At 56.2% G+C, this 57010-nt stretch carries 54 protein-coding genes, 1 tRNA gene and 1 riboswitch (2 of these 56 only partly in view); of the genes, 30 read left to right on the top strand and 25 right to left on the bottom strand.

Annotated features, from left to right (window positions below; translation table 11 throughout):
• The 6 genes from N1689_RS14890 to N1689_RS14865 all read left to right on the top strand — a co-directional run.
• A protein-coding gene (locus N1689_RS14890) for a tail fiber assembly protein (protein ID WP_260059301.1) crosses the window boundary here: on the top strand, window positions 1–129 show its final stretch. The gene continues 402 nt to the left of window position 1, outside the view; 129 of the gene's 531 nt are visible here — the last part of the coding sequence; its start codon lies beyond the left edge, outside the window; it ends in the stop codon at window positions 127–129.
• The gene (locus N1689_RS14885; RefSeq protein ID WP_260059383.1) at window positions 119–844 is read left to right on the top strand and encodes a hypothetical protein; all 726 of its coding nucleotides are present in this window, start codon (window positions 119–121) and stop codon (window positions 842–844) included. Before N1689_RS14890 ends, N1689_RS14885 begins: the two co-directional genes overlap by 11 nt.
• Window positions 816–1355 carry a hypothetical protein gene (locus N1689_RS14880; protein ID WP_187494307.1) on the top strand — a complete coding sequence of 180 codons (540 nt, stop codon included), beginning with the start codon at window positions 816–818 and terminating at the stop codon, window positions 1353–1355. Before N1689_RS14885 ends, N1689_RS14880 begins: the two co-directional genes overlap by 29 nt.
• A 2-nt stretch (window positions 1356–1357) precedes the next feature.
• A complete protein-coding gene (locus N1689_RS14875; RefSeq protein ID WP_260059300.1) occupies window positions 1358–3034 on the top strand; it encodes a phage baseplate assembly protein V in 1677 nt (558 codons plus the stop codon).
• Window positions 3035–3644: 610 nt separating this feature from the next.
• Window positions 3645–4226 carry a hypothetical protein gene (locus N1689_RS14870; protein ID WP_260059299.1) on the top strand — a complete coding sequence of 194 codons (582 nt, stop codon included), beginning with the start codon at window positions 3645–3647 and terminating at the stop codon, window positions 4224–4226.
• A 29-nt stretch (window positions 4227–4255) separates the two neighbouring features.
• Entirely contained in the window at window positions 4256–4567 is a 312-nt protein-coding gene (locus N1689_RS14865; RefSeq protein WP_260059298.1) for a hypothetical protein, read from the top strand.
• A 151-nt stretch (window positions 4568–4718) separates the two neighbouring features.
• Here the strand turns inward: N1689_RS14865 and N1689_RS14860 are convergent.
• Window positions 4719–4794: transfer RNA gene (locus tag N1689_RS14860), tRNA-Ile, on the bottom strand.
• 202 nt (window positions 4795–4996) lie between these two features.
• Window positions 4997–5788, bottom strand: a complete 792-nt coding sequence (locus N1689_RS14855) for an SDR family oxidoreductase (protein WP_260059297.1) — start codon at window positions 5786–5788, stop codon at window positions 4997–4999.
• A gap of 137 nt (window positions 5789–5925) precedes the next feature.
• On the opposite strand from N1689_RS14855, the gene N1689_RS14850 reads away from it, so the two are divergent.
• Window positions 5926–6510, top strand: a complete 585-nt coding sequence (locus N1689_RS14850; RefSeq protein WP_260059295.1) for a TetR/AcrR family transcriptional regulator — start codon at window positions 5926–5928, stop codon at window positions 6508–6510.
• Complete coding sequence (gene mug, locus N1689_RS14845) at window positions 6507–7025, top strand: G/U mismatch-specific DNA glycosylase (protein WP_161734955.1); 519 nt, start codon at window positions 6507–6509, stop codon at window positions 7023–7025. The genes N1689_RS14850 and mug overlap by 4 nt, the downstream gene beginning before the upstream one ends.
• Window positions 7026–7100: 75 nt before the next feature.
• Here the strand turns inward: mug and rpoD are convergent, their stop codons facing one another.
• The 3 genes from rpoD to rpsU all read right to left on the bottom strand — a co-directional run bounded on the left by rpoD (window position 7101) and on the right by rpsU (window position 11253).
• Window positions 7101–8942 (bottom strand): RNA polymerase sigma factor RpoD, encoded by a 1842-nt coding sequence (gene rpoD, locus N1689_RS14840; protein ID WP_013359071.1) that lies wholly within the window; start codon window positions 8940–8942, stop codon window positions 7101–7103.
• A 231-nt stretch (window positions 8943–9173) separates the two neighbouring features.
• Entirely contained in the window at window positions 9174–10919 is a 1746-nt protein-coding gene (gene dnaG, locus N1689_RS14835; protein ID WP_161734958.1) for a DNA primase, read from the bottom strand.
• 118 nt (window positions 10920–11037) lie between these two features.
• The gene (gene rpsU / locus N1689_RS14830) at window positions 11038–11253 is read right to left on the bottom strand and encodes a 30S ribosomal protein S21 (RefSeq protein ID WP_001144069.1); all 216 of its coding nucleotides are present in this window, start codon (window positions 11251–11253) and stop codon (window positions 11038–11040) included.
• Between the two features lie 277 nt (window positions 11254–11530).
• Here rpsU and tsaD point away from each other — a divergent pair, with 277 nt between their 5' ends.
• Window positions 11531–12544, top strand: a complete 1014-nt coding sequence (gene tsaD, locus N1689_RS14825; protein WP_150014796.1) for a tRNA (adenosine(37)-N6)-threonylcarbamoyltransferase complex transferase subunit TsaD — start codon at window positions 11531–11533, stop codon at window positions 12542–12544.
• A 29-nt stretch (window positions 12545–12573) separates the two neighbouring features.
• On the opposite strand, the gene plsY is transcribed toward tsaD, so the two are convergent.
• Window positions 12574–13179: a glycerol-3-phosphate 1-O-acyltransferase PlsY gene (plsY, locus tag N1689_RS14820; protein ID WP_098052336.1), complete on the bottom strand. Its 606-nt coding sequence runs from the start codon at window positions 13177–13179 to the stop codon at window positions 12574–12576.
• Window positions 13180–13287: 108 nt separating this feature from the next.
• Between plsY and folB the strand changes: the two genes are divergently transcribed.
• Both folB and bacA read left to right on the top strand, forming a co-directional pair.
• A complete protein-coding gene (gene folB, locus N1689_RS14815; RefSeq protein ID WP_013359068.1) occupies window positions 13288–13647 on the top strand; it encodes a bifunctional dihydroneopterin aldolase/7,8-dihydroneopterin epimerase in 360 nt (119 codons plus the stop codon).
• Window positions 13648–13838: 191 nt separating this feature from the next.
• A complete protein-coding gene (bacA, locus tag N1689_RS14810) occupies window positions 13839–14657 on the top strand; it encodes an undecaprenyl-diphosphate phosphatase (RefSeq protein ID WP_003848438.1) in 819 nt (272 codons plus the stop codon).
• 15 nt (window positions 14658–14672) lie between these two features.
• Here bacA and N1689_RS14805 read toward each other — a convergent pair whose 3' ends face one another.
• Both N1689_RS14805 and N1689_RS14800 read right to left on the bottom strand, forming a co-directional pair.
• Entirely contained in the window at window positions 14673–15905 is a 1233-nt protein-coding gene (locus N1689_RS14805; protein ID WP_260059279.1) for a multifunctional CCA addition/repair protein, read from the bottom strand.
• A gap of 157 nt (window positions 15906–16062) precedes the next feature.
• A complete protein-coding gene (locus tag N1689_RS14800) occupies window positions 16063–16683 on the bottom strand; it encodes a TIGR04211 family SH3 domain-containing protein (RefSeq protein ID WP_008925741.1) in 621 nt (206 codons plus the stop codon).
• 271 nt (window positions 16684–16954) lie between these two features.
• On the opposite strand from N1689_RS14800, the gene N1689_RS14795 reads away from it, so the two are divergent.
• The 3 genes from N1689_RS14795 (at window position 16955) to hldE (ending at window position 22646) form a co-directional block, all read left to right on the top strand.
• A complete protein-coding gene (locus tag N1689_RS14795) occupies window positions 16955–18265 on the top strand; it encodes an inorganic triphosphatase (protein ID WP_260059277.1) in 1311 nt (436 codons plus the stop codon).
• Window positions 18266–18298: 33 nt separating this feature from the next.
• Complete coding sequence (gene glnE, locus N1689_RS14790; protein ID WP_260059275.1) at window positions 18299–21151, top strand: bifunctional [glutamate--ammonia ligase]-adenylyl-L-tyrosine phosphorylase/[glutamate--ammonia-ligase] adenylyltransferase; 2853 nt, start codon at window positions 18299–18301, stop codon at window positions 21149–21151.
• A gap of 70 nt (window positions 21152–21221) precedes the next feature.
• Window positions 21222–22646, top strand: coding sequence for a bifunctional D-glycero-beta-D-manno-heptose-7-phosphate kinase/D-glycero-beta-D-manno-heptose 1-phosphate adenylyltransferase HldE (hldE, locus tag N1689_RS14785; RefSeq protein ID WP_260059273.1), 1425 nt, complete (start codon window positions 21222–21224; stop codon window positions 22644–22646).
• A gap of 38 nt (window positions 22647–22684) precedes the next feature.
• On the opposite strand, the gene N1689_RS14780 is transcribed toward hldE, so the two are convergent.
• A complete protein-coding gene (locus N1689_RS14780; protein WP_161734973.1) occupies window positions 22685–23080 on the bottom strand; it encodes a ubiquinone biosynthesis accessory factor UbiK in 396 nt (131 codons plus the stop codon).
• Window positions 23081–23251: 171 nt separating this feature from the next.
• Window positions 23252–23409, top strand: a riboswitch (FMN riboswitch).
• Between the two features lie 110 nt (window positions 23410–23519).
• On the opposite strand from N1689_RS14780, the gene ribB reads away from it, so the two are divergent.
• A complete protein-coding gene (gene ribB, locus N1689_RS14775; RefSeq protein WP_161734976.1) occupies window positions 23520–24176 on the top strand; it encodes a 3,4-dihydroxy-2-butanone-4-phosphate synthase in 657 nt (218 codons plus the stop codon).
• A 235-nt stretch (window positions 24177–24411) separates the two neighbouring features.
• Window positions 24412–25197, top strand: a complete 786-nt coding sequence (ygiD, locus tag N1689_RS14770) for a 4,5-DOPA dioxygenase extradiol (RefSeq protein WP_260059271.1) — start codon at window positions 24412–24414, stop codon at window positions 25195–25197.
• A 53-nt stretch (window positions 25198–25250) separates the two neighbouring features.
• Here ygiD and N1689_RS14765 read toward each other — a convergent pair whose 3' ends face one another.
• From N1689_RS14765 to tolC, 3 genes are all read right to left on the bottom strand, one after another.
• Window positions 25251–26411 (bottom strand): glutathionylspermidine synthase family protein, encoded by a 1161-nt coding sequence (locus N1689_RS14765; RefSeq protein ID WP_161734981.1) that lies wholly within the window; start codon window positions 26409–26411, stop codon window positions 25251–25253.
• A 7-nt stretch (window positions 26412–26418) separates the two neighbouring features.
• Window positions 26419–27090 (bottom strand): DUF1190 family protein, encoded by a 672-nt coding sequence (locus N1689_RS14760; protein ID WP_033733914.1) that lies wholly within the window; start codon window positions 27088–27090, stop codon window positions 26419–26421.
• A gap of 142 nt (window positions 27091–27232) precedes the next feature.
• A complete protein-coding gene (tolC, locus tag N1689_RS14755; protein ID WP_222924976.1) occupies window positions 27233–28699 on the bottom strand; it encodes an outer membrane channel protein TolC in 1467 nt (488 codons plus the stop codon).
• 212 nt (window positions 28700–28911) lie between these two features.
• Between tolC and nudF the strand changes: the two genes are divergently transcribed.
• From nudF to N1689_RS14725, 6 genes are all read left to right on the top strand, one after another.
• Window positions 28912–29547, top strand: coding sequence for an ADP-ribose diphosphatase (gene nudF, locus N1689_RS14750; protein WP_161735044.1), 636 nt, complete (start codon window positions 28912–28914; stop codon window positions 29545–29547).
• The gene (locus N1689_RS14745) at window positions 29544–29969 is read left to right on the top strand and encodes a DUF1249 family protein (RefSeq protein WP_061063379.1); all 426 of its coding nucleotides are present in this window, start codon (window positions 29544–29546) and stop codon (window positions 29967–29969) included. Before nudF ends, N1689_RS14745 begins: the two co-directional genes overlap by 4 nt.
• A gap of 42 nt (window positions 29970–30011) precedes the next feature.
• Window positions 30012–30839, top strand: a complete 828-nt coding sequence (gene cpdA, locus N1689_RS14740; protein WP_013359054.1) for a 3',5'-cyclic-AMP phosphodiesterase — start codon at window positions 30012–30014, stop codon at window positions 30837–30839.
• A gap of 3 nt (window positions 30840–30842) precedes the next feature.
• The gene (yqiA, locus tag N1689_RS14735) at window positions 30843–31424 is read left to right on the top strand and encodes an esterase YqiA (protein ID WP_033733910.1); all 582 of its coding nucleotides are present in this window, start codon (window positions 30843–30845) and stop codon (window positions 31422–31424) included.
• A gap of 49 nt (window positions 31425–31473) precedes the next feature.
• Complete coding sequence (parE, locus tag N1689_RS14730; RefSeq protein ID WP_033733909.1) at window positions 31474–33369, top strand: DNA topoisomerase IV subunit B; 1896 nt, start codon at window positions 31474–31476, stop codon at window positions 33367–33369.
• 93 nt (window positions 33370–33462) lie between these two features.
• Window positions 33463–34362 carry a LysR substrate-binding domain-containing protein gene (locus N1689_RS14725; protein WP_161734990.1) on the top strand — a complete coding sequence of 300 codons (900 nt, stop codon included), beginning with the start codon at window positions 33463–33465 and terminating at the stop codon, window positions 34360–34362.
• Between the two features lie 378 nt (window positions 34363–34740).
• Here N1689_RS14725 and N1689_RS14720 read toward each other — a convergent pair whose 3' ends face one another.
• Window positions 34741–35049, bottom strand: a complete 309-nt coding sequence (locus N1689_RS14720; protein ID WP_013359050.1) for a putative quinol monooxygenase — start codon at window positions 35047–35049, stop codon at window positions 34741–34743.
• A gap of 48 nt (window positions 35050–35097) precedes the next feature.
• A complete protein-coding gene (locus N1689_RS14715; protein ID WP_150014764.1) occupies window positions 35098–35679 on the bottom strand; it encodes an NAD(P)H-dependent oxidoreductase in 582 nt (193 codons plus the stop codon).
• Window positions 35680–35793: 114 nt separating this feature from the next.
• Here N1689_RS14715 and N1689_RS14710 point away from each other — a divergent pair, with 114 nt between their 5' ends.
• The 4 genes from N1689_RS14710 to ftsP all read left to right on the top strand — a co-directional run bounded on the left by N1689_RS14710 (window position 35794) and on the right by ftsP (window position 41431).
• A complete protein-coding gene (locus N1689_RS14710) occupies window positions 35794–36609 on the top strand; it encodes a transporter substrate-binding domain-containing protein (RefSeq protein ID WP_260059382.1) in 816 nt (271 codons plus the stop codon).
• Between the two features lie 192 nt (window positions 36610–36801).
• Window positions 36802–39075, top strand: a complete 2274-nt coding sequence (parC, locus tag N1689_RS14705; protein WP_161734993.1) for a DNA topoisomerase IV subunit A — start codon at window positions 36802–36804, stop codon at window positions 39073–39075.
• Between the two features lie 45 nt (window positions 39076–39120).
• Complete coding sequence (locus N1689_RS14700) at window positions 39121–39858, top strand: 1-acylglycerol-3-phosphate O-acyltransferase (RefSeq protein WP_161734996.1); 738 nt, start codon at window positions 39121–39123, stop codon at window positions 39856–39858.
• Between the two features lie 142 nt (window positions 39859–40000).
• Complete coding sequence (gene ftsP, locus N1689_RS14695; RefSeq protein ID WP_161734999.1) at window positions 40001–41431, top strand: cell division protein FtsP; 1431 nt, start codon at window positions 40001–40003, stop codon at window positions 41429–41431.
• A gap of 91 nt (window positions 41432–41522) precedes the next feature.
• Here the strand turns inward: ftsP and dkgA are convergent, their stop codons facing one another.
• Window positions 41523–42347: a 2,5-didehydrogluconate reductase DkgA gene (gene dkgA, locus N1689_RS14690; RefSeq protein WP_161735003.1), complete on the bottom strand. Its 825-nt coding sequence runs from the start codon at window positions 42345–42347 to the stop codon at window positions 41523–41525.
• A 203-nt stretch (window positions 42348–42550) separates the two neighbouring features.
• Between dkgA and N1689_RS14685 the strand changes: the two genes are divergently transcribed.
• Complete coding sequence (locus N1689_RS14685) at window positions 42551–43459, top strand: AraC family transcriptional regulator (RefSeq protein ID WP_013359043.1); 909 nt, start codon at window positions 42551–42553, stop codon at window positions 43457–43459.
• Between the two features lie 30 nt (window positions 43460–43489).
• Here the strand turns inward: N1689_RS14685 and N1689_RS14680 are convergent, their stop codons facing one another.
• The 5 genes from N1689_RS14680 to N1689_RS14660 all read right to left on the bottom strand — a co-directional run bounded on the left by N1689_RS14680 (window position 43490) and on the right by N1689_RS14660 (window position 48755).
• Window positions 43490–44152, bottom strand: coding sequence for a DedA family protein (locus N1689_RS14680; protein WP_033733897.1), 663 nt, complete (start codon window positions 44150–44152; stop codon window positions 43490–43492).
• 175 nt (window positions 44153–44327) lie between these two features.
• Window positions 44328–45518, bottom strand: coding sequence for a cystathionine beta-lyase (metC, locus tag N1689_RS14675; RefSeq protein WP_161735006.1), 1191 nt, complete (start codon window positions 45516–45518; stop codon window positions 44328–44330).
• 408 nt (window positions 45519–45926) lie between these two features.
• On the bottom strand, window positions 45927–47213 hold the full coding sequence (locus tag N1689_RS14670) for a TRAP transporter large permease (protein ID WP_260059270.1): 1287 nt from the start codon (window positions 47211–47213) through the stop codon (window positions 45927–45929).
• A gap of 14 nt (window positions 47214–47227) precedes the next feature.
• Entirely contained in the window at window positions 47228–47734 is a 507-nt protein-coding gene (locus tag N1689_RS14665) for a TRAP transporter small permease (protein ID WP_161735011.1), read from the bottom strand.
• A 49-nt stretch (window positions 47735–47783) separates the two neighbouring features.
• A complete protein-coding gene (locus N1689_RS14660) occupies window positions 47784–48755 on the bottom strand; it encodes a TRAP transporter substrate-binding protein (protein WP_161735014.1) in 972 nt (323 codons plus the stop codon).
• 349 nt (window positions 48756–49104) lie between these two features.
• Here N1689_RS14660 and exbB point away from each other — a divergent pair, with 349 nt between their 5' ends.
• The 3 genes from exbB (at window position 49105) to N1689_RS14645 (ending at window position 51815) form a co-directional block, all read left to right on the top strand.
• Entirely contained in the window at window positions 49105–49827 is a 723-nt protein-coding gene (exbB, locus tag N1689_RS14655) for a tol-pal system-associated acyl-CoA thioesterase (RefSeq protein WP_222924979.1), read from the top strand.
• A 6-nt stretch (window positions 49828–49833) separates the two neighbouring features.
• Window positions 49834–50256 carry a TonB system transport protein ExbD gene (exbD, locus tag N1689_RS14650; protein ID WP_013359036.1) on the top strand — a complete coding sequence of 141 codons (423 nt, stop codon included), beginning with the start codon at window positions 49834–49836 and terminating at the stop codon, window positions 50254–50256.
• Window positions 50257–50492: 236 nt separating this feature from the next.
• Window positions 50493–51815: an MFS transporter gene (locus N1689_RS14645; protein ID WP_161735020.1), complete on the top strand. Its 1323-nt coding sequence runs from the start codon at window positions 50493–50495 to the stop codon at window positions 51813–51815.
• Here the strand turns inward: N1689_RS14645 and N1689_RS14640 are convergent.
• The 5 genes in view from N1689_RS14640 to N1689_RS14620 are tightly spaced (at most 25 nt apart) and all read right to left on the bottom strand, a layout consistent with a single transcriptional unit that may run on beyond the window.
• Window positions 51812–52789, bottom strand: a complete 978-nt coding sequence (locus tag N1689_RS14640; RefSeq protein ID WP_260059269.1) for a spore coat U domain-containing protein — start codon at window positions 52787–52789, stop codon at window positions 51812–51814. The genes N1689_RS14645 and N1689_RS14640 overlap by 4 nt on opposite strands.
• Window positions 52786–55233: a fimbria/pilus outer membrane usher protein gene (locus N1689_RS14635; RefSeq protein WP_222924981.1), complete on the bottom strand. Its 2448-nt coding sequence runs from the start codon at window positions 55231–55233 to the stop codon at window positions 52786–52788. The genes N1689_RS14640 and N1689_RS14635 overlap by 4 nt, the downstream gene beginning before the upstream one ends.
• A 7-nt stretch (window positions 55234–55240) precedes the next feature.
• Window positions 55241–55939: a molecular chaperone gene (locus N1689_RS14630; protein ID WP_253420052.1), complete on the bottom strand. Its 699-nt coding sequence runs from the start codon at window positions 55937–55939 to the stop codon at window positions 55241–55243.
• A gap of 25 nt (window positions 55940–55964) precedes the next feature.
• Complete coding sequence (locus tag N1689_RS14625) at window positions 55965–56480, bottom strand: spore coat U domain-containing protein (protein ID WP_260059268.1); 516 nt, start codon at window positions 56478–56480, stop codon at window positions 55965–55967.
• Window positions 56481–56502: 22 nt separating this feature from the next.
• A protein-coding gene (locus N1689_RS14620) for a spore coat protein U domain-containing protein (protein ID WP_161735041.1) crosses the window boundary here: on the bottom strand, window positions 56503–57010 show its 3' portion. It continues 62 nt past the right edge of the window; the window shows 508 of its 570 coding nt (coding positions 63–570); the start codon falls outside the window, past its right edge; the stop codon is at window positions 56503–56505.

Raw genomic sequence — 57010 nt, 5'->3', positions numbered from 1 at the left:
CTGGGCAGAGCAACCGCTGAGCAGTCTGCCCGTCTGACAGCGCTGAAAAATTACCGCCTTGATCTGATTGAGCTTGATGTTTCAGACCCGGATAACATTGTATGGCCGGAGCTGAATGATGTGGCGTGAGGCGCGGCTGGCGCTGACGGATGCAGTGACCGCGCTGAATTGCAGCATGGTCCCGGTGCATCCATGGATTTACGGGCTGGGACAGCAAACCGATAACGGCGCGTATCTGAGTCCGGTTAACGCCACGGCCTATCTGGCGCAGAAGCTGGCAGGCATCGGCGGAAAATCTGACGTGGTGATTTTGATGGTGGCCAGCCAGACGCATGACAGTTTTATGTCCTCACTGAACCAGCTGACTGAGGTTTTTCCGGCACCGGCGTTTGTGCAGGTAAAGCGGCTGGCGCAGTCAGCCGCCACGCTGGCCACGGAAAAGATGCAGCTGCCTGCAGGTATGAGCGCTGCGCTGCCGTCGTCAGTGCCGCTGTCCGTGCCATCCAGCCGCGCCGCGTTTGCAGCCGCTGCCGTGAAACAGGCACAGAGCGAAGCAGGCGCGGCGGCAGGGCTTGACGGGCTGAAAGCGCAGCTGGCTGCGTTTGGCCAGAAACGTGATGCCATGCTGGCAGACATTGCCGCCGGGCTGGGCGATCTGCAGGGCAAAAGCGCACGGGCATGGGTGTTTACCGGCAGCGGCGATGTGGTGACTACGCTCACGCAGCTGGTGAAAGACATTCCGCAGCCGTCCGCTGTGCATACGGCTGCGGTGATGCTGGTCGGTGACAATCTTGAAGGAATAAGAGGCATGATCCATGAGTACAAACCCGACGCTGGCGCTTAACGGTGAGGGCATCCCGCTTAAAAATATGCGGGTGACCGTTTCAATGGCTTTTCAGGACAAAGACCAGTCCGGGCAGACCAGTTCAACGGCAAAGGCAGAGCAGGGCATCAAGGGAAAAGAGCTGCGGATCAGCGGCGAAATCGGGTTCAGTGATATTGCCCTGCTGAAGCGCATTTTTGAGCTGGCGTCTGCAACTGATGCCAGTGGCCAGCGGCAGAAATACCGCGTGGCGCATGAGGTAGCGCGCGCGGTGAGTTTTCGTGAGGCGACTTTCACCGGCAACGTGGACGCACCGCAGCAGGAAGGAAAAATGTCCTGGCTGATAACGTTCACGCTGACTGAGCATGTCAGCGTTCAGGAAAAGCGTGAAGCGCGCGCAAGCGGTAAAACCACGGCCACGAAACAGACCGGCAGCGCGGGCGGCAAAGGGCAGGCCGCAGGCGAGAGCGAAGAACAAATGACGTGGTTTGAGCGCAAAGTGCTTAAGCCGGTGAACGACGCACTGGAATAGCGATGAAACCTGTAACCCGGCTTTACCTGTCAACTGACGAAGTGCATCTGACGGATGCCGCTCTGGTACTGGAGCTTAACAGCTGTGGCCGTGGCTTTATCACGGCAAAGACCAGCACGGATTACACCGGCAAAATGGTCCGCATTGACACCGGCTACCCTGACCGGCTGCTGCGCTGGTTTACCGGATACGTGGAGCGCTCGCAGCCTTCAGAAACCGGCTATCAGCGCCTTTTCATCCGGGAGCTGTGCGGCGTATTTGATCGCGCCTGGCCGTGCGCCTTCCAGCACCCGACGCTTCGCCAGATTGCCGCCTGGCTGGAAGAACACAGCGGCCTGACTGTCACCGTGCCGCAGGCAGATTACAGCGACAGGCCGATCCCGCATTTCACGCACAGCGGCACGGGATTTCAGCTGCTGGCCAGTCTGGGGCGCGCCTTCGGGGTTGCCGATTACATCTGGTATCAGCTGCCCGATGGCAGCATGTATCTGGGCGGCGCTGAAAAGGCGCTGTTTGCCGGTAAGCCGGTGGATATTCCGCCGGAGTTCAGCCAGTCCACTGCCGGTGGCAATACGATGACCGTACCTGTGATCCAGTCACTTCGTCCGGGCGTAGAGGTGAACGGCCAGCGCGTGACAAAGGTGCAGCTGAACAGCGACACCATGACAATCACCTGGACGCCGCGAAACCGCACAACAGGTCAGCCGCTGCAGAAAACACCGGTGCAGCGTCAGGTTGAAAGCCATTACCCGGAGCTGGCCAGCGGCCTGCACCTGCCTAAAATGGCGCGCGTTGTTGCCCCGACAGAGGCGGTTAAAAGCGGAAACTTTGCTGACCCCTTCAGGCCGCGCTATGCCGTCGATCTGCAGCTGCTTGATGCTGACGGCAATCCGGACGGCAGTACGCCGGTTTATCCTGCCGTGCCGTTACCCGTACCGATGGCCGGTAATGATTCCGGTATGTTCCAGTTCCCGCCAGAGGGTACGCTGGTTGAGGTCGGTTTTACCGGCGGACGCCCGGACAAGCCGTTTGTGCGCCAGACTATGCCGGAAGGGACCAGCCTGCCGGACGTTAAGCCGGGAGAACAGCTGCAGCAGCAGCGCGCGGAAGTATCACAGCGGGTAACACAGGCGGGAGACTGGGAGCGCCAGACCGATCAGGCCATCCGTGAAACGTCCATGAGCCGGGAGGTTAAAGCCGATACTGAAAAGCGTGAGCTGGTCAGCAGGGAAACGACTGTGAAAGCAACGGACAGGACCACGGTGATCGGAACGGCGTCACTGATGGCCGGAGCCATTCAGCATGTCACTACCGGCAGTTACAGCGTGGCCGTGCAGCAGAGCCAGCTGATTACAGTGGGCGGTAATGCGGAAACAGACGTCACCGGCAGCGCGGCCATAAAAGTCGGGCAGGCACTGACTGAGAAAATTGGCCAGCTGCGCCAGAGCATTGCCGGGACGCGTCAGGAAATTATCGCGCCGGTGGTGTGGATTGGTTCAGAGAAGATTAACGTGGCCCAGCTGATGCTCGATACCGTGGCGCTGGTACAGCAGCTGGCTGAACAACTGGCAAGTCATACGCACCCGTCAACAGGACAGCCCACGAACAGCAGCGCTATCGGGCAGAGTGGCCAGCAGGCTGCTGCGCTCAGTAAGAAGTATTCCCCCGTCATTGGCTAAGCCATCACACTGACCCGCTATCACAGCGGGTTTTTTATTACCTGTCACCAGAGCGCCTCAGCCGCACTATGCGCCACGCACATGCGCAGCCATCTTGCACGCCAACCCTAGATAGATCATCCGCACAGCGTGGCACTGGCTGCGCGTCAGCCCCGGCAAAATAATCGCTGCGCAGACAAAATCGGCGCTACACCGCACCCGCCTGCAGGTTTTGGATCATAAAAATTTTTCAGTTTTATTTTTCTACAAATCGCCTGACCGGAGCGCGCCATTGCTGGCTTTCTGCCAGAGTTCGCCAACTGAAAAGAGTGAAAAGAATTTCAGTGCTTTTCAGTTTTCTGGATCTCGGATGAATCTCTTTTTTATTTCATGTTGTTGAATTTTATGAATATTAATAAGTTTACGTCATCTTCTGGATCTCAGCTAGAACATGTTGCAAAATGAAATAAAATTCAATCAATGCAGACAGCTCAAGGGCTGCAGCAGATAATATTCAAAAAGAGAGACTGAAAAATATTGAAGGGAAGAATGTAGGCTCATTCAAAACCTAGTAAAATTAAAGTTTTTAACCAATTTTTTTATTTTTTTAAAAAATATTTTTGGAAACTATATGAATATTTTGACTCAGTATGGAAAAGAAATAATCTCGATATTAGTACCGCTGATTACATTTATACTGAATAACTTCTTCAAAGGAAGCGCAAAAGTATCCATAGGTGAATTGCATCAGTTCAGCTTTCTGATAGAAGAACCATTGAAAGATGGTGCTGGCGAAATAATAAAAGCTAAGCAAGTCGTCAATACAAAGTCTTATATTATAATGAACGAAGGAAGGGAAGCTGCCAAAAAATTAGAGTTGATTTTTAATTACAAAGATATGCATATGAATGTCTGGCCTGTCAAGCCGTATACAGAAAGCTATGATTATAACGGAAGGTATGTAGTCACTTTTGAGTACATTGCACCTAAAGAAAATTTTAGATGCGAAGTTCTGTCGCTAAATACAGAGTTGCCTGAGTTACTAACATGTAGAAGTGAACAAGGTATGTCTAAGAGAATACTGCTTTACCCTCAAAAAGTATTTAATAGATACTTTATTTGGTTTATACAAAGCTGCTTATTTTTAGGTATGGCAACATTCGTCTATATTTTTATATTATTGCTACAGTGGTTGATAACGAAAACAGGTTAAATAAATAATATACGCCATAAGGAGGCTATATGGTTAAAAAATTTAGTAACCAGATTGATCAACTCAAAAAAAACCTTGAAGCAGTTTCAGGGACACAATCGATACCTTTTAGTGAACTTTTTAATAAGCAGTTTTTGGCTGAGTGCTCTTCATTCACTTCTCTTGAGGATATGTTTGATAAATCAGGATTTAGCGTTGAAACTAAGGAGGATTTTGCCGCCATACCTGATCAGGCATGGGAAGACTTCATAACGCAAAACACTTCTTATAGTAGCTGGAGGGAAATGCAGATTGATGCAGGCAGAAAGCACATAAAAAAAATGCTCAATAAAGATATGTAATCTTCTGATGATGGCCCTCAGCTTTATAAAGCACCACCATCACACTGCTGTTTAGCTTTGGTTGGGGGACGAAAAGGGGGCATTTGTTCTTTAGATACAAAAAAGCCGCTTTAAAAAAGCGGCTTAACTGCATGATTTTCATCATTAAATTTGGTGGCCCCTGCTGGGCTTGAACCAGCGACCAAGCGATTATGAGTCGCCTGCTCTAACCACTGAGCTAAGGGGCCAGCGGAGCGGGGATTATAAAGTATCTCTTCAGGGCGATCCAGCACTCCGCCATCGGTTGCTGAAATAAGCAGCAGCGATTTAGCTGCTGATTTCTATAACAAATCTGGCAACGCCTGAAGCTGTAGTCGCAAAACGGCACGGATAATGCTTTACCGTGCCTTTAACAGAACTGTACTTCAGGCGGAAAGAATTAAGACTGACTCACTTCTGACGATAGCGGGATGCCGATTTGTCCCGTGAAAGGTGAGGAACCATTGCACCACGCGCCCGATCGTAATCGTGCCACATCTGCAGATCTTCCAGCGCCGGAATAGTTACCGTCTCCTTGCTGTCGAGTCCGGCAAGCGCGGCGTCCACCATCTCATCAACGTCCATCAGCATTTCAGCCGGGATTTCATTGATAGACTGGCCTGCGCGGTCGAAAATCTCCGTACGGGTCGCACCGGGTAACACCGCCTGTACCTGCACGCCGCTCTCTGCGAGTTCGCGCTGCATCGCACGCGTCAGTGTCAGCACGTAAGACTTGGTGGCGTTGTAGGCACCATTGAACATCTCGTGCACCAGCGACAGCACCGACGCGATATTGATAATGATGCCGTGACCGCGTGCTTTGAATGTCCGGCCAGCCGCCTGTGCCAGACGGGTTGGGGCCAGAATATTTAACGCCAGCATGCTGTTAATGCGTGTGATGTCCGCCTCCAGAAACTCACCCTCAACGTTCATGCCCGCGTTGTTCAGCAGCAGCGTAATCTGTGCGTTGTTCGCGAGCTCCGACTCCACACGCTGCAGGTCCTGCTCCTGCGTTAAGTCAGCCTTCATCACGGTCACCTGAACAGCGTGCAGCTTTGCCAGTGTGTCCGCCAGGGTGGTGAGTCGCGCCTGATCCCGGGCGACCAGGATCAGATCATAACCGCGTGCTGCCAGTCGTTTTGCATAAGTCGCGCCGATACCGCTGGATGCGCCGGTGATTAATGCTGTGCCTGATTTTGACATCTTTTTTCCTCGTATGATGATCGTCATAATCGCTATAAATATGACGATCATCATATCTGCCGTCAAGCTGGAATATGATGACCGTAATAATTACTATAATAGCCAGACGCTACGTAGCAGGCACCGCAGGAGATGAGATGGAGAAGCAGAGCAGCAAAGCACAGACGCGGCAGCGTATCCTTGATGAGGCGGCGCGTGTGATGCGTGAAACCGGCACCGAAGGAATCGGTGTAGCGGCGCTGATGAAGCGGGTCGGGCTGACACACGGCGGTTTTTATGCACATTTTGCGTCACGTGAGGAGCTGGTTGAGGAGGTGCTAAAGCATATGTTCGCTGAAGCCGATACCTTTAAGCCCGCTGAGTCCGTGACCCAGCTAGCGCAGCAGGTAGCAGACTTTATTGATAGCTATCTATCCGAGGCGCATCGTAATGCACCGGCGCAGGGCTGTCCGATGGCAGCGCTGGTGAGCGAAGTGGCGCATCTTCCCCAACCGACGCGACAGATCTTCGCTCAGGGCTTCAGTACGATGCATGCCAGCCTGACGCAGGTGCTGAGTGAGCTGGGGTGGACGGAAGCGGATACGCTTGCTTCAAGCATGATGGCAGAGATGATTGGCGCGCTGGCGCTGGCGCGAGCCTGTCCGGATGCGGAGCAGGCCAGCCTGCTGCTGCAACGCAGTCGCACAGCGCTGAAGCAGCGCACGCTGGAGGTCACAGCATGAGTGAACACGCTATCCGCGACATCATCAGTTCCGGTCTGGATGTACTGTTCTGCGGCATTAACCCAGGCCAGTCAACGGCCCATCAGGGGTTCCACTTTGCACATCCCGGTAATCGCTTCTGGAAGGTGATCCATCTGGCGGGATTCACCCGGGAACAGCTGAAACCCGAAGAGGAGCAGCGCCTGGAGGAAACCGGCTGCGGCATCACGATGCTGGTCGAGCGGCCCACGGTGCAGGCGAATGAGTTAGCGCCTGATGAGCTGCGGGACGGCGGCAAGCGGCTGATGGAAAAGGTGCTGAATTATCAGCCCGCCGCGCTGGCGATTCTGGGTAAAGATGCGTTTCGTCGTGCCTTTAAGCAGAGCAAAGTCGAATGGGGGAAACAGCCGATCTGTATGGGGAAAACGCAGGTATGGGTGTTGCCGAATCCCAGTGGTCTGAATCGCGCATCACTGGACGAAATGGTTGAGGCGTATCGTCAGCTCTGGCTGGAACTGCATCCGGAGAGCAGCTGAACCTGCGCAGGGCAGGGGAGAGGCGGGTAGCAGGCAGGCATAAAAAACCCCGGCGAACCGGGGTTTTTGTCGGACTTAATCGTCGAGGAAGCTACGCAGCACTTCCGAACGGCTCGGATGGCGCAGTTTACGCAGGGCTTTCGCTTCAATCTGACGAATACGCTCACGCGTAACGTCAAACTGTTTGCCCACTTCTTCCAGCGTATGGTCGGTATTCATATCAATACCGAAACGCATGCGCAGTACTTTCGCTTCACGCGCGGTCAGGCCAGCCAGCACATCGTGGGTGGCAGAACGCAGGCTCTCTGAGGTAGCAGAATCCAGCGGCAGCTCCAGCGTGGTGTCTTCGATAAAATCGCCCAGATGTGAATCTTCATCATCACCAATCGGCGTCTCCATCGAGATCGGCTCTTTAGCGATTTTCAGCACTTTGCGGATTTTATCTTCCGGCATCAGCATACGCTCAGCCAGCTCTTCCGGCGTCGGTTCGCGGCCCATCTCCTGCAGCATCTGGCGCGAAATACGGTTGAGCTTGTTGATGGTCTCAATCATGTGCACCGGAATACGGATGGTACGTGCCTGGTCAGCGATAGAGCGGGTGATAGCCTGACGGATCCACCAGGTCGCATAGGTCGAGAACTTGTAACCACGGCGATATTCAAACTTATCTACCGCTTTCATCAGGCCGATATTACCTTCCTGAATCAGGTCGAGGAACTGCAGACCGCGGTTGGTGTATTTTTTGGCAATCGAAATAACCAGACGCAGGTTCGCTTCCACCATCTCTTTCTTGGCGCGACGGGCTTTAGCTTCACCGATCGACATGCGACGGTTAATATCTTTAACCTGTTCAATAGTCAGGCCGGTCTCTTCTTCAACCTGTGCCAGTTTCTGCAGGGAACGCATTACGTCATCCTGCACTTCCAGCAGCTTCTCAGACCATGGCTTGTTCATTGCCAGTGCGGCTTTGAACCAGCTTTCATTGGTTTCGTTGCCGGTAAACAGCGTGATGAAGTTTTTCTTCGGCATTTTGCACAGCTCAATACAGAGCTTCATGATCAGACGTTCCTGGGTACGGACACGTTCCATCATGGTGCGCATGCTGCCTACCAGGTAATCGAACTGCTTCGGTACCAGGCGGAACTGCTTGAAGACGTCGGAAAGGTTCTGGATTTCGGCAACGGCAGCAGCATGACTGCGACCTTTGCTTTTAATCACGTCGCGGGTGGTTTCATACTGCTTACGCAGGTCAGAAAACTTCTCGCGTGCCAGTTCCGGGTCGATAGAATTATCGTCGTCGGAGCTGTCATCATCCTCTTCATCTTCTTCATCGTCGTCGTTACGATCGGCTTCAGAAAGTTCGGAGCCCACGTGCGTTGCCGTCGGGGCCAGATCTTCTTCTGCGTTAGGATCGACGAAACCCGTGATCAGATCGGAGAGGCGTGATTCACCTGCTTCAACTTTGTCGTACTGGTCCAGAAGATAAGTAATCGCTTCAGGGTATTCGGCTACGGAACACTGAACCTGGTTGATACCGTCTTCAATACGCTTGGCGATGTCGATTTCGCCTTCGCGCGTCAGCAGTTCAACGGTACCCATTTCACGCATATACATGCGAACCGGGTCAGTGGTGCGCCCGATTTCAGATTCAACGCTGGATAACACCTGAGCGGCAGCTTCCGCGGCATCTTCGTCAGTATCGGAGCTGTTTTCATTCAGCATCAGATCGTCAGCATCCGGGGCTTCTTCAACCACCTGAATACCCATGTCGTTAATCATCTGGATGATGTCTTCGATCTGATCTGAGTCGACGATATCTTCCGGCAGATGGTCATTGACCTCAGCATAGGTCAGATAGCCTTGCTCCTTACCACGGGTGACAAGAAGCTTGAGCTGTGACTGCGGGTTTTGCTCCATAAGACGGTATCCACACTTCTGTTAAATTAGATTGGTGTCGGTCGGCAGCGAGCCAACAATAGCAGTAAAGGCGTTTAATTCTTGCCGCTGCCTTCGTCGCGGCGTGGGCTTTGCCCAACAGTAATCGGCACTTAAGCCGCTTGTATAAATTTTGGTGGTACAGGCCTGGCTTAACGCTCCCGGCCTTAAAACAGCCACGCTGCCCTTCGTCAGAACGGGCAGCGTGCTAAATTATTTCCTGGCAAAAGCCTGACTGAGTGTCCAGAGTTCACGGCGCTCATCGGCGCTCAGTCCCTGGGTGCGCTCACGCGCAATCAAAAATTCCAAACGCTCTTCAAGAGCAGAATCGTAGATGCTGGCCAGCGAGTCCTGAAATACCGCTTCGGCTTCTTCATCTACTATCATGTGGTTCCAGATCGCCAGCGTTTCAAGCGTCTGACTAAAATTTGTTCCGCGATATAACTCTAGTAGCTGTCCGGTGGTCAATCCAGGATTCTCAGTGCAACGACCCACTAACTCAATAAATAGCGGTAAACCCGGCATTTTTGACTCAGACAGCCCATCAAGCGAAGGTACCAGGGTAGCCAGCTGCGGGTTCTGAATCAGCAAGGCGATCAGCACACGCATGGTGGTCCGTTTCAGCGGTGGCGCAACTGGCGCCGTTCCACTTGCAGCCAGCTTCGGCATCAGCTTTTCAAGTTGATTGTCGTCAAGAATACCCAGTTTGTTCCCCAACTCCTGACGCATATAAATACGCAAGGTCTCACCGGGGATCTGGGTAATCAGCGGTAAAGCCAGTGTGCTCAGACGCGCTTTTCCGTCGCGTGAGCTCAGATCTACCTGCGGCAGCAGGCTATCAAACAAAAACGAAGAGAGCGGCATGGCCTGCTCCATCCTCGCTTCGAAGGCGGCTTTACCCTCTTTGCGTACCAGCGTATCCGGGTCTTCACCCTCAGGTAAAAACATAAAGCGTAGCTGACGACCATCATTCATGTAAGGCAATGCGGTCTCAAGCGCACGCCATGCCGCTTCACGACCCGCCCTGTCGCCGTCGTAACAGCAGATCACGGTGTCGGTACTGCGAAACAGCAACTGAATGTGTTCAGCCGTGGTTGAGGTGCCTAATGACGCGACGGCATAATCGATCCCGTACTGCGCCAGCGCAACCACGTCCATGTATCCCTCGACCACTAACAGGCGGGCGGGTTCAGGATGGTTCTTAACTGCTTCATACAGGCCATAGAGCTGGCGGCCTTTATGGAAAATAGGGGTTTCCGGTGAGTTCAGATACTTCGGCGTATCGTTACCCAGTACGCGGCCACCAAAACCGATGACGCGTCCACGTTTATCGCGGATCGGAAACATGACGCGGTCGCGAAACCGGTCATAGGTACGGCCTTTGTCATTGCTGACCAGCATGCCCGCCTCCATCAACGATTCGCGGTCTTCCGATTGCTTACCAAAACGCTTGAGAACATTATCCCAGCCGGCTGGCGCGTAACCTATGGCGAAATGATTGATGATGTCGGCGCTCAGACCACGACGATCAAGATAGTCGCGTGCTGGCTGCGCACTGGATTGCTGCAGACCCTGCTGATAAAAACCGTTCAGGTTCTCCATCAGCTGATACAGGCTCTGGCGCTGATGGCGTTCCATCTGGCTGGGCCCGCTGCCTGCTTCGTAAGGCACGTCTAAACCGTGGGAAGTGGCTAACTCTTCAATACTTTCAACAAACTCCAGACGATCAAAGTTCATTAAAAAGTCGATAGCGTTGCCGTGTGCACCACAGCCGAAACAGTGATAGAACTGCTTTTCGCCGTTTACGGTGAAAGAGGGCGTTTTTTCATTATGGAAAGGACAGCACGCATGGAAATTCTTACCCTGCTTTTTCAGCTTAACGCGGGCATCGATAAGATCCACGATATCCGTGCGGGCAAGTAAATCGTTGATAAATACGCGTGGAATTCGTCCAGCCATACGCCCCAGATTTTCAGCTCATAAACGGCAACAAGCCGCGCTTCCTTTCGGAAAGCACGGCCTTTTACTTGACTCTGTCTGCGTGAATCACGCGGTGGAGGCGAACCTCCGGAACGACTTAGTACAGACGAGTGCGGCGTGCGTTTTCGCGAGCCAGTTTCTTGGCATGACGCTTAACTGCTGACGCTTTAGCGCGCTTACGTTCGGTAGTCGGTTTTTCATAGAACTCACGACGACGAACTTCAGCCAGAACGCCTGCTTTCTCGCATGAACGCTTGAAGCGACGCAGTGCTACGTCAAATGGCTCGTTTTCACGTACTTTAATTACCGGCATGTAACTCTCACCTCGATAAAATTCGGTTTTGCTGCTGACTGCGGCGCCAGCACATTTCAAAATGGTGCAGCATTTTACTCCAACCCATGTTGGTTTGTAAAGCACCATGGATAATTTGAAACCAACAGGAGCGTTTGCCTGTGCGGCTGCCGGTTTTTCCAGGGGCGGGAGTATAGCGCACTCTTTAGCCGACAGAAAATGACTTTTTACGCGGGATGCCCGCGCTGCACATCACATTGCTGTGATAAACTGCGCGCCGCAAGAATGAGGTGATGCAATGCGAATTCTGGGTATTGAAACGTCGTGCGATGAAACCGGCATCGCAATCTATGATGACGAGGCTGGATTACTGGCTAACCAGCTCTACAGCCAGGTAAAACTGCACGCCGACTATGGTGGTGTGGTGCCGGAACTGGCCTCACGCGATCACGTGCGTAAAACCGTGCCGCTGATTCAGGCGGCGCTGAAAGAAGCGGGTCTGGAGCCGCAGCAGATTGATGCAGTCGCTTACACTGCCGGTCCCGGACTGGTCGGTGCGCTACTGGTCGGCGCCACCATTGGCCGCGCGCTGGCGTTTGCATGGAAAGTGCCTGCCGTGCCGGTTCATCATATGGAAGGGCACCTGCTGGCACCAATGCTGGAAGAGAATCCACCGGAGTTTCCGTTTGTCGCACTGCTGGTGTCCGGCGGGCATACCCAGCTGATTAGCGTCACCGGCGTCGGTGAATATGAATTGCTGGGTGAATCGATCGATGATGCCGCGGGCGAAGCCTTTGATAAGACGGCGAAGCTGCTCGGCCTGGATTATCCGGGCGGGCCGATGCTGTCGAAGATGGCGCAGCAGGGCACGGCGGGGCGTTTCACCTTCCCGCGTCCGATGACCGATCGTCCGGGCCTGGATTTCAGCTTCTCCGGCCTGAAAACCTTTGCTGCTAATACGATTCGCGCCAATCCTGATGATGCGCAGACCCGTGCTGACATCGCCCGCGCCTTTGAAGATGCGGTGGTGGATACGCTGTCGATCAAATGTAAACGCGCGCTGGATCAGACCGGCTTTAAGCGTCTGGTGATTGCCGGGGGCGTCAGCGCTAACCGCACATTGCGCGAGCAGATGGCAATTATGATGCAAAAGCGCGGCGGCGAAGTGTTTTACGCCCGCCCGGAGTTCTGTACCGACAACGGTGCAATGATCGCGTATGCGGGCATGGTGCGGTTAAAAGGCGGAACACGGGGCGAGTTAAGCGTCAGCGTGCGGCCGCGATGGCCGCTGGCGGAGTTGCCCGCGATCTGATGTGAAAAAAGCCGGCTTGCCGGCTTTTTTTATGGCTGAGATTTCTTTTTGCGCTTCCAGATTTTACCTTCCTGACCGCGCCACAGCCGCTGAATATTATCGTGATGACGCAGCAGGATCAGACAGGAGAGCATGGAAACCGGAAAGGTAAACTGCGGTTTGAACCACCAGACATAGAATGGCGCGATCAGTGCACTGACAATCGCCCCCAGCGAAGAATAGCCACTGAGTAGCACCGTGAGCAGCCATGTGCCGGTAACCAGCCCGGTTAAGTCCCAGCCAATCGGCGCAATCGCGCCAAATGCCGTTGCTACGCCTTTGCCACCGCGAAAGTGAAAGAACACCGGATAAATATGACCGAGACAGGCGGCAATGGCGGTCAGGCCAAGATAGAGCGGCGTCACGTGCATCAGATAAGCCAGCCAGACCGGTACCATCCCTTTCAGCACATCAAACACTAATACGCTGGCTGCAGCGGCTTTACCGCCCAGACGCAGTACGTTGGTGGCACCCGGATTACCGGAACCGTGTGTGCGGGGATCGGGCAGGCCAGCGAGTTTGCAAACCAGAATCGCACTGGAAATCGAACCGCAAAGATACGCGAAAATAATCATACCAAGCGCGAAAGCACTCATAACACCGTACCGTTCCCTTTAGGGTCGTTTTGATCTCATCAACCGTGGATAATACGCATAATCCGCCGGAAGTGGTATCCGGCTTAGCCAAAAACAGAGACCCTCATCATGGATATCGTATTTATAGAACAACTCACGGTGTTCACCACCATTGGCGTTTACGACTGGGAACAGGGTATACAGCAGAAGCTGGTGCTCGATGTCGAAATGGCCTGGGATAACCGTCTGGCGGCCAGCAGCGACGATGTGAAAGATTGTCTCAGCTATGCCGATGTCTCCTCTGCGATTCTGACCCATCTGAATGGGGGGCGTTTTGCCCTGGTTGAGCGGGTAGCTGAAGAAATCGCGGATCTGTTGATGAACCGTTTCAATTCGCCTGGCGTACGCATAAAGGTAAGCAAACCGGGCGCTGTAGCCCAGGCGGCGCAGGTTGGCGTGCGAATTGAGCGCGGGACTATTCCTAAATAAATACGATGTGATTGCCATCACAATGAAACCAAACCAAATTACTGTCTGTCATAGCGTGGACCGTTTCGTTACAGCAGGCGAAACGGAGCGGAGCTTAAGGTTTAATTCAGGCTAATTGCGGCATGATTTCAGGCGATAGCAACGCGCTACCGCCTTTTTAATGGTTTTGAAACGGATAGAGGGAACATTTGATGGCAGATATTCATCAGCTTTGGGTAGCTGCAATCCTGGGCGTTGTGGAAGGGCTGACCGAATTTTTACCGGTCTCTTCCACAGGGCACATGATTATAGTGGGTCACCTGCTGGGCTTTGAAGGTGAAAAAGCCGAGACCTTTGAAGTTGTGATCCAGTTAGGATCGATTCTGGCTGTAGTAGTGATGTTCTGGCGCCGTCTGTTTGGCCTGATCGGCATTCACTTTGGCGAAGTCAAACATGAAGGTGTCGGCACCGGTCGTCTGTCGCTGATCCATATCCTGCTGGGTATGGTTCCGGCTGTGGTGGTGGGTCTGGTGCTGCACGATCAGATCAAAACGCTGTTCAATCCGATCAACGTGATGTACGCGCTGGTCGTGGGGGGTGTGCTGCTGCTGGCCGCAGAGTATCTCAAGCCAAAACAGCCGAAAGCCGTAGGTGTCGATGATATTACCTATCGTCAGGCGTTTATGATTGGCTGTTTCCAGTGCTTAGCGCTGTGGCCGGGCTTCTCACGTTCTGGAGCAACCATCTCCGGCGGGATGCTGATGGGTGTGAGCCGCTATGCCGCGTCAGAATTCTCCTTCATCCTGGCCGTGCCAATGATGATGGGTGCGACTGTACTGGACATGTACAAGAGCATCGGCTTCCTGACGATGGCGGACTTCCCGATGTTCGCCGTGGGCTTTGTCACGGCGTTTATCGTGGCGCTGATTGCGATTAAAGCCTTCCTTGAGCTGATCAAACGCATCTCTTTTGTCTCGTTCGCCATTTACCGCTTCATCGTGGCGGCAGCGGTTTACATGGTCTTCATGTAAACCTGTGGCAGCCTGCTAGTCAGGCTGCCCAATCGCCAGACCTTGCGCGACAGCGGCAATGCGTCGTCGCGTCATCTCTTTTCGCACTTCCATCCCTTTGAATCCCGCTTCGACGACCGCTTTAGTCGGCACCGTCTGCGCCAGCGCAAAAGCACGACGCAGATAGTCGCCCTGCGGATAAGGCATACTCTCCAGCCCGGCACGTCCGCGCGCATCTGCTTCGCTGGTCAGCGCCATCTGCTCAACGCGCTGCGGCTTACGCCAGGCATCGATGCGATCAAACAGCGCTACCAGTGACGCCGCAGATTGCCGCTCAATGGTGTGCACAATGTCGTGAAATTCGGTCACGATCAGCGCCAGATCGCGAATTGCGTTGGGCACCCGCAGCCGCTGGCACAGCGCCTCGACCAGCGGAACGCCTGCCAGTCCATGACCGTGGTGGCTTGGCCACAATTCAGGCGGTGTCAGCGCCTTGCCGACGTCATGGAACAGCGTAGCAAAGCGCACATCGATCTCGCCGGAGAGCGCGGCGGCCATCGCCAGCGTCATCAGCGTATGCACACCGGTGTCGATCTCCGGGTGCCACTTAATCGGTGCAGGAATACCAAACAGATTATCCAGCTCAGGAAACAGCACCTGCAACGCACCGCAGTCGCGCAGCACCTGAAAGTAGACCTGCGGATTACGGGTGCCCAGTGCTTTTTCTGTCTCTTTCCACACCCGTTCGGCAGTGAGATTCGACAGCTCACCGCTTGCAGCCATCTGCTGCATCAGCTGCTGGGTTTCGGGGGCAATACGAAAGTTGAGATGGGCAAAACGCGCAGCAAAGCGCGCGACACGCAATACCCGCAGCGGGTCTTCACTGAAGGCTTCCGAGACGTGACGCAGCAGGCGCAGGGCAATATCACGCTGGCCGTTGTAGGGATCAACCAGCTCGCCGTTTTCATCCTGTGCGATGGCATTGATGGTCAGATCGCGGCGCTGTAAGTCCTGCTCCAGCGTCACGTCGGGCGCAGACCAGGTGACAAAGCCGGTGTAGCCTTTCCCGTTTTTCCGCTCGGTCCGGGCCAGCGCATACTCTTCGCGACTGACGGGATGCAGGAAAACGGGAAAATCGCGACCGACCTGTTGATAACCCTGCTCAAGCATGGCTTCGGGCGAGGAACCTGTTACCACCCAATCTTTATCTGTAACCGGCAGATTCAGCAGCGCATCACGCACCGCACCGCCAACAAGAAACGTCTTCACGCAACACTCCAGAGAAAAAGAAATGACCTGCACGCCGGGCGTATCCCGCGCCAGAAATCGGCGGTGCATCTCATTTTATTGTTGCACAGATTCCCCGGATTGCAGACATGCCAAAAGGGGGATCCTGTGATCCCCTGATCAGACCGACAGAAGGGGGTCAGTTCATCCAGCGGTCGCTTTTCTTACGACGCGGCAGCATGTGCGGCAGTAAGAGTCCCAGCAGCAGGCCAACACCCAGCACGCCGCCGCCATACATAAACCACTGCATGATAATGGTGCGCTGCTTGTCATCCAGCTGAACGTTAGCGGCGCTGACTTTCTTCTGAGCGACGATCAGCTCATTTTTCAGCTTCTGATTCTCGCCTTTCAGCCCGTTGATCACGCCGTCGCTACTGGCAACTTTGTTCTGCATCTCAGCGGTACGCTGGTTCCAGCTGTTGTCGATGTTATCCAGCTTGGCTGTCAAATCTTTCACCTGCTGCTCAAGCTGCGGTACACGGGTACGCAGGCTCGGATTCGCGCTAAGCTGCGACAGGGGGATCCAGGTAGTGCGGCCTTCCGAATCACGGATCTGGCCGTAATGGGTGTCATTGTTGGTCTGTAACAGCTGCACCTCTTCTCCGGCGTTCAGCTTACCGAGCAGGCGAAACTGATCGCCCGGCCCGCTGCGTACCCAGGTTGAGAGTTCATCAGAAACATAGCGTTTTTCGTCGGCATGGGCAGGTGCAAGGGTGCTGAGGGCCAGCAAAGTGAGTCCAGCGAGTGTGATTTTTTTCATTCGATTTCGTTTGGCTTAGTCTGACTAAAATTTACCGGCACAGTCTGGAGAGGCCTCGCATAAATCTGAATGAGAACTATCCTGGTCTCATGGGAGTGCGAAAAGGTCTGCGAAAGAGCAAAGAAAGCAGAGACAGCGCGGCTTCTGTGCATTAATCTTCGCCTGATACCCCCTTGCCCTCCAGGCGACAGCGTGAGTAACCTGCTGATAATCGCCTGAAATATGCAGGAAAAACTCTCTTAAGTGCCAGCGGCGTAGTGAATAAAAAATTATGACCATCGAAATCGAACTAAAGTTCATTGCAACTCCACAAGCGGCTGGGAAACTGGCTGAACTGCTCTCCACTCTGCCGCATCAGCATCAGGCTGCTCGCGAGCTGACCAACATCTACTTCGAAACCGACGACAACCAGCTTCGACGCTGGGATATGGGATTGCGTATCCGTGGCATCGACCAGCGGTACGAAATGACGCTGAAAGCGGCGGGCCAGACGCTCGGCGGGCTGCATCAGCGCCCGGAATACAACGTTGAACTCAGCGAGCCGGTGCTGGATATTGCCCGCCTGCCTGCAGAAATCTGGCCGCAGGGCACCGATGTCGCAGCGCTGCAGCCGCGCTTGCAGCCCCTGTTTACCACCCATTTTCAGCGCGAGATCTGGCTGATCACCACAGGCAACAGTGAAATTGAAGTGGCGTTTGATCAGGGCGAGGTCACGGCAGGTGATCTCAGCGAACCGCTGTGCGAGATCGAGCTGGAGCTGAAACGTGGCGAACGCCAGGATCTGCTGGCCTTCGCACAGCAGCTGGTGGCGCTGGGTGGTCTGCGTATGGGCAGCCTGAGCAAAGCCGCCCGCGGTTATCAACTGGCGCAGGGTAATTCGTCACGCCAGATTGAGGCTTTCCCGCTGCTGAAAGCCGGCGTTAAAGCGACAGTTGAGCAGGGCATGGTCGCTGCGATGTCGGCTGGCTTGCGTCACTGGCAATATCATGAAGAAGTCTGGCTGCGCGGCAACGCGGCGGCGCAGGATGCGGTGCGCGAAGCGCTGGATCTGCTGCGTCAGGCATTCAGCCTGTTCGGTGCGCTGGTGCCACGCAAAGCCAGCAGCGCCCTGCGTCAGCAACTGACCACGCTGGAAGAGATGCTGGTGAACGAAGAGCAGGAGGCGGCGACGTTCTGCTTATCTTCTCTCTCGGTTGAAACGCAGCTGGCGCTGACCCACTGGCTGGCTGAGTCTCAGTGGCGTCAGTGGATTGATGCCAAAGGGGAGGCCAAGCTGCAGGGTTCATTTAAGCGCTTCAGCGACATCATGCTGAGTCGCGTCAATGCTGACCTGAGAGAGACGTTCGTCACGGTCAAACAACCTAACGAGTATCAGGACAAAGCAACGCGTCTGGCGCGTCAGCTGCTTACGGTGCATTTGCTGGCCGGATCTTATCCTGCAGAAACGGTAATGGCCTGGCTGGAACCTTGGCAGCAACTGCTGTCGGCGATTCATGAAAAGCAGTCATCCGGCTTAGCCTGGCTGACGTCGCAGGCTCTGAAACAGCAGCCATTCTGGCTCACCAGCGGCGCTGGCCGCTAACGGGTAATTCGTACCGCCATCAAGGAGGGAGTTATGTTGGCAGCATTTCCCGCGTTGCTACGCGATCAGGCCGAAGAGGCCGCCCGACAGCTTGGGGTTCCGCTGGCTTCGCTCAGCCCGGAGCAGGCCGCCGGGCTGGCTTTCAGCGACTTTGTGCTGGAAAATCTGCAACAACATCCCGACTGGTGGCAGATGATGCTCGACCAGCCGCCGCAGCCTGAAGAGTGGCAGCACTACGCTGTATGGCTAAACGAGGTGCTCAGCAGCATCGACAGTGAAGCGAGCCTGATGCGCGAACTGCGGCTGTTTCGCCGCCGTATGCTGGTGCGTATTGCCTGGATGCAGGCGCTGCAACACGCCACGACCGAACAGAGCCTGCACCAGCTCAGCGTTTTAGCCGAAGTGCTGATCAGCAGGGCGCGTGACTGGGTATATCAGGATTGCTGCCGTGATTTTGGTACGCCCTGTAATGCCGACGGCGACGCACAGCCGCTGCTGATTCTGGGCATGGGCAAGCTGGGCGGCGGCGAACTCAATTTCTCCTCTGACATCGACCTTATTTTCGCCTGGCCGGAAAACGGCACCACGCGTGGCGGACGGCGTGAGCTCGACAATGCTCAGTTCTTTACCCGTATGGGCCAGCGGCTGATCAAAGTACTGGATCAACCCACCATGGATGGCTTTGTCTACCGTGTGGATATGCGGCTGCGGCCATTTGGCGACAGCGGTCCGCTGGTGATGAGTTTTGCCGCGCTGGAGGATTACTACCAGGAGCAGGGACGCGACTGGGAGCGTTACGCCATGGTCAAGGCGCGCCTGATGGGTGATGACCACGACCGCTGGAGCCTGGAGCTGCAGCAGATGTTGCGGCCGTTCGTGTATCGCCGCTACATCGACTTCAGCGTGATCCAGTCGCTGCGTAACATGAAAGGGATGATCAGCCGCGAGGTACGGCGTCGCGGACTGAAAAACAATATCAAACTGGGGGCGGGCGGCATCCGTGAAACCGAGTTTATCGTACAGGTGTTCCAGCTGATTCGGGGCGGGCGTGAGCGCTCGCTTCAGTTACGTGCCCTGTTGCCGACGCTGGAGGCGATCAAAACCCTGGCTCTGCTGCCTGCTGAACAGGTGGATACGCTGCGTGACGCCTATCTGTTCCTGCGGCGGCTGGAGAATCTGCTGCAAAGCCTGGGCGACGAGCAGACCCAGACGCTGCCGGAAGATGAGCTGCATCGCGCCCGGCTGGCGTGGGCGATGGATTGTGCCGACTGGCCTGCGCTGATGACCCAGCTTGAGGCTCAGATGGCAGCGGTACGGACAATCTTTGACGAGCTGATTGGGGAAGATACGCCTGAGATTGGCGATCAGCGTGAGCTGGCGGAGTTTCAGGTGCTGTGGCAGGACCAGCTGGAGAATAATGAGCTGGCGCCGCTGGTACCGCAGCTCAGTGACGATCAGCGGCTTACACTGCATCAGACGCTGGAGGCGTTTCGTCAGGACATCAGCCGGCGCACTATCGGTCCGCGTGGCCGTCAGGCGCTGGATCAACTGATGCCGCGTCTGCTGAGCGAGGTCTGCCCGCGTGAAGATGCGGCGGTCACGCTGAGTCGTCTGACGCCGCTGCTGCTCGGCGTGCTGACCCGTAGCACCTATCTGGAGCTGCTGACCGAATATCACGGTGCCCTGCGTCACCTGATTCGCCTGTGCGCGGCCTCACCGATGGTGGCCAGCCAGCTGGCGCGTCACCCTTTATTGCTGGATGAACTGCTCGATCCGGCCACGCTCTATCAGCCGACCGCCACTGACGCCTATCGCGATGAGCTGCGACAATATCTGCTGCGCATACCCACTGAGGATGAGGAGCAGCAGCTGGAAGCGGTGCGGCAGTTTAAGCAGGCGCAACATCTGCGTATTGCCGCCGCTGACATCGCAGGCACGCTGCCGGTGATGAAAGTCAGCGATCATCTCACCTGGCTGGCTGAAGCAATCATCGACTCTGTGGTACGTCAGGCGTGGAACATGATGGTGCAGCGCTATGGTCGTCCCTCTCACCTGAACAATGAATATGAACGCGGTTTTGCCGTACTGGGCTATGGCAAGCTGGGCGGCTGGGAGCTGGGTTACAGTTCTGACCTCGATTTAGTCTTCCTGCATGACTGTCCGGCAGACGCAGTGACAGAAGGGGAGCGCAGCATTGATGGCCGTCAGTTCTATCTGCGCCTTGCTCAACGCATTATGCATCTCTTCAGTACCCGTACCGCCTCCGGCATTCTCTACGAAGTGGACGCGCGTCTGCGTCCTTCCGGCGCGGCAGGCATGCTGGTCAGTACTTTTGAAGCGTTTGAAGAGTATCAGCGTAGTGAAGCCTGGACCTGGGAGCATCAGGCGCTGGTCCGGGCGCGCGTGGTGTTTGGCAAAGCCGCGCTGGGTGATCGTTTCAACGCGATTCGTCAGACGATTCTGTCGCTGCCACGTCCTGCAGACGCGCTGCAAACCGAAGTGCGTGAGATGCGTGAAAAGATGCGTGCTCACCTCAGTAACAAACATAAAGGTCGGTGGGATATCAAGGCCGATGCGGGTGGCATCACCGATATTGAATTCATCGCCCAATATCTTGTCTTACGCTACGCCGCTGAGCAGCCCGAGCTGACGCGCTGGTCTGACAATGTGCGCATTTTTGAGCTGATGGCGAAGTACCATAAAATGCCCGCCGATGAAGCGCAGGCGCTGACGCAGGCTTATGTCACGCTGCGCGACGCCCTGCATCATCGCGCCCTGCAGGCGCTGCCGGGCCACGTTGAGCCAGAGGCTTACGCAGCGGAGCGGCAGACGGTTCTGAACAGCTGGCAACGCTGGCTGATAACGCCTGCGTCTATCCTGGCGTGATGCTGATAGCACAAATCGCAACTGTGCTATCATCCGCGCACTATTTTTAATGCAGTCTGGAGTGTCTGGAATGAAAGTGACTCTGCCCGCGTTCGGCCAAGCCTCAGTGCTGGTTGTTGGCGATGTAATGTTGGATCGTTACTGGTATGGCCCAACCAGCCGTATCTCCCCTGAAGCCCCGGTTCCGGTGGTGAAAGTGGACACGGTTGAAGAGCGCCCTGGCGGCGCGGCAAACGTGGCGATGAACATTGCAGCACTCGGTGCCGCGTCCCGGCTAATTGGCCTGACCGGTGAAGATGATGCGGCGCGCGTGTTAAGTAATACGCTCAAAGACGTCAACGTTCATTGTGACTTCGTGGCGGTCAAAAGCCATCCGACCATTACCAAACTGCGCGTACTTTCCCGCAATCAGCAGCTGATCCGCCTCGATTTTGAAGAGGGCTTTGAACAGGTCGATCCGGAGCCGATTCACCAGAAGATGCGTGAGTCACTGGCTGCTGCGGGTGCGCTGGTGCTGTCCGATTATGCCAAAGGCGCGCTCTCCAGCGTGCAGACCATGATTACCCTGGCCCGCGAAGCGGGCGTGCCGGTATTGATCGACCCGAAAGGCACTGATTTTGCGCGCTATCGTGGCGCAACGCTGCTGACGCCGAACCTCTCCGAATTTGAAGCCGTGGTTGGCAAATGCAAAAACGAAGAGGAGATCGTGGCGCGCGGCACGCAGCTGATCGCGGATTTTGACCTCTCCGCGCTGCTGGTGACCCGTTCCGAAAACGGTATGACGCTGCTGCAGCCGGGCAAAGCGCCTCTGCATCTGCCGACCCAGGCGCAGGAAGTCTATGATGTGACTGGTGCCGGTGACACGGTGATTGGCGTGCTGGCGGCAGCACTGGCTGCGGGCGACTCGCTGGAAGAGGCCTGTTTCCTGGCGAACGCGGCGGCGGGTGTCGTGGTGGGTAAACTCGGTACCTCGACCGTCAGCACTGTTGAGCTGGAAAATGCGATTCACGCCCGCCCGGAACAGGGGTTCGGCATCATGACGGAAGCGCAGTTAAAAGCCGCCGTTGAGATGGCCCGTCGTCGTGGCGAAAAAGTGGTGATGACTAACGGCGTGTTCGACATTCTGCACGCGGGACATGTCTCTTATCTGGCCAATGCACGCAAGCTTGGCGATAGACTGATTGTCGCGGTGAACAGCGATGCATCCACTAAACGTCTGAAAGGTGAAAGCCGTCCGGTCAATCCGCAGGAAAACCGGATGATCGTGCTCGGCGCGCTTGAAGCAGTCGACTGGGTAGTCGTCTTTGAAGAGGATACGCCGCAGCGGCTGATCGCAGGGATTCTGCCCGACCTGCTGGTCAAAGGCGGTGATTATAAGCCGGAAGAAATCGCGGGCAGCAAAGAAGTGTGGGCAAATGGCGGCGACGTGCAGGTGCTGAACTTCGAAGATGGTATCTCCACCACCAACATCATCAAAACTATTCGCGGCAACTAAAGCAGAAAGTAAGCGGGAGCCTGGCTCCCGCTTAACACTTATTCTGACTTGTTGTCCGGAACAGGTTTCACGACATCGGCAACCGGTGGCGGAGAGACGGCAGGTGAAGTGGCTACTGAAGCGGATGGTGTCGCCGCTGCAACAGGTGTTGCCGGTGCGGTTACCGTTGCAGTCGGAGGCGTACCCGCTGATGACCCCTGACTTTCCAGCTGGGCCAGACGTTGCTCCAGGGCCGCCAGTTTCTCCCGCGTACGCAGTAATACCTGCGTCTGCACATCAAACTCTTCACGGTTGACCAGATCCATCCGGGTCAGCTGCGCCTGAAGAACCTGACGAATTTTCTTTTCGACATCATCACCAAACTCACGAACACCTTTAGGCATCGCTTCGTGAACCTGACGGGCAAGTTGTTCAATTTTTTTCGTGTCGATCATGATGATTTCCTGGTTACGGAGAGCTGTGTCAGCGTGTTTACCAACGTAATAAGTGTTAAGTGTAATGCCAGAAATGAAAAGGATAAACCTCAAATCGGTAACGCAGGAAATGCAAAAGCAATTGCGCTATTGATGATTGCCGCCTCAAACGATCGGCGTTATAGTTGAAAGGCTTATTCTCAGGGCGGGGCGCAATTCCCCACCGGCGGTAAATCAGCTTCGGCTGAAAGCCCGCGAGCGCTTTATCTCGATGAAAAGAGAGGTAAAGGTCAGCAGATCCGGTGTAATTCCGGAGCCGACGGTTACAGTCCGGATGGGAGAGGGTAACGACATCTGTCGGACAGTTGTGTCTGCATCACGTTATTGCCACGTCTTTTTGACGTCACTCCTAAGCACGCCCTGATTCTGGTAACCCATACATTTTAAGGTTTTTATTACCATGAATCAGACGCTACTTTCTGAATTTGGCACGCCTGAACAGCGTGTAGAACGTGCTATCGCCGCCCTGCGTGAGGGACGCGGTGTGATGGTACTCGACGATGAAAATCGTGAAAACGAAGGCGATATGATCTTCGCCGCAGAAACCATGACTGTTGAACAGATGGCGCTGACTATTCGTCACGGCAGCGGCATCGTCTGTCTCTGCCTGACCGAAGCGCGTCGGCAGCAGCTTGACCTGCCCATGATGGTGGAAAACAACACCAGCTCCTTTGGCACCGGCTTCACCGTGACCATTGAAGCGGCTGAAGGCGTCACCACTGGCGTCTCCGCGCAGGATCGCATCACCACCATCCGCGCCGCCATTGCCGACAATGCCAAACCTACCGATCTGCATCGCCCTGGTCATGTCTTTCCGTTGCGTGCCAGCGAAGGCGGCGTATTGACCCGTGGCGGACATACTGAAGCAACTATCGATTTAGTGACGCTGGCCGGCTTTAAGCCCGCTGGTGTGCTGTGTGAACTGACCAACGACGACGGCACTATGGCTCATGCGCCTGAAGCGATTGCGTTTGCCCGTCAGCACAACATGCCGGTAGTCACCATCGAAGATCTGATCGCCTGGCGTCGCGCGCACGAAACGCGCTACGCCAGCTAATCTCTTTGATGCGATAAACAGGCCCCGAGCGGGGCCTGTTTTATTCCTGTCGCACCGCCATGGCGCGGGCTGAACTCTCGCTTTTCCTCACTTCTCCCTGCTGAATTCGTTTTAATCTGATACGTCAAATTTCATTCAAATTTCCTGGTGATCATCATCATGGTTATCCGCGTGATAACCTGACGAATGCGCGTATCGTAGTGGCTATTAAACAACCGGATCCCGGAGATGACGAATGAGCCTGTTACGCATGCCAGCCCTGTTTTTAGGCCATGGCAGCCCGATGAATGCCCTTGAAGAGAACCGCTATACCGCCGCGTGGCGTCACGCAGGCGATACGCTGCCACGTCCACGCGCAATTATTGCGGTTTCGGCGCACTGGTATACGCGTGGCACCGCCGTGACGGCAATGGCACAGCCGAAGACCATTCATGATTTTGGTGGCTTCCCACAGGCGCTGTTTGATACGCGCTATCCGGCACCGGGATCGCCTGAACTGGCTCGGCAGCTGGCAGAGCAGTTAGCGCCCGTCGAGGTGAAGCTGGATCAGGATTGGGGACTGGACCATGGCTCCTGGGGTGTCCTGATTAAGATGTACCCGGATGCCGATATTCCGGTGGTACAGCTCAGTATTGACGGCACCAGACCTATGGCATGGCACTTTGAGATGGGCCAGAAACTGGCAGCACTGCGCGATCAGGGCGTAATGATTGTCGCCAGCGGCAACGTGGTGCATAACCTGCGTAAAGTGCGCTGGGATGGCAACAGCGAAGTCTATCCGTGGGCCAGCAGTTTTGAGCAGTTTGTCCGCGATAACCTGGCGGTGCAGAGCGATGCCGCTTCTCATCCGCTGGTTAATTTTATGGACCATCCTGGCGCGGCGCTTTCTAACCCAACACCTGAGCACTATCTGCCGCTGCTCTATGTACTGGGCGCACGTCAGCCGGATGAGACAATCAGCATTCCGGTTGATGGCATGGAGATGGGTGCCATCAGCATGTTGTCGGTTCAGGTAGGTTAGGGCGAAGCGGAGAGAAAACAGGCCAGAAGCTGGCCTGTTATTATCGCGGTGCGTTAACCGATAAAGGCGTGCGGATAGAAACGGGAAAGATCCTGAGTGATCAGGTCACGATCTTCACGCAGGCCGATTCCGGCCGGTTGATCGTCGATCAGCCAGCTTCCAATCAGCGTATAACTGTCGCCAAATTTTGGCAGCGGATGGAACTGCTGGACGATCATTCCTTCTTCGCCGTACGGCCCATCAACGCGGGCAATCTCCTGACCATTTTCCACGATCCGGATGTTAGCGCCTTCACGTGAAAACAGTGGCTTCACCACATATTTTTCCATGTGTGGCACGTCATCTTCTGCGAACCAGGCGGGCAGCAGGTTAGGATGATTTGGGAACATCTCCCACAGCAGCGGCAGCAGAGCTTTGTTCGAAATGATGCTTTTCCATGCCGGTTCCAGCCAGCGCACGCCAGCATCGCCCAGCTTGGTAGAGAACATTTCACGCAGCATGAACTCCCACGGATAGAGCTTGAACAGGTTACTAATCACCTGATCATGAGCGTCGGTGAATTCACCTTTTTCGCCCAGGCCAATCTCATCAATATAGAGAAATTCACTCGGCAGACCCGCTTCGGTGGCGCAATCCTGAAGATACTGCACGGTGCCACGATCTTCGTCGGTGTCGCGGCAGCAGGCGAAGTGCAGCCAGTTAAAGCCGTGCTGCTGGTGTAACGCGGCAAAGCGTTCAATCAGCTTTTCCTGCAGGCTATTAAACTGATCGCTGCCGGCGGGGAGTTGACCGGCGTTAAGCTGGTCTTCCAGCCAGAGCCACTGGAAAAATGCCGCTTCATACAGCGAGGTCGGCGTATCGGCATTGTTCTCCAGCAGTTTAACATCATCCTTGCCATCCCAGGCGAGATCCAGACGAGAGTACAGCGATGGCTGACGCTGATGCCATGAATCGCGCACGAAATCCCAGGTATGCTTAGGAATGCGGAATTTAGTCAGCAGCGCTTCGCTGTTGACCACTTTTTCCACCACCTGCAGGCACATCTGATGCAACTCAGCGGTAACATCTTCCAGATGCTCAATTTGCGCCAGCGTGAACTGATAATAAGCATCTTCACACCAGTAGGGCTCGCCATGCATGGTGTGAAAACGAAAACCGAATTCGGTGGCTTTTTCGCGCCAGCCCGGGCGCTCTGAAATGGCAATGCGTTCCATTGGGGCGTTAGCCTCCCATTGAGCGGCTGGAGGTGCCGGTGGCGCTGCTGCGCTGCATGCTGTTCTGCTTCGCGACGGTTTCACCAAAGCCACCACGGGTAATGGTCGACGTGGTCGCCGGTTTTGGTGCCAGCGCCGTTTTCGGCACAGTCATGGTTTTGCCAGAGGTAGCTGCGCCATAGTTACGGCCCGATGCATCAACAAACTGACCATTGGCCGGGCTGCGGGCATTTTTCGGAGAGAACAGCGGTTGCTGCGCAAAGCCCGAACCACCGCCCATCATGCGGCCCATCATGTAACCCGCCATCAGTGGCATCCAGAAGCTGCCGCCGCTCTGCTGTGATTCCGCATTGGTGGTGCCCACGCCTGCCTGAGCCGGTGTCTGCTGACACTGGTTTTCGCCAAATTCAGCGACACAATCTTCACGGGTGGCATATTTTGGCGCGGTGCGTTCCGCCTCTTTTTTGGCCTCATTGAATGCGGTGGTACATTGCGCACTCTGGCCCGGATTGGCTTTCGAACAGTCATCGGCGTTCTGGTACATCGAAACCGTTTCATCGTTCTGTTCACAGCCAGCCAGCATAAATACCGCCGAAACGGCGATAGCAACAGGCGTTAAATGGCGTGCCTGCCAGCTCTTACGAAAAGCGGCATAGCGAATAGATTTTGTGCGTTTCATTATGATTATCCTGTGCCCAAAGGTAGCGCATAGAATAGGGGATGGGGGGGTAAAATTGAAGCTGGAGGCCTGATGCAACAGGGATCTTTACTTAGTTATACGTTCAACAGAGAGGCGGGCCGCAAAGCAGCCCACCTGCTGATTAATTACCGAAAGGATTACCGCTACTGTGGCGAGCCGCAGGACGTGCGGCCTCAGAAGAGCCGGTTGCCACCGGACCGCTATCCACACGTGCGGTCTGCTGGGCATTTTCCGGTGCCACGGTTTCCGGTGACGTCGGGATCTCTTTACCAAGCTGGCTGTTCAGTTTCTGCAGGCTCTGCTCATTGAGCGTACCCAGCGCATAACTGATATTCAGCTGGTTAATCAGGTAGCTATAGCGCGCATCAGAGAGCTGCTGCTTCGCGTTGTAGAGCACGGTAGTTGCATCGAGCACATCGACGATAGTACGTGTACCCACCTGATAGCCTGCTTCTGACGCATCGAGAGAGCTTTGCGCAGAGACCACGGCCTGTTTGTAGGCGTTGATGCTGCTGATAGACGCATTCACGTTGTTAAACGATGAACGTACGGTCTGAACCGCAGAGCGGTGCGCGCTTTCCAGTGATTCACTGGCGCTGACGAAGCTGTACTGCGCCTGTTTCACCTGAGAGGTGACGCTGCCGCCGCTATAGAGTGGCAGTGAGAAGCTCAGGCCAACCTGGTTAGAACCGGTAATGGAGTCAGTTGAACCCTGGCTCTGGTTCGCACGGCTGCCGCCATACTTGCTGTTTGACAGGCCGGTAGAGGCAGTCAGACCAATAGTAGGCATATGACCCGCTTCCATCTGGCGGATCTGCTCACGGGCTAAATCCTGGTTCAGACGCGCAGAGAGCAGCGACAGGTTACGGGCTTCCGCCTGCTTAAGCAGTGCGCTCACGGGTTCCGGCTTATCGGTTCTGAAGCGATCGATGCTCAGCGAAGCAAGCGACATGTAATCCATGCCGGTGATCTGACGCAGCGTTTCTACGTTATTATCAAGGTTGTTACGCGCGGTGACTTCGTTGGCCAGCACGCTGTCATACTGGGCGCGGGCGTTCTGTACGTCAGTGATGGCAACCAGGCCAACGTTAAAGCGCTGAGTGGTCTGATCCAGCTCGCGATAGATCGACTGTTTCTGCGCTTCCGTGTAAGAAAGCGTATCAATCGCTTTCAGCACGTTGAAGTAGGCGGTCGCGGTGTTCAGAATCAGATCCTGCTGTGCGACCTGATAGGTGACATCCTGAATACCGGCAGCTTTTTCCTGCAGGGTCAGCGCGCGCCATTTCGACATGTCGAAAATAGTCTGGGTCAATTGCAGCGTGCCGCTGGTCGTGTTGGAATGGAGACCGCTGCTGTCGCGATAGCCGTTGTTATAGGTGTAGTCTGCACCCAGGCCAAGCTGGGGTAATAATGGGCTGCGCGCTTCGTTGATTTTCTCAAAAGCAGAATCGCGATCGGCAGCGGCGCTGCGCAGATCCGGGTTGCTCAGACGCGCTTGCTGGTAAACCTGAAGCAGGTCTTCGGCCTGGCTGGCGAAGCTGAAACCGCCCAGGCTCAGCCCAATAAAAAATGGGAGCAGTTTTTTCATTTGCATTCCTTTTGTTGCAGCAAATTGCAGTGGGTGCGCTGCCGGGTAAGCCAAAAATTATCGCCGATTCTAGCAGAGGGCAACTGTGAGATAAGTTGGCTGAACGTGCCTTCTCCCTCTAATTTACGTAAATAATTCAGAAAGAACTACTTACATGGAGCACAGTTACAGGCTTTTTTCGCTCCACCCCAATCTGCACAAGGAACCTGATGATGCCGGAAGAAAAAAAATCCCCTGTGACTTTCACAAAAAACGATGTAGAAATTATTGCACGCGAAACCGTCTATGATGGTTTTTTTTCCATCGAACGTTACCGCTTCCGCCATCGCCAGTTTAATGGCGAAATGAGTGGGGAAGTGCAGCGTGAAGTTTTTGAGCGCGGACATGCCGCCGTGCTGCTACCTTATGATCCCTTACGCGATGAAGTGGTGCTGATTGAGCAGATCCGCATCCCGGCTTATGACAGCAGTGCTTCTCCCTGGCTGCTGGAGATGGTCGCCGGCATTATTGAACCCGGCGAATCTGTTGAGCAGGTTGCGCGCCGTGAAGCCGTTGAAGAAGCAGGTCTGGACGTTGGCCGGGTTAAGCCTGTGCTTAGCTATCTGGCCAGCCCTGGTGGCACCAGCGAACGTCTGTCGGTGCTGATTGGGGAAGTGGATGCCAGCCAGGCAGAGGGATGCCATGGTCTGGAGGAAGAGAATGAGGATATTCTTGTGCATGTGGTAAGCCGCGAACAGGCTTATCGCTGGGTGGAAGAGGGGATAATCGACAATGCGGCGTCTGTCATCGCCCTGCAATGGCTGGCGTTGCACCATGAAAAACTACGCGAAGAGTGGATACAAAAATGAAACAGCGCTATACCCCTGACTTTCCCGAAATGATGCGGCTCTGCGAAACCAACTTCGCCCAGTTACGCCGCCTGCTGCCGCGCAACGATGAGGCGGGAGAATCGGTGATTTATCAGGTAAATGGCGCCCGTTATCAGCTGACGATTCAGGAGTCGACGCGCTACACCACGCTGGTGGAGATCCGCCAGGTCGCGCCTGCTGTGAGTTACTGGAGCCTGCCCTCAATGTCGGTTCGGCTCTATCACGATGCGATGGTCGCCGAAGTGTGTTCAACTCAACAGATCTATCGCTTCAAAGCGCGCTATGATTATCCTAATAAAAAATTGCATCAGCGCGATGAAAAGCATCAGATAAACCAGTTTCTTGCAGACTGGCTGCGCTACTGCCTGGCGCATGGCGCGATGGCAGTTCCGGTCTGCTGATGCGTATAATGCAGTAAATGGCGTGGAGACGAAGGAAACGCTTTGGATAGCCTGCTAACTCTTCCTGCAGCGAACGGTTCCGAAATCAGGATTTTGCAAATCACGGATACCCACCTCTTCGCGGGAAAACATGAATCGCTGCTTGGCGTGAACACCTGGTCGAGTTATGACGCGGTGCTGGATGCGATTATTGCGCAACAGCGCGACTATGACCTGATCATCGCTACCGGCGATCTCGCCCAGGATCACTCTGTCGAAGCCTATCAGCATTTTGCTGAGGGCATCTCACGTTTACCGCGACCCTGTGTCTGGCTGCCCGGTAATCACGACTTTCAGCCCGCGATGGTTGACACGCTGGCGGCAGCGCACATTAATGCCCATAAACAGGTGCTGGTGGGTGAGCAGTGGCAGATTGTGTTGCTCGATAGCCAGGTCTACGGTGTCCCGCATGGGATGCTGAGCGACTATCAGCTGGAGTGGCTTGACAACGCGCTGTCCCGCTTTCCGCAACGCCATACGCTGGTCCTGCTGCATCACCATCCGCTGGCCTCGGGCTGTACCTGGCTCGATCAGCACAGCCTGCGCAATTCCCATCAGCTCGATGCGGTATTACAGCGCTACCCGTTAGCCCGGACGCTGGTCTGTGGTCATATTCATCAGGAGCTGGATCTGGAGTGGCATGGCCGCCGCGTGCTGGCGACGCCGTCAACCTGCGTCCAGTTCAAACCGCACTGTACCAGCTTTACGATTGACACCGTGGCGCCTGGCTGGCGCTGGTTTACCCTGCATCCGGATGGCGGCCTTGAGACCGAGGTCAACCGGCTTGACACCGACGCTTTTCGTCCCGATTTAGACTCAGAAGGATATTAACGCGTGGCGGCATTGCTTTATCTGCACGGTTTTAACAGCTCGCCGCAGTCGGCGAAGGCAACGCAGTTCCGGCAATGGTTAGAGGCGCAGCACCCCGGCATCGAGATGATCGTGCCTCAGTTGCCGACTTTTCCGGCCGATGCCGCGGCCATGCTGGAAGATCTGGTGCTGAGCCGCAGTGGCGAAACGCTGGGGCTGGTGGGCTCTTCGCTGGGCGGTTATTACGCCACCTGGCTGTCGCAATGCTTTATGCTGCCCGCCGTAGTCGTCAATCCTGCGGTGCGACCTTTTGAGCTGCTGGCGGATTTCCTGGGCGAAAATCAGAATCCCTACACCGGCCAGCAATATGTGTTAGAGTCACGCCACATTTACGATCTCAAAGTAATGCAGATTGAACCGCTGGAAGCGCCCGATTTACTCTGGCTGCTGCAACAGACCGGCGATGAAGTTCTCGATTACCGCCAGGCGCTCGATTATTACAGCGCGTGCCGTCATACGGTAGAAGAGGGCGGAAATCATGCATTTACTGGATTCGAGCGCCATTTCCCGCAGATTCTGGACTTTCTCGGTCTGAATCATCCCTGAGTAATGCGGAAATCGCACCCCATTTCACCCTTCTAATCAGACATTTACGATGAGTCAATCTAACTATAACGCGGATGCCATTGAGGTCCTGACTGGCCTTGAGCCTGTTCGCCGTCGTCCGGGCATGTATACCGATACGACGCGGCCCAACCATTTGGGTCAGGAAGTGATTGATAACAGCGTCGATGAGGCGCTGGGCGGCCATGCGAAGCGGGTTGAAGTGATTCTGCACGCTGACCAGTCGCTGGAAGTGATTGATGATGGCCGCGGCATGCCGGTGGATATCCATCCGGAAGAGGGCGTGCCAGCCGTCGAGCTGATTCTGTGTCGTCTGCATGCGGGCGGCAAGTTCTCCAACAAAAACTATCAGTTTTCGGGCGGCCTGCACGGCGTCGGTATCTCGGTAGTTAACGCCCTGTCAAAACGGGTCGAAGTCACGGTGCGCCGTAATGGCGAAATCTATGACATGGCGTTTGAAAATGGCGACAAAGTGCAGGATCTCACCGTCACCGGCACGGTGGCTAAACGTAACACCGGCACGCGCGTCCATTTCTGGCCCGATGAAAGCTTCTTCGACAGCCCGCGTTTCTCGGTATCGCGTCTTTCTCATCTGCTGAAAGCCAAAGCGGTGCTCTGCCCTGGCGTTGAGATTGTCTTCAAAGACAAGCTGAACAATACCGAACAGCGCTGGTGCTACGAAGATGGCCTGACCGACTACCTGTGTGAAGCGGTGAATGGCTTACCGACGCTGCCGGAAAAACCTTTTGTCGGCAGCTTTGCCGGTGATGTGGAAGCGGTGGACTGGGCGCTGTTGTGGCTGCCGGAAGGCGGTGAGCTGTTAACGGAAAGCTACGTTAACCTGATCCCCACCATGCAGGGCGGAACGCACGTCAACGGCCTGCGTCAGGGGCTGCTGGATGCCATGCGCGAGTTCTGCGAATACCGCAACATCCTGCCGCGTGGCGTGAAGCTCTCTGCGGAAGATATCTGGGATCGCTGCGCCTATGTGCTGTCGGTCAAGATGCAGGATCCGCAGTTCGCCGGGCAGACCAAAGAGCGTCTCTCCTCACGTCAGTGTGCTGCCTTTGTCTCTGGCGTTGTAAAAGATGCCTTCAGCCTGTGGCTGAACCAGAATATTCAGACGGCGGAAATGCTGGCTGAGCTGGCGATCTCCAGCGCCCAGCGTCGTATGCGGGCAGCCAAAAAAGTGGTGCGTAAAAAGCTCACCAGCGGACCGGCTCTGCCGGGCAAACTGGCGGACTGCACCGCGCAGGACCTGAATAAAACAGAACTGTTCCTGGTCGAGGGGGACTCGGCAGGTGGATCGGCCAAGCAGGCGCGCGATCGTGAATATCAGGCGATCATGCCGCTGAAAGGCAAGATCCTGAACACCTGGGAAGTCTCTTCCGATGAGGTGCTGGCGTCGCAGGAAGTGCATGATATTTCCGTGGCGATCGGCATTGATCCTGACAGCGAAGATCTTTCGCAGCTGCGTTACGGCAAGATCTGTATTCTGGCGGATGCGGACTCCGATGGTCTGCACATTGCTACACTGCTCTGTGCGCTGTTCGTGAAGCATTTCCGCTCACTGGTCAGAAATGGTCACGTCTACGTCGCCATGCCGCCGCTCTACCGTATCGATCTCGGTAAAGAGGTTTACTACGCGCTGGACGAAGATGAGAAAGAGGGCGTGCTGGAGCAGCTGAAACGCAAGAAGGGCAAACCGAACGTTCAGCGCTTTAAAGGGCTGGGCGAGATGAACCCGTTACAGCTGCGCGAAACGACGCTGGATCCGAATACCCGTCGGCTGGTTCAGCTGACGATCAGTGAAGAGGATGTTGACCAGACGCTGCGCATGATGGATATGCTGCTCGCGAAAAAACGTTCCGAAGACCGGCGTAACTGGTTGCAGGAAAAAGGCGATATGGCCGATATTGAAGTGTAGAAAACAGGACGCGAAAGCGTCCTGTTTGCTTTGTACTTCAGCCTGTACATCCTCAGAGAATCCGGCAGATTCAGAGCAGAGACAGTAACCCTTGTGAAAATTACCCTGGAAGAGCTACGCGCCTGGGTGGCGGTGGTGGACAGCGGTTCCATTACTGCGGCGGCATCCCAGCTGGCGCAGACCAGTTCCGGCATCAGCCGGGCGCTATCGCGGCTGGAGAGTAAGCTGCAGACCACGCTGTTGCATCGGACTACCCGACGGCTGGCGCTGACCGAAGAGGGGCAGGTTTTTCTGGAGCATGCGCGCCAGATCCTGGCCTCGGTTGAGCAGGCGGAAGAGCAGATTGCACTGCGGCGTGAGATACCGTCAGGACGGCTGCGGGTGAATGCCGCCACGCCCTTTATGCTGCATGTGATTGTGCCGCTGGTTGAAGATTTTCGCGCCCGTTATCCGCTGATCCAACTCGAACTGAATACCGACGACATCATGATCGATCTGCTGGAGCAGCAGACCGACATTGCCATTCGCATTGGCGAACTGCGTGACTCCACGCTGCGCGCCCGGCTGCTTGGCAGTAGTGCAATCCGGCTGATGGCCAGTCCGGCCTATCTGGCAAAAGCGGGCACGCCGCAGAGCGTTGCCGATCTCGCGCACCATCAGACCATCGGCTTCAGCTATCCTGACACCCTCAACGTCTGGCCGATCTGGCAGCCCGATGGTGATTTTATGCGTGTCAAGCCGACGCTCTCGGCTTCGAGCGGTGAAACCATCCGGCAGCTGGCGCTGGCAGGACAGGGTATCGCACGGCTCTCCGACTTTGTCAGCCGGGAAGATTGCGCCGCTGGCCGGCTGGTGCCGGTTCTTCCCGCGGAAACCCGCGATCTGCGGTTGCCGGTGCATGCGGTTTATTACCGTAACACCACGCTCTCTTCGCGTATCGGCTGCTTTCTCGATTTTCTCCGCACCGAGATTGATCGGCGTCAGATGCTCTGAACCGGCCTGTCAGAAACAAAAAACCTCTGTCACAGGACAGAGGTTTGAGGAGGGTGACAAAGTCTGGCCGGATTTGCTTTCAGAACGTGCCTGCACAAGGAACACGGTCAGATCGGAAAGACGCAACTACCGCCATCCATGGCACGCTCGGCCCGCGCGATTACGCACCTCATCCCTGAGGTGCGCCCTGACCGGACCAACGCTTTGCGTTGTTCAAAAACGCTCCCGGCGTTTTTATCCGGGCGGCGGGACGCTTTCCTCTTCTGACCGTGTTCCCTGCGCTTTGAGCTAATTTATTGCTGCCAGAGGCACCCTGCTGAGACTTCATCACCAGCCTTAACCCCCGCTACACAACCGGCGTTAAGGTTTCAGCAATCATCAGGCACTCGGTTCCAGCACCAGAATCTTCACATCCACCACATCATCTTTAATGATGGCGCGATGCGCATCCATATGCGGCATCTGCTGATGCTGCTCCAGATGGCGCAGCGTTTCCCACTGCTCCAGCATGAAAATAGAGTCTGGCGAGTTTTGCTTCCATGGCACCTGCGCCTGATGATCCAGCAGCGCGTCATACTGATGGCAGCCATCTTCTTCTAAGACCTGCGGGATCAGCTTTTTCACTGCATCCAGCACAGCCTGACGGCGACCGGGTTTAACACAAATTTCAGCAACGACTGTTAACATTCGCGAATTCCTCTTTCGTGGGAAAATAGGGGATAGCCCCCAACCATCTTACGCAAAAACGCGGCTAAGATGGGTCCGATAAGCGGCAATATCGCGTGGCACGTCCGGCGCTTTAATCACGTCGTTGCAGATAAAGGTCGGCAGCGCTTCCATTCCCAGGAACTGGTTGGCCTTGTGGAAGTGTAGATAGAGACCATCGACGCCGACGCCTTCAAAGAACTGTTCAGGGTCGGTAAAGGCCTGGAGCGGCGCATTCCAGGTCAGCGACAGCATATATTTTTTGCCCTGCAGCAGACCGCCGGAACCATATTTTTTTGCTGCATCGGAACGGGTACGACCATCGCTGGCGTAGAGCGAACCGTGGCCTTCAGTAAAGACTTCATCGATGTAACGCTTCACTGTCCAGGGTTCGCCCATCCACCAGCCCGGCATCTGATAAATCACCACATCGCTGTCGACATATTTCTGCACCTCATCGGCGATCACGTAATCGCTGTCAGCCACGGTGACTGACACTTCATGTCCCATGTCACGCAGCTGGCTGGCCGCAACATCGGTCAGGGTGTGGTTCAGTTCGCCTTTAGAGTGGGCAAAAGTTTTGCCGCCATCGATAATTAAAATCTTGCTCATGAATAGGTTGCCTCGTTTCCTGAATATGGTGCTCAGCTTACGTGCGCCGCAGCCGCAGAAAAATGCGTGGTTGATCACAACACTTTTGCTGCAGCAGCAACAATACGCCGGTTTATGGCACCATCGGTGGGCAAACTCACCATAAAAATCATAGAAAAAATCAGAATGAAAAAATTAATCCTCGCTTTGTTGCTGGCCAGCGGTGCTGTCCATGCGCAATCTCATCTCGACACCGTTCTCCGTTCTAAGACGCTCAAAGTCTGCACCACCGGCGATTACAAACCCTATAGCTATCTGCGACCCGATGGTCAGTATGAAGGGCTGGATATCAGCATGGCGAACGCGCTGGCTACCTCGCTCGGCGCAAAAGTAGAGTGGGTACAGACCAGCTGGAAAAACCTGATGCCAGACTTCCTGGCAAAGCAGTGTGACATCGCCGTCGGCGGCGTCTCCGTCACGCTGAAACGCCAGCAGACGGCCTGGTTCGCGCAGCCGCTGGACGTGGATGGCAAAATCCCGCTGGTGCGCTGCAGCGATAAAGAGCGCTTCCAGACCCTCGAACAGCTCAACCGGCCTGACGTACGGCTGATTGAACCGGCAGGTGGTACTAACGAAGCCTTTGTACACAGCCATCTGCCAGAGGCTTCGCTGACGCTGTTTCACGATAACGTCACCATCTTCCAGCAGCTGGTCGATAACAAAGCGGATGTGATGATCACCGATGCCTCAGAAGCGCGTTTTCAGCAGCAGCATTACCCGACGCTCTGCGCGATCAATCCCGACACACCGCTGCAGTATGGCGAGAAGGCTTACATGATCCCGCGTGACGACATCAGCTGGAAACTCTATGTCGATCAGTGGGTGCATCTCAGCATCGCCACGGATGAATATCGTGATATTGCCCGTCAGTGGATAGGGTCAAAGCCCTGATTCACTTCAGCAGAGAGGTCAGGCACTTGCCGGTCTGAATCCGGCGTGCTTCCGGCACATGAAATTGCGCGGCGGGACGCCTATTGTCCCGCGCTTCCCCTGTGACTAACACCAGGGAATAAGGTACTATCCTCGCCAAACCACCGCCGGGTGTCCCGCCGTTGTGGGCCACGATGTGAGGATGAGAAATTAATGAGTGAACTGACTCAGGATGGTGCAGAGCGTCTCGCCCTGCACACATTCACCGAGAATGCGTACTTAAACTATTCGATGTACGTCATCATGGACCGCGCACTGCCTTACATTGGCGACGGATTAAAGCCGGTTCAGCGACGTATCATCTACGCCATGTCCGAGCTGGGGCTTAGCGCCAGCGCAAAATTCAAAAAATCGGCACGTACCGTGGGTGACGTGCTGGGTAAATACCATCCGCACGGCGACAGCGCCTGCTATGAAGCGATGGTGTTGATGGCGCAGCCGTTCTCCTACCGTTATCCGCTGGTTGACGGTCAGGGCAACTGGGGGGCGCCGGATGATCCCAAGTCGTTCGCGGCGATGCGTTACACCGAATCCCGTCTGTCAAAATATGCCGAGCTGCTGCTGGGCGAGCTGGGTCAGGGCACGGTCGACTATCAGCCGAACTTTGATGGCACGCTGCAGGAGCCGAAGATGTTACCGGCGCGCCTGCCCAATATTCTGCTGAACGGCACCACCGGTATCGCCGTAGGCATGGCGACCGATATTCCGCCACACAACCTGCGCGAAGTGGCTCAGGCGGCGATCGCACTGATCGACGCGCCGAAAACCACGCTGGAACAGCTGCTGGATATTGTCCAGGGACCTGATTATCCGACCGAGGCGGAGATCATTACGCCGCGTGACGAAATCCGCAAAATTTATCAGACCGGGCGTGGTTCCATCCGCCAGCGTGCGGTATGGAAGAAAGAAGAGGGCGAGGTGGTCATCACCGCGTTGCCGCATCAGGTGTCAGGCGCGCGCGTGCTGGAGCAGATTGCTAACCAGATGCGCAATAAAAAGCTGCCGATGGTGGAGGATCTGCGTGATGAATCGGATCACGAGAACCCGACCCGCCTGGTGATCGTTCCGCGCTCCAACCGCGTCGATCTCGATCAGGTGATGAACCATCTGTTCGCCACCACCGATCTGGAGAAGAGCTACCGCGTTAACCTCAATATGATCGGCCTGGATAACCGCCCGGCGGTGAAAAATCTGCATGAAATCCTGACCGAATGGCTGGTGTTCCGCCGCGATACGGTCAAACGCCGTCTGAACTACCGGCTGGATCGCGTGCTGCGCCGCCTGCATATTCTGGAAGGTTTGCTGGTCGCATTCCTGAACATTGATGAAGTGATCGAGATCATCCGTACTGAGGATGAGCCGAAGCCGGTCCTGATGTCGCGTTTTGGCATCAGTGAAACGCAGGCCGAATCCATCCTCGAACTGAAGTTGCGCCACCTGGCAAAACTGGAAGAGATGAAGATCCGTGGCGAGCAGGCGGATCTGGAAAAAGAGCGCGATCAGCTGCAGGCGACGCTGGCGTCTGAACGCAAGATGAATACCCTGCTGAAAAAAGAGTTACAGGCTGACAGCGCCAGCTACGGCGACGATCGTCGTTCGCCGCTGTGTGAGCGTGAAGAAGCCAAAGCTCTGAGCGAAACCGAGCTGGTGCCGTCTGAACCGGTCACCATTGTGCTGTCGCAAATGGGCTGGGTGCGCAGCGCCAAAGGCCACGATATCGATCCAGCCGGACTGAGCTATAAAGCGGGCGACAGCTATCTGGCTGCCGCACGCGGCAAGAGCAATCAGCCGGTGGCCTTTATCGACTCCACGGGCCGCAGCTATACGCTGGATCCGACATCGCTGCCTTCCGCGCGCGGACAGGGCGAGCCGCTGACCGGCAAGCTGACGCCACCGCCGGGTGCGGTGGTTGAACAGGTGCTGATGGAGCCGGATGACCAGCGTCTGCTGATGGCCTCTGATGCGGGCTACGGTTTCATCTGTACCTTCAGCGACCTGGTGTCGCGCAACCGTGCCGGTAAAGCGCTGCTGACGCTGCCGGACAATGCCCGCGTAATGACGCCAATGGCGGTCCATCATGAAGATGACATGCTGCTGGCGATTACCCAGGCGGGACGGATGCTGATGTTCCCGGTTGGCGAACTGCCGCAGATGTCGAAAGGCAAGGGCAACAAAATCATCTCTATTCCGTCAGCAGAAGCCGCCGCGGGTCAGGACAAACTGGCCTGGCTGATGATCCTGCCGCCGGGCAGTGCGATCACACTGCACGTGGGCAAACGTAAAATGCTGCTGCGCAGTGAAGAGCTACAGAAATTCCGTGCCGATCGCGGACGTCGCGGCACGCTGTTACCGCGCGGCCTGCAAAAAATTGATCGTGTTGAACTGGATGCACCTGCGCGTCCGGCGAGCCCGGATAGCGAAGCGTAAACTACCCGGCTGACCCTGCGTCAGCCGTGGCTCAATGAGGGAACTATGTTACTGATTCTGCGTGCCATTATCGTCGTCATTTATTCGATCCTAATCTGTATCTTTGGCTGTATCTGGTGTCTTTTTTCACCACGCGATCCGCGCCACGTCGCCACTTTTGGCCGTCTGTTCGGCAAATTATCGACGGTGTTTGGTCTCAAAGTCGATCTGCGCAAACCGGAAGGCGCAGAGAATTATGGTAATGCGATTTATATCGCCAACCATCAGAACAACTACGACATGGTCACCGCGGCTAAAATGGTGCAGCCCTATACGGTAACCGTGGGCAAGAAGAGCCTGCTGTGGGTGCCGTTTTTTGGCCTGCTCTACTGGCTGACCGGCAACCTGCTGATTGACCGCGATGACCGGGCGAAAGCGCGCGGCACCATCGGTGAGCTGGTGGATCAGTTTAACCGCAAGCGCATCTCCATCTGGATGTTCCCTGAGGGAACGCGCAGCCGTGGCCGTGGCCTGCTGCCGTTTAAAACTGGTGCCTTCCACGCTGCCGTGGCGGCGGGCGTGCCGATCATTCCGATTGTGGTCTCCAATACCCATGGCAAGATCGATCTCAACCGCTGGAACAACGGGCTGGTTATTGTTGAGATGCTGCCGCCGGTTGATGTAAAAGCATTCGAGTCTTCGTCGGTGCGTAAGCTGGCTACCCACTGTCGCGAACTGATGGCGGCGAAGCTGGAAGAACTCAACGCCGAAGTCGCAGAACGCGAAAAAAACGGAAAAATCTGACCGGCGAGTCATTCGCCGAACTATCCTGCATGGATGCCGCGCGGCGGGCCTTATCCGGCTCGCCGTGAACGCAGCACAGCAAAAACAGATCAATAAAAACAGGGTCGGCGCTTAGCGCCACGCGTAAAGGGTCAGAAGTTTTATGTCTTTCAGCAGACGTCAGTTCATCCAGCTTTCTGCCGGAGCGGCGCTTAGCGCCAGTTTACTCCCTCATGCGGCACATGCCGCCTCTTCAGCCAATGGCGATACACCGCTTCCGGTTCCGCCGTTGCTGGAATCCCGTCGCGGCCAGCCGCTGTTCCTGACGATGCAGCGCAGCCACTGGTCATTTAATGGCGACAATAACAAAGTGCCGGTGTGGGGTATCAATGGCCTCTATCTTGGCCCGACCGTCCGGGTTTACAGCGGTGACGACGTAAAGCTGATCTACAGCAACCGGCTGAATGAGTCCGTCTCCATGACCGTCAGCGGTTTACAGCTGCCGGGTGCATTAATGGGTGGCGCGCCACGTATGATGTCGGCCGGTGTCGACTGGTCGCCGGTACTGCCGATTCGTCAGGCGGCCTCAACCTGCTGGTATCACGCCAATACCCCAAACCGCATGGCGCCGCATATCTATAACGGTCTGGCGGGTATGTGGCTGGTGGAAGATGACATCGGTAAACAGCTGCCGCTGCCGAAGCATTACGGCGTCGATGACTTCCCCATCATCATTCAGGACAAGCGGCTCGATAACTTTGCCACGCCGGTCTATGATCCGCCGCAGGATGGTGGTTTCCTGGGTGATACGCTGCTGGTGAATGGGGTACGCAATCCGTATGTTGAGGTGTCACGCGGCTGGGTACGCCTGCGTCTGCTGAACGCCTCGAATGCGCGACGCTATCAGATGGTGCTCAGCGATAATCGTCCGTTTATGGTGATTGCCAGCGATCAGGGCTATCTGCCTGCGCCGGTTGCGGTGCAGCGTCTGTCACTGGCGCCGGGCGAACGTCGCGAAGTGCTGGTGGATATGTCGCAGGGCGATGAAGTGTCGATTACGGCGGGAACGGCGGCAGGCATTATGGATCGGCTGCGCGGTTTCTTTGAGCCATCTTCTATTCTGACCTCCACCCTGATCCTGACGCTGCGCCCAACCGGCTTACTGCCGCTGGTGACGGATAATCTCCCGATGCGGCTGCTGGCCGACCAGATTCTGGATGGGGTGGCGGTGCGCACCCGCGAATTCCGCATCGGTGACAGCATGCCGGGCATCAACGGCGCGCTCTGGGATATGAACCGCATTGACACCACTGCGCAGCAGGGCACCTTTGAGCGCTGGATCCTGCACGCCGATCGGCCACAGTCGCTGCATATTCAGGGCGTTATGTTCCTGATTAAAAGTGTGAATGGCGCACAGCCGATGGGCGAAGATCGTGGCTGGAAAGATACGGTGTGGGTCGATGGCAGCGTGGAACTGATGGTCAGCTTCCCGCAAAGTTCGTCAGATCACTTCCCGTTTGTCTACCACAGTCAGACCCTGGAACTGGCCGACCGCGGTACGGCGGGTCAGCTGGTGGTGCAGCCCACTGCATAACAGCGCGGTCAGGCAGGGAGAACCCGCCTGACCGCATTAAGCCCCCTCTGCCCGTAAACGGCAGGGCAGAGCGGTTAAGGTCACCTTCACGTCAGTTAAAAGTGTCCGGATCCGGCCCCAGACGATTACCGCTGTCCAGTTTCGCAATATCACTCACTTCATGCTTATCCAGACGGAAGTCGAACACCTTAAAGTTCTCTTCGATACGTGCTGGCGTCACCGACTTCGGAATCACCACCAGACCGCTATCCAGATGCCAGCGGATCACGATCTGCGCCGGGGTCTTACCATATTTCTTCGCCAGCGACTTAATGATCTCCTGATCAAAAACGCCTTTGCCGCCCTGTGCCAGCGGACTCCAGGATTCGGTCTGGATCTGGTGCAGCGCGTTCCACGCATGCAGCGTACGCTGCTGTAGCATCGGGTGCAGCTCAATCTGGTTCACGACCGGCGTCACACCGGTTTCATCCAGCAGACGCTTCAGGTGCGCTTCATGGAAGTTACAGACGCCGATGCTTTTGGTCAGCCCCTGCTGCTGCAATTCGATCATCTTCTTCCAGGCATCAACGTAGTGGTCTTTTTCCGGGCACGGCCAGTGCATCAGATAGAGATCGACCTGCTCCAGTTTGAGTTTCTCCAGGCTGGTTTCCATCGCCTGCTGAACATTCTGCTGATCGTCGTTCCACAGTTTGGTGGTCACGAAAATCTCTTCGCGCGGCACATCGGTTTCCTGCAGAGCCTGGCCAATCGCCTCTTCATTCTTATAGGCGGCGGCGGTATCGATTGAGCGATAGCCGACCTCAAGCGCTTTCAGCACCGCATGACGCGCATCTTCGATGCTGGCCTGCCAGACACCGAGTCCGAGTTGCGGCATCATATTGCCATCGCGCAGTTTGATAATGGGTTGGTCTGCCATAGTTGCTCCTTTCCGTTGCGGTTAACCCGTGAGAATTCACTGTGCTTAAGTCTAGCCAACAATTTTCAGCCTGCTCAGCGTCAGCAACAACAGCAGGTCTGTTCTTCTGCCCGATCCGGTAAATTTCTTGCCTGATTCTCCAGGCTGCTGGCGGTTCAGGCATTCGCGCGGCACACTGGCTTTTTGTCCGAAAAGGAGTCGCTATGGCGCACGATGCACTCTGTCACCGGCTGGCACAGCAGGTAGTCACCTTAATGACTCATGGTCGCGACCGTCTTTGCCCGGTCGAAAATGTGTCACTGATTTATGCTAATCAATATCGTCCCCGTACGCCGATGATGTATCAGCCCGGCATTGTTATCCTGTTTCAGGGCAGCAAAACCGGCTATCTCGGCAGCACCGTGTTTCAGTATGACGCCAGCAAATACCTGATGCTGACCGTGCCGCTGCCGGTGGAGTGCGAAACCTGGGCCTCGCCGGAAATACCGATTGCCGGGCTGTGTCTCAGGGTTGATACCGCCAGCCTGCAGGATCTGCTGATTGAAATCGGCGACGACGATCAGTTTCAGCCTCAGCCGCAGACTTCGGGTATCCACTCGGCGTGGCTGACGGAACCGATGCTGTGCGCCGCGGAGCGGCTGCTGGATGTGATGACCCAGCCGCGCGATGCGCGCGTTCTGGGGCCGCACATCGTGCGTGAAATTATTTACTATGTGCTGACCGGTCCGATCGGCGGCGCGCTGCTTTCGCTGGTGAGCCGACAGACGCAGTTCAGCCTGATCGCGCGTGCCCTGCGACGGATTGAGAATCACTATGCGGAAAACCTCAGCGTTGATGCGCTGGCAGCAGAAGTGAACATGAGCGTCTCAGCCTTTCACCATAACTTCAAAGCGGTGACGCAGACCTCGCCGTTGCAGTATCTCAAGCGCTATCGCCTGCATCAGGCGCGACTGCTGATGCTGCACGATGGACTAAAGGCGAGTGCGGCGGCGGTGCGGGTGGGCTATGAAAGCCCTTCACAATTTTCGCGGGAGTTTAAACGCTATTTCGGCGTGACGCCGGGGGAAGAGGTGAGTCGTGTCAGGCAGACGGTAGCGGATCCGTCCGCCTGAGTGGCGGCGGATCCGAAAGCCAGATGCGCGTCAGGCGCGTTTCTGGCGACGCTTTTTCCAGATCACCACAATGCTGCCGGACAGGCCGAGCACCAGCAACACCATCGGCAGTATCATCAGGATCGCCATCACCTGATCTTCATGACGCTTGATAAACGGCACCTGACTGATGCCATAGCCAAAGGCAACGACAATGCCGACCCACAGCACGCCGCTGAGCCAGTTAAACAGCTGAAAGCGGCCATTCTGTAAGCCTGCAATGCCCGCCATAGTCGGCAGGATCGTGCGGATAAAGGCGAGAAAACGGCCGACCAGCAGCGCCATCAGCCCGTGACGGTTAAACATATTCCAGGCGCGCTGGTGATACTGTGCCGGCAGATGCATCAGCCAGCTCTTCACCAGCCGGGTATTCCCCAGCCAGCGGCCCTGCAGATAGCTCAGCCAGCAGCCCAGGCTGGCAGCGGTCGTGAGAATCACCATTGTCGGCACAAAATCCATCACCCCTTTGGCCACCATCGCCCCGGCCAGCAGCAGCAGGCTGTCGCCTGGCAGGAAAGAGGCGGGCAACAGACCATTTTCCAGAAACAGCGTCAGGAACATTACGCCGTATACCACCCACACTACATCCGGATTTGCCAGTGCGGCAAAATCCTGATGCCAGAGCGCCTGGACAATCTCGTGTAAAACACCCATTAGCGATTCCATCACGTCACAAGGAACAATCCGTCTGCGTTCAGACAGCGCAGTGATTTCACTGATAACCTGAACGATGCGGGATAAATTTTAACAACAAATGAGCCGGTGCCCGGCAAACTCTGCGGGCCACCGCTACGTGGTTTATCTTCTGTTTACTTTCTGTTTATCTGACTTAGCGCGTCAGGCGTGAAAAACCGGCCTCCAGGTCAGCCAGCAGATCATCAACGTGCTCCAGACCAATATGCAGCCGCACCAGCGTGCCGGTGAAATCCACACCGCCCGCCGGACGAATCTCTGCCAGCTCTTCCGGCTGATTCGCCAGGATCAGCGATTCATAACCGCCCCAGGAGTAAGCCATGCTGAAATGATGGAAGTGATCGAGATATTCCGCCAGTTGGGGCGCGCTTAATTTTTCCTGCAGGATGAACGAGAAGAGGCCGCTGCTACCGTTAAAATCGCGCTGCCAGAACGCATGACCTTTGCTTTGCGCCAGTGCCGGGTGATTCACTCGTGCCACTTCCGGGCGCGCCGCCAGCCACTCTGCCACCTGAATCGCACTCTCTTCATGCTGACGCAGACGGGTACCCAGCGTACGCAGACCGCGACTCGCCATGTAGGCGGTATCGGCATCCACCATCTGGCCCATCAGGTAAGAGTTCTCACGCAACTGGTCGATACAGCGCGCATTGGCGACCGCCGTGCCGATCATCGCATCGCTGTGACCAATCAGATATTTGGTGCCAGCCTGAATCGAAATGTCGATACCGTGCGCCAGCGCGTTAAACAGAATACCGGCCGCCCAGGTGTTGTCGATCATGATGATCGCCTCGGGCGCTTTAGCGCGTACCGCTGCCACAATCGCCGGAATATCCTGCACTTCCATCGTTATCGAAGCAGGCGATTCCAGGAAGACAACACGGGTGTTGGGCTGCACCCGCTCACCGATTTCACTGCCGATGCAGTGATCGAACCAGCCGGTGGAAACCTGCAGCTTAGCGAGAATTTTTGTACAGAAGTCCTGTGTCGGTTCATAGACCGCGCCGCTCATCAGTACGTGGTCGCCCGCCTCGACAAATGCCAGAATCGCGTTCGCGACGGCCGCTGCGCCGCAGGGATAGAGCACACAGCCTGCGCCGCCTTCCAGCTCGGTCATCGCATCCTGCAGTGCAAAGTGCGTCAGGGTGCCGCGACGGCCATAAAAAAGTTCGCCTTTTGCCCGACCTGCGGTGGCGCGTTTTTTCTCCGCAACCGTATCAAAAACCAGCGAAGAGGCGCGCTGAATGACGCTGTTCACCGAGCCCTGGGTATAACGCTTGCTGCGTCCCGCACTGACGAGCGTGGTATCAATTTTTCTGGTGGTCATGAGTCGCCTTTACCGCTTCAGACTAAGCCCTCACGTTATCACGAAACGGCCAGCAGGGTTGAGACTCAATGGTGATTATCAGAGTGCGTCGCAGGAAAAAAACCGGCTCGCGAGCGGGCCGGAGATTGATGACTAAGTGTGGCCCGGTTAGCTGTGAGACCGAGCCAGTGCAGGAAACCCGGTCAGACCGGAAAGGCGCTTACGCCAATCCCTGGCTCGCTCGGCCCGTTGCCGGGCCAACGCGTTGCGTTGTTCAAAAACGCTCCCGGCGTTTTTTTCCGGGCGGCGGGCCGCTTTCCTCCTCTGACCGTGTTCCCTGCCTGTTGAGCTAATCCATCGCTGCCAGTTGCACCCTGATTCGAGTTTGTCAGCAGTCTGAGACCCGCAAGCGAGCCGGTTTCCATTGCCTTACATGACGCCCATCAGGCGCGGCAACCAGAGTGAAATAGCGGGAATATAAGTAATCAGCATCAGCACCAGGAACAGCATGCCGTAGAACGGCAGCATCGCCCCGACGACCTGCTCAATCTTCTGCTTACTCACCGCGCTGGCCACAAACAGCACGGTGCCGACCGGCGGCGTAATCAGTCCGATGCCCAGATTAGTCAGCATGATCATGCCAAAGTGAACCGGATCGACCCCCAGCGCGGTGGCTACCGGCAGCAGCACCGGCGTCAGGATCAGAATCAGCGGCGCCATATCCATCAGCGTTCCTACGACCAGCAGCAGGATGTTGATGCACATCAGGATCACATATTTGTTATCGGAGAGGCTGGTGAACGCCTCAGTAATAATGGTCGGCAGCTGCATAAAGGTCATCACTGCGCCGAACCCGGCTGCGAAAGCGATCAGTACCATCACGATGGTGACGGTTTTAATGGTGCGGAACAGCAGGATATGCAGCTGGCTCCATTTAAAGTCGCGATAGATGAACATGGTGACAAAGAAGGCCCAGATACAGGCAATCGCAGCGGATTCCGAGGCGGTAAAGATGCCGGAGAGGATCCCCCCTATGATGATCACGACCGTAAACAGACCCCAGAACGCGTCGAAGAAAATCTTCAGCGCCTGACGAAACGGAATACGCTCGCCTTTGGGATAACCGCGTTTATGGGCAAAGCCCAGACACATCACCATCAGGCATCCGCCGAGCAGCAGGCCAGGGAAGATCCCGGCAACAAACAGCGAGGAGATGGTGACCATGCCGCCGGTCGCCAGCGAGTAGATGACTGAGTTGTGGCTGGGGGGCGTCAGCACCGCCTGTACCGAACCGCTGGCGGTCACCGCCGCGGCGAAGTCACGCGGATAGCCTTTCTCCTCCATCTGCGGGATCATTACCGAACCAATGGAGGCGGTATCCGCCACCGACGAACCGGAGATAGCGCCAAAGAACGTTGAAGCGACGATATTAACCAGCGACAGCCCGCCGCGAATAAAGCCGACAAAGATATAGGCGAAGTTGACCAGCCGGCGGGCGATGCCGCCCTCGGCCATAATCGCGCCCGCGAGGATAAAGAACGGAATGGTCAGCAGGGAAAATTTGTTAATCCCGTTGGTCACCTGAATCACCACCGCCTCCAGCGGCAGGTCGATCCACCAGGCCCCGATAAAGGCGCTCAGTCCCACCGCAAAGGCGACCGGAAAGCCCACCATCAGCAACACCAGCAAACTGCCTATCAAGATCAATGCATCCATTTTTCTGCTCCGCGTTAGTGGGTGCCGCCCAGCGTGACAATCGGCCGCTGGCTCTGATCGCCGCTCAGCAGGCGCTCAACAACAAACAGCAGGGTGAAGATCGCGCCAATCGGGATTGGCAGATACATCTCGCCATAGGTCACCGCTGGAAGTGACGCGAGGGTCTGAACCCACATCGCTTCGCACAGGCTGTAACTGGCCTGGAAGATCACCAGGCAGGTGATAATCATCAGCAGATCGCTGACGCGCAGCATGAGGCGCTGCCGGGCAGGCGACAGGCGGTCAGTGACCATCGATACACAGATATGGGTTCCGGCGCGCAGACCCACCGGCGCGCCGATAAAGGTAAAAATAATCATGCAGATAATGGCAACCGGCTCCGGCCAGGAGAGCGCGCCGTTCATCACGTAACGGGCGAAGATCCCAATCGGGATGACCGTTACCATGATCAACAGCGCCACGGCGGCCACCAGCATGCAGAGCAGATAAAGCCCATCCATCAGACGCGTATAAGCAGACATAATTGATACCTGATTAAGCACGCCACACGGCAGTGTGGCGCGGGAAGGGTTATTTCACCTCAGCAATCCGGGTCATCAGATCCTGATATTTGCCGCCAAACTGATCGCGTACTGGCTGAGTCGCTTTGACGAAATAGTCACGGTCAGTCTGCTGGAAGGTGACGCCGCCCGCCTTCATTTTGGCGATCGACTCTTCGGTATAGGTCGCCCAGAGCTGACGCTCCTCATCCTGTGCTTCTTTGCCGAGCTTTTTCAGCAGTGCCTGATCTTCGGGTTTCAGGCGATCCCAGGCGCGTTTTGAAAACAGGATCATCTCTGGCTGGATAAAGTGGCCGCTGAGGGTGTAATACTTCGCAACCGGCATGTAGTTATGAGCGACAAAGGTCGGTGGGTTGTTCTCGGTGCCATCGACCACGCCAGTCTGCATCGCACTGAACACTTCACTGACGCCCATCGCCACCGGATTCGCGCCCATCGCTTTCAGCGTCGCCAGCGAGATGGCGCTATTCTGCACCCGGATCTTCATGCCCTTAAGATCCTCCGGCTTCGCCAGCGGCTTCTTAGTGATCATGTTGCGCTCACCGGCATCGGTCCAGCCCAGGAACACCATGCGGGCGTTGGGATCGTTGTCGAACTTGTCGGCGATCTCGCGGCCTATCTCGCCATCCAGCACTTTGTGCATGTGATCAACGTCGCGGAAAACGTAGGGCAGGGTCAGCACGCTGGTTTCCGGGGCAATCGAGGTGACCGGCGCCAGCGAGACGCGGATCATATCGATGGCACCCAGCTGCACCTGTTGCAGCGTCTGATCTTCATCGCCCAGTACGCCACCGGCGTAGAGCTTCATCTCCAGCCGTCCATCGGTGGCCTGTTTCAGTTTGTCGCCCATGTGTTGCAGGGCGACCACGGTGGGATAACCGGCAGGCTGTACTTCAGCCACTTTAATCACCTGTGCCGTGGCGGTGGCGCTCGCTATCATCGCCGCCAGGGCACTGGCTACGCATGTTTTCATCATTCTCATTATATTGTCTCCCGCAGAGGTAAGACGGCCTGCAGTCTGGGCTAACTGCAGAGGGCCGTGAGGAGCCAGCATAGTGAAAACGCGTCTGAGTAAAATGTAGCAATGCTGATTGAATGAATTCCGTCACATTTTGAAACGTTGTTTTAATAAATTTTCATGCAGCTTCACATTTTCGAAACATCCTCACAAGCCGTGCCTGAACCCGCTCAACAACAGGTCAATAGCGCAGATCAGCTTTGTAAATACTAATGAGAACTACTATCAATTCGCCACCATTTTGCTATTATTTGCGCTTGTTTCGCATCCCTGAATCAGAAGTTGGAGAAGCAGCGTGGTAGCCAGTGATTTGATGCAAACGGACCTCTCCGTTTGGGGCATGTATCAACATGCCGATATCGTGGTAAAGGTGGTCATGATTGGCCTGTTATTGGCCTCAGTGGTGACCTGGGCGATCTTCTTCGGCAAATATGCCGAACTTAGCGCGGCTAAGCGTCGCCTTAAGCGTGAGCAACTGGCACTGGGCGAAGCCCGCAATCTGAATGACGCCGCCCGCATTGCCCAGTCGTTTACCGGGCACAGCCACAGTGTGGTGCTGCTGAACGATGCGCAAAATGAACTTGAACTGTCGGCGGGTGTGGAAGATACCAACGGCATTAAAGATCGCACCAGTTTCCGTCTTGAGCGCCGTGTCGCCGCCTTCAGCCGCCATGCAGGACGGGGCAATGGCTTCCTGGCGACTATCGGGTCTGTCGCACCCTTTATCGGCCTGTTTGGCACCGTCTGGGGCATCATGAACAGCTTTATCGGCATCGCGAAAACCCAGACCACTAACCTTGCGGTGGTGGCACCGGGTATTGCCGAAGCGCTGCTGGCGACTGCGATTGGCCTGGTCGCTGCGATCCCGGCCGTCGTCATCTATAACGTTTTTGCCCGCATGATCGCCAACTACAAAGCCTCGCTGGGGGATGTCGCTGCTCAGGTGATGCTGCTGCAGAGTCGTGATATCGACCTGGGCACCGTTGCCAAAGAAGTTCCGCGTCCTGCGACCGCCCAGAAACTGCGCTTAGGGTAAGTTGTTATGGCCATGCGATTAAACGACGATCTGGAAACCGATGGTGAAATGCATGAGATCAACGTGACGCCGTTTATCGACGTCATGCTGGTGCTGTTGATCATCTTTATGGTGGCCGCGCCACTGGCCACGGTTGATGTGCGCGTTAATCTGCCCGCGTCCACCAGCGCGCCGCAACCGCGGCCGGAAAAGCCGGTCTATCTGTCGATTAAAGCGGATAAGCAGCTTTACGTGGGTAACGATCAGGTCACGCCGGATTCGCTGGTTAACGTGCTGACCAGCCAGACGCAGGGCAACAAAGAGACCACCATTTTCTTCCAGGCAGACAAGTCGGTAGATTATGAAACGCTGATGAGCGTGATGGATAAGCTGCGCACGGCGGGCTACCTGAAAATTGGTCTGATGGGCATGGAAACTGTGAAGAAATAGCGGGTTATCCGGCACAATGAAAAGGCGACTGTTAAGGTCGCCTTTTTTTATGGCCGCGCTTCAGCCAGATAAAATCAGGCAGATCGGCGGCCAGGCGGATCATTTATGCTGCCTGATTTGAATTGTTAATTGGTTGTTACTCATGTACACAGAATTGTAAAGTGCAATGGTGAGCCAGGTCACATTAATCTCGCCTTAGTCAGGCTAAAACGGCTAAAAAACAACAGGAAGCCGTCATGAGTCACACCCCGTCTTTACAAAAGCCGCCGAAAAGTGCGGCCCGAACCATCTTTAACGTCACCAGTGGTAACTTTCTGGAGATGTACGATTTTATGGTGTTTGGCTATTACGCCACCGCCATTGCCAAAACTTTCTTTCCCGGTGATGACCCGTTTGCTTCCCTGATGCTCACCCTGATGACCTTTGGTGCTGGTTTCCTGATGCGCCCGCTGGGGGCGATCATTCTGGGTGCCTACATCGACCATCACGGTCGTCGTAAAGGCTTGTTGCTGACGCTGGGCCTGATGGCGATGGGTACCCTGACCATTGCGCTGGTGCCAGGCTACGCCACGCTGGGCGCGGCGGCACCGATTCTGATCCTGCTGGGACGCCTGTTGCAGGGCTTCTCGGCAGGCGTCGAGCTGGGTGGCGTGTCGGTCTATCTGGCGGAAGTCGCGCCGAAAGGTCGTAAAGGCTTTTTCGTCAGCTGGCAGTCGGGCAGTCAGCAGATTGCGGTTATTTTTGCCGCGCTGCTGGGCCTGATGCTGAATCATCTGCTGGCGAAAGAGGCGGTGACGGAGTGGGGCTGGCGTATCCCGTTTGTGGTCGGCTGTCTGATTGTGCCATTCCTGTTCTACATCCGCCGGATGCTGGAGGAGACCGAAGCGTTCAGCAAACGTAAACATCACCCGAGCATGACGGAAATCATGCGCTCAGTTGCCAGTAACTGGGCGCTGGTGCTGGCGGGTATGCTGATGGTGGTCACCACCACGGTAATGTTCTACATGATCACTGCCTTTACCCCGACCTTTGGTAAAACCGTGCTGATGATGAGCGACAAACAGGCGTTTCTGGTCACCCTCTGCGTCGGTGTCTCAAACCTCTTCTGGCTACCGCTGATGGGCGCGCTGTCGGATCGCGTCGGTCGTCGTCCGCTGCTGATCATCTTTACCCTGCTGATGATTGTGACTACCTGGCCGGTACTGCATTGGCTGGTGGGATCGGCCAGCTTCGCTCATCTGCTGGAAGCGGAACTGTGGCTGTCGTTTCTTTATGCCAGCTACAACGGTGCGATGGTGGTCTATCTGGCGGAGATTATGCCTGCTGAGGTGCGCGCCGCCGGTTTCTCCATGGCCTATAGCCTGGCGACGGCGCTGTTTGGCGGTTTCACGCCTGCCATCTCCAGCTATCTGATCCATGCAACCGGTGACAAAGCGATGCCGGGCGTCTGGCTGACCTTTGCCGCAGTCTGTGGGTTGATCGGCACGTTGCTGATTGGCCGGATGGTGAAGCAGTATCAGACCCGTCACAGCGCTACGCCGGTCAGTGCTTCACTCTAAAACGACAAATCGACCACCACGCTGTCGCTGTAGTTACCGGCAGGCGGCGTGTTCTGCGTGGTCAGGATGCGCGCGGTGTAGTTAAAGCCGCGCGTCAGTCCATCCGTGGATACCGCCGTCGAGGTGGTACTGCTCCAGCGTTCCGTGCCTGCCGATCCCCAGCGATTGCTGGTGGTACTTTTATAAATTTCATAGCTCAGCCGATTCGCGCCGCTTGCCATATTCCTGACGCTACCCGCCGCATAGCTGCCATTGCTCAGCCCGACGGTATAGGTGCTGCCTTTGCTGCACAATACGTTGATGGTCTGCGAGACGGCGGAGAAGCTGCCGACCAGCGGCGCGCTGCCAAAGCTGATATTGGGCGAGGTGATCGTCGTACAGTCATTGGTCAGGATAGCGGTGATGTTAATCGGAATTACGCCGCTACCGGTCTGCTCACTTAAGCAGAGATTGCCCACCCCGACGCTGGTGCAGATGCGATAGGTCACCGCCATGTTCAGCGTCACCTGATAGGTTCCGGCGGCGACCACCTGTCCGGAAACGGTGCGCAGATAGACCGGGATGGCGAAGTTAAGGCTGCCCAGCAAGCCCGCCAGGTTGATCAGGGTCTGCGAACCATAGACAAACGGCGTGCCGCCAATCGTCAGTTCAGTAGCGCAGGCCGTGTCGGTGCAGAGCCGCACCGGCACATTATCACTGCCGGTATCACCGCTGCGTTTCAGCGTACCGCGCGTGCCGTTGCTATTGGTTGCGCCGGTCAGCTGAAAGGTTATCTGGTTATTGCCTAGCAGCGACAGCGACGAGCCGGAGCCACAGTTGACGTTGGCGTTGGTGGTGACCGAACTGACGGTGGTATTCGCTACAAAGGTGGTGACCGAACCAAAGCTCGCTGTGGAGGCGGGCAGGGTACAGGCTGCGTAACCCAGCGATGGCAGTAACAGCAGCAGACCAGCCAGTAACAGAGATCTCATCATAGTGGGTTTCCGGACGTAAAAGGTTCAGCAGGCGCGGCGGCGCTACCTGCAACTGGAGCCGGCAGCGCGCAGGTCAGGGGGCCATAGGTTTTCAGCGCCTGCGGCTGACCGCTGGCGATATGCAGTTCGGTTTCGCAGCGGCGACCATCGGGCGTCACCACTTCGATCGGGTTGCTGGCGGTAAGATCTTCCATCCAGACGATACCATCCCAGCCGACATATCCGGTGGGATGGTCAGGCCGCTGTACAAGGCTTGAGACCGGCAGCGGCTGGCCCTGCGCATCAACCAGGATTACGCTGGCGGCGCGCAGTTTCTCCACCGGGAAGTTGAGGAGGTAGCCGCTCTGGCGTTTCACCGCAAAGCGCTGCTCAACCCGCGGCGTGGTCATATCTGCCGGCAGGTCGAGGGTGTCGATATCATATTTGGCCGGGTAATAGCTGCTGATGGCGGGCACCAGCAGATAGCCCTGTTGATTGGTGCGTCCCATCGACTGATTTTCATAGCGCACGTTCACGTCGGGATAGCTTGTTTTCACCAGCACAAAGGCGTCGTTGATGGCGTTAGCGGCAAAGACGCTGTTATCCATTAACACCAGCGCACCCGAGAGATCGGCCCATTGCGTGAGGTTGTCATCATCGCCATAGAAGCCCGCTGAGGTATCAATCTGGTTGTTGCGATAGCGCAGACTGCCCTGACGATAATCGCCGCTGTCTCCGCTCTGATTCGCCCACGAGGCATCCCAGGCGAACCCGCCGTCGCTGGGCATGGCGCTGGAGGCATAAACGCGCTGACTGTCGCGGCCACGCTGATCGCGTTCGGTGCTGAGGGCAACGCTGCCCTGTTCGCCAAACGGGATCACCAGCGAGATGGCACCGGTCCAGCTCTTCTCTTCCTGATCGCGGCTGGCCGAGACATACAGACTGCTGTTACCCCAAAGATTTTTACTCCACGAAAGGTTCCATAGCCGGGTGCGATCGCCCTGACCGTCGGTGATGTCGATGAAGGCGGCACCAACGCTGCCAAAGCGATTCAGTGAGACGCTGGCGCTGTACTGCGCACTGCGGCGTGAGAGTGCGTAGCGGCTATCCGCCTGACTACCGGCACGGCTGCCGACCAGCGCCAGATTGCCGAAGTCGCTGCTGCGCTGGGTCTGCTGCGTGCCGATGTTGAACCAGCGGTTGTTGTATTGATATCCCCAGCTATATTGCCTGCCGCTCTCCCCATCGAGCTGACTTTGCGCCACCGCGCCGTTGACCACGCCCCAACTGCCGACGCGCAGCTGACCACCCAGCCCACCCATTGCCAGCGTTTCGCTGCCTTCGGCGTGGCTCTCCAGCGTCAGCCAGTCGGTCATACCGTAACGATAAGAGCCACTGGCCGCGGCCTCACCATAATCGAAATTCTTTATGCCGTAGTTTTCGCGGATTGCCCCGGCAGAGAAGGCGTAGTCCGACAGCCCCGATTTCAGCAGGTTACTGGAGACGTAAAACGGCATGGTGGTGGTGACGCGGCGGCCAACCGCATCTGTGGTGGTGATCACGGCATCACCCGCGCCGTTAACAAACGGCACATTGGTCATCGACCAGGGGCCAGGCTGCACGTTTGCCTGGCTGGAACGATAGCCGTTGATAAAGAGATCGACGGTGGAAGGCACGGCGGCCTGACCGGAAAAGGCGGGCAGCGGATAGGTTACCAGATCGGGACGGACGCTGAAGTCGCGGCCGACGCGGATGCCGCCGAGCCGCACACTGCTGCTCCAGGCCAGCGAATCGGTGATCAGATCCCCGACCCGCCAGCTTACCGCCGTGTTCTCATCTTCATTGCTCCACCAGGTGTCGTAGCGGATATAGCCATCATCCTGATAAGTCGTACTGCCTTCCAGCTGCTGTTGCCAGACGCCGTTAGTGGAGAAATGACCGGCATCACCAAACAGCCGCAGTTCGTTCCAGGCGGACAGGCGGGAGCCAATGTTATCCGTGCGGCTGGCGTAAAGATCATAATTAATCAGCGCGCCGCTGCTGGTACGGCCCGGATAGCGGGGCCCGTTCTTCGCCTCGCCAATGACCTGACCGGGCAGCCACTCAGGCGGTACGGTCAGCAGCAGACGCTGTCGCGCAGCGTCATACTCCACTTTGATGGGTTGCAGCCTGCTGACATCGACCTGCGGCTGCTGGCCCAGCTTATCCGCTGGCAGGCCGGCACGCTGCAGATCGCCGCTGCGAATCCAGAAATGACCGTCGCGCTGCTCTACCGGCACAATATTGCCGTTCTCCTGCTGATTAATCACCAGCTCCAGCATATAACGCTGACCGCTGCCGCTGGTCTGCAGGCTGGGTGGCGGGGGCAGGGATGAGTAAGTCTCCGCCAGCACAGGATCCGGCGTAAGGGCGTAAATCACGCTGGCCACGGCCAGCCCGCAGGGATGCAGAGAAAACGGTCTCATTCAGCGCTTACTTATTGGCGGCGCTGCGCCACGGGCTCTTGTTAACCTCTGCGGTGAGCTCGCCGCTTACCGGCGAGGAGAGCGGCCAGCGGTGATAGCTGTCAGCCAGCACATACCCGTATAATCCTTCGCCCAGTTTGCGACCGCCAATCGCCACATTGCTCAACCGGGCGTGACCGCTGCCGCTGTTGGTTAACTGGAGCCAGCGCCTGCCGCCCTCGCTAATCTGTTGCCAGCGCAGAGCCGGGCGAGCGCTGTCTGTGTTCAGCCCGGTGCCATAAACAAACAGCGGCACCGAATAGCGCATCTGGAAGGTCAGCCCGGCCTGATTCTCGCCGGGATTACGCGGGGTCGGGATCTCATCCAGCACCACCCGATAGGCCAGCTCTTTACCGGCCGCAGGCGGCGTCTGTTTAATCAGCCTGACCAGCTGTTTCTGGCCCGGTTCCATCCGCACCATCGGCGGGCTGGCGACCACCTGCTGCTGAGTCTGATACTGCTCCTGGCCATTGTTCTGCTGCCAGCTGAAGACGCGGATCTGCATCATGGTGGTGCTGTTACCGCGATTCTCCAGCCAGAGTTCGCTGGCTTTCTCTTCAGGATTAATGGCGGGATCGATGGGCCAGATCATGACCGAATTCGCGGCGAAGGCCGGGGAGAGCAGGGTGGAACTTAGCAGCAGCAACAGAGCGCGCAGTGGCTTCATGATCATATCCTTGTTTTCTATCACCTCACCAGCTCAGGGTGACGGTCAGCGTGTCGGTATAAACGCCGGCGCGCGCAGTGCCGGGCAGTTGTAGCTGACCGTAGATCGGCAGCGTAATGTTATTGGCATTGCTATAACTCAACGGCACCGCCTGATTGACCGGGATCACCGTGGTGCGGCTGGCGTTGCTAAAGAGCGTGTAGGGAACGGTATTGCTGAAATTGGGCAGCTTCAGGTTACGGGTCGTGGTGAAATTGTTGCCCTGATTAATGCTCATGCTCAGCGTGGTGCCTGGCGTACAGGCGAGATTAATCGAGGTGCTCTGCAGATAGCTGGCGTTGACGGTATTCGCCGCCACGCCAGACTGCGTACCGAAATTAAGCGTGCCAAAGACGCCGGTATTGGTACCGGATATCACGCAGCCTGCCACAATCGACGCGGTAACCTGAAAGGTGCTGGTAGGCAGACTCCAGGCGCTGATACTCCCTGTCAGCAGGAGCACACCGCATGCGATCGTCAGGCAGGATCGCCAGAGAACCACCCGTATTTACCTGCGACAGCAGTTAATAGTTCACGGCAACGTTAATCGTGTCGGTATAGGTTCCGGCAGGGATCAGGGGGTTAAAACCGCCGCCGACCACCCGGCCATAGATGGCGTAGTTGGTCCCCAGCGTCGGATCGGTGGTACCGCTGGCGGCGATAGGCGTATTGTTGGCGATCGCCGTGGTAAAGGAGGCGTCACTGTAAAGGGTATAGGCGATGCCCTGCGCATTATTCGATCCCAGTATCAGATAACGCGGCGACGTTGAGGCGGTGCCATAGATAGTGGCTGGCGCAGCATTGCTGCTGGTGACCACCACGTTGTAGTCCTGACCGGTGGTGCAGCGCACAAAAATACCGTTACCGGCTGCACCGACCAGGGTGGCGTTCAGGGTATCAAAGGTGGCAGCACTGCTACCAAAGTTCAGGGTACCGAAGTTAACGCCCGCCGTGGCTGACTGACCATTTACCAGGCAACCGGTAGTTAGCGTTAACGTGGCATTGATGGTTCCCGAGGTCGTCGCCGCCTGG

Source organism: Pantoea sp. XY16 (assembly GCF_025153065.1).
Lineage (GTDB): Bacteria > Pseudomonadota > Gammaproteobacteria > Enterobacterales > Enterobacteriaceae > Pantoea > Pantoea alfalfae.
Note: the sequence above shows the minus strand (reverse complement) of the source record. Positions and strands in the feature narration are given on the sequence as shown.

Bases quoted from the DNA above. Each gene is read 5' to 3' on its own strand.
- dkgA (WP_161735003.1), bottom strand. From the start codon at position 42,347: ATGGCAGACCAACCCATTATCAAACTGCGCGATGGCAATATGATGCCG.
- exbB (WP_222924979.1), top strand. From the start codon at position 49,105: ATGCAAACGGACCTCTCCGTTTGGGGCATGTATCAACATGCCGATATC.
- N1689_RS14685 (WP_013359043.1), top strand. From the start codon at position 42,551: ATGGCGCACGATGCACTCTGTCACCGGCTGGCACAGCAGGTAGTCACC.
- glnE (WP_260059275.1), top strand. From the start codon at position 18,299: ATGTTGGCAGCATTTCCCGCGTTGCTACGCGATCAGGCCGAAGAGGCC.
- N1689_RS14720 (WP_013359050.1), bottom strand. From the start codon at position 35,049: ATGTTAACAGTCGTTGCTGAAATTTGTGTTAAACCCGGTCGCCGTCAG.
- plsY (WP_098052336.1), bottom strand. From the start codon at position 13,179: ATGAGTGCTTTCGCGCTTGGTATGATTATTTTCGCGTATCTTTGCGGT.
- ftsP (WP_161734999.1), top strand. From the start codon at position 40,001: ATGTCTTTCAGCAGACGTCAGTTCATCCAGCTTTCTGCCGGAGCGGCG.
- N1689_RS14710 (WP_260059382.1), top strand. From the start codon at position 35,794: ATGGCACCATCGGTGGGCAAACTCACCATAAAAATCATAGAAAAAATC.
- hldE (WP_260059273.1), top strand. From the start codon at position 21,222: ATGAAAGTGACTCTGCCCGCGTTCGGCCAAGCCTCAGTGCTGGTTGTT.
- rpoD (WP_013359071.1), bottom strand. From the start codon at position 8,942: ATGGAGCAAAACCCGCAGTCACAGCTCAAGCTTCTTGTCACCCGTGGT.
- N1689_RS14665 (WP_161735011.1), bottom strand. From the start codon at position 47,734: ATGTCTGCTTATACGCGTCTGATGGATGGGCTTTATCTGCTCTGCATG.
- N1689_RS14745 (WP_061063379.1), top strand. From the start codon at position 29,544: ATGAAACAGCGCTATACCCCTGACTTTCCCGAAATGATGCGGCTCTGC.
- N1689_RS14630 (WP_253420052.1), bottom strand. From the start codon at position 55,939: ATGAAGCCACTGCGCGCTCTGTTGCTGCTGCTAAGTTCCACCCTGCTC.
- N1689_RS14760 (WP_033733914.1), bottom strand. From the start codon at position 27,090: ATGAAACGCACAAAATCTATTCGCTATGCCGCTTTTCGTAAGAGCTGG.
- N1689_RS14670 (WP_260059270.1), bottom strand. From the start codon at position 47,213: ATGGATGCATTGATCTTGATAGGCAGTTTGCTGGTGTTGCTGATGGTG.
- nudF (WP_161735044.1), top strand. From the start codon at position 28,912: ATGCCGGAAGAAAAAAAATCCCCTGTGACTTTCACAAAAAACGATGTA.
- N1689_RS14715 (WP_150014764.1), bottom strand. From the start codon at position 35,679: ATGAGCAAGATTTTAATTATCGATGGCGGCAAAACTTTTGCCCACTCT.
- bacA (WP_003848438.1), top strand. From the start codon at position 13,839: ATGGCAGATATTCATCAGCTTTGGGTAGCTGCAATCCTGGGCGTTGTG.
- ygiD (WP_260059271.1), top strand. From the start codon at position 24,412: ATGAGCCTGTTACGCATGCCAGCCCTGTTTTTAGGCCATGGCAGCCCG.
- N1689_RS14855 (WP_260059297.1), bottom strand. From the start codon at position 5,788: ATGTCAAAATCAGGCACAGCATTAATCACCGGCGCATCCAGCGGTATC.
- parC (WP_161734993.1), top strand. From the start codon at position 36,802: ATGAGTGAACTGACTCAGGATGGTGCAGAGCGTCTCGCCCTGCACACA.
- rpsU (WP_001144069.1), bottom strand. From the start codon at position 11,253: ATGCCGGTAATTAAAGTACGTGAAAACGAGCCATTTGACGTAGCACTG.
- mug (WP_161734955.1), top strand. From the start codon at position 6,507: ATGAGTGAACACGCTATCCGCGACATCATCAGTTCCGGTCTGGATGTA.
- parE (WP_033733909.1), top strand. From the start codon at position 31,474: ATGAGTCAATCTAACTATAACGCGGATGCCATTGAGGTCCTGACTGGC.
- N1689_RS14700 (WP_161734996.1), top strand. From the start codon at position 39,121: ATGTTACTGATTCTGCGTGCCATTATCGTCGTCATTTATTCGATCCTA.
- ribB (WP_161734976.1), top strand. From the start codon at position 23,520: ATGAATCAGACGCTACTTTCTGAATTTGGCACGCCTGAACAGCGTGTA.
- tsaD (WP_150014796.1), top strand. From the start codon at position 11,531: ATGCGAATTCTGGGTATTGAAACGTCGTGCGATGAAACCGGCATCGCA.
- N1689_RS14635 (WP_222924981.1), bottom strand. From the start codon at position 55,233: ATGAGACCGTTTTCTCTGCATCCCTGCGGGCTGGCCGTGGCCAGCGTG.
- N1689_RS14680 (WP_033733897.1), bottom strand. From the start codon at position 44,152: ATGGGTGTTTTACACGAGATTGTCCAGGCGCTCTGGCATCAGGATTTT.
- N1689_RS14765 (WP_161734981.1), bottom strand. From the start codon at position 26,411: ATGGAACGCATTGCCATTTCAGAGCGCCCGGGCTGGCGCGAAAAAGCC.
- N1689_RS14660 (WP_161735014.1), bottom strand. From the start codon at position 48,755: ATGAGAATGATGAAAACATGCGTAGCCAGTGCCCTGGCGGCGATGATA.
- N1689_RS14850 (WP_260059295.1), top strand. From the start codon at position 5,926: ATGGAGAAGCAGAGCAGCAAAGCACAGACGCGGCAGCGTATCCTTGAT.
- metC (WP_161735006.1), bottom strand. From the start codon at position 45,518: ATGACCACCAGAAAAATTGATACCACGCTCGTCAGTGCGGGACGCAGC.
- N1689_RS14800 (WP_008925741.1), bottom strand. From the start codon at position 16,683: ATGAAAAAAATCACACTCGCTGGACTCACTTTGCTGGCCCTCAGCACC.
- dnaG (WP_161734958.1), bottom strand. From the start codon at position 10,919: ATGGCTGGACGAATTCCACGCGTATTTATCAACGATTTACTTGCCCGC.
- tolC (WP_222924976.1), bottom strand. From the start codon at position 28,699: ATGAAAAAACTGCTCCCATTTTTTATTGGGCTGAGCCTGGGCGGTTTC.
- N1689_RS14885 (WP_260059383.1), top strand. From the start codon at position 119: ATGTGGCGTGAGGCGCGGCTGGCGCTGACGGATGCAGTGACCGCGCTG.
- N1689_RS14880 (WP_187494307.1), top strand. From the start codon at position 816: ATGAGTACAAACCCGACGCTGGCGCTTAACGGTGAGGGCATCCCGCTT.
- N1689_RS14795 (WP_260059277.1), top strand. From the start codon at position 16,955: ATGACCATCGAAATCGAACTAAAGTTCATTGCAACTCCACAAGCGGCT.
- N1689_RS14640 (WP_260059269.1), bottom strand. From the start codon at position 52,789: ATGATGAGATCTCTGTTACTGGCTGGTCTGCTGCTGTTACTGCCATCG.
- exbD (WP_013359036.1), top strand. From the start codon at position 49,834: ATGGCCATGCGATTAAACGACGATCTGGAAACCGATGGTGAAATGCAT.
- N1689_RS14780 (WP_161734973.1), bottom strand. From the start codon at position 23,080: ATGATCGACACGAAAAAAATTGAACAACTTGCCCGTCAGGTTCACGAA.
- N1689_RS14645 (WP_161735020.1), top strand. From the start codon at position 50,493: ATGAGTCACACCCCGTCTTTACAAAAGCCGCCGAAAAGTGCGGCCCGA.
- folB (WP_013359068.1), top strand. From the start codon at position 13,288: ATGGATATCGTATTTATAGAACAACTCACGGTGTTCACCACCATTGGC.
- N1689_RS14870 (WP_260059299.1), top strand. From the start codon at position 3,645: ATGAATATTTTGACTCAGTATGGAAAAGAAATAATCTCGATATTAGTA.
- N1689_RS14865 (WP_260059298.1), top strand. From the start codon at position 4,256: ATGGTTAAAAAATTTAGTAACCAGATTGATCAACTCAAAAAAAACCTT.
- N1689_RS14875 (WP_260059300.1), top strand. From the start codon at position 1,358: ATGAAACCTGTAACCCGGCTTTACCTGTCAACTGACGAAGTGCATCTG.